49 protein-coding genes and 4 pseudogenes (1 of these 53 running past the window's edge) are annotated in these 57,671 nt (G+C 58.0%); 34 read left to right on the top strand and 19 right to left on the bottom strand.

The window, feature by feature from the left end; translation table 11 throughout:
• A protein-coding gene (locus tag NKH93_RS28615; protein WP_352973858.1) for an MBL fold metallo-hydrolase crosses the window boundary here: on the bottom strand, nt 1–628 show its 5' portion. It extends 281 nt beyond the left edge of the window; the window shows 628 of its 909 coding nt (coding positions 1–628); it begins with the start codon at nt 626–628; the stop codon falls past the left edge of the window.
• 114 nt (nt 629–742) lie between these two features.
• Here NKH93_RS28615 and NKH93_RS28610 point away from each other — a divergent pair, with 114 nt between their 5' ends.
• From NKH93_RS28610 to rfbD, 25 genes are all read left to right on the top strand, one after another.
• Complete coding sequence (locus NKH93_RS28610; RefSeq protein ID WP_352503745.1) at nt 743–1,333, top strand: biotin transporter BioY; 591 nt, start codon at nt 743–745, stop codon at nt 1,331–1,333.
• A 490-nt stretch (nt 1,334–1,823) separates the two neighbouring features.
• Nucleotides 1,824–2,387 (top strand): transcription termination/antitermination protein NusG, encoded by a 564-nt coding sequence (gene nusG / locus NKH93_RS28605; protein WP_352973855.1) that lies wholly within the window; start codon nt 1,824–1,826, stop codon nt 2,385–2,387.
• A 146-nt stretch (nt 2,388–2,533) separates the two neighbouring features.
• On the top strand, nt 2,534–3,853 hold the full coding sequence (locus tag NKH93_RS28600; RefSeq protein ID WP_352973852.1) for a UDP-glucose dehydrogenase family protein: 1,320 nt from the start codon (nt 2,534–2,536) through the stop codon (nt 3,851–3,853).
• 250 nt (nt 3,854–4,103) lie between these two features.
• Nucleotides 4,104–6,167, top strand: coding sequence for a hypothetical protein (locus NKH93_RS28595; protein WP_352973850.1), 2,064 nt, complete (start codon nt 4,104–4,106; stop codon nt 6,165–6,167).
• A gap of 218 nt (nt 6,168–6,385) precedes the next feature.
• Entirely contained in the window at nt 6,386–7,657 is a 1,272-nt protein-coding gene (locus NKH93_RS28590) for an exopolysaccharide biosynthesis polyprenyl glycosylphosphotransferase (RefSeq protein ID WP_352973846.1), read from the top strand.
• 173 nt (nt 7,658–7,830) lie between these two features.
• Complete coding sequence (locus NKH93_RS28585) at nt 7,831–9,105, top strand: nucleotide sugar dehydrogenase (RefSeq protein WP_352973840.1); 1,275 nt, start codon at nt 7,831–7,833, stop codon at nt 9,103–9,105.
• The gene (locus NKH93_RS28580; RefSeq protein ID WP_352973836.1) at nt 9,105–10,127 is read left to right on the top strand and encodes an NAD-dependent epimerase; all 1,023 of its coding nucleotides are present in this window, start codon (nt 9,105–9,107) and stop codon (nt 10,125–10,127) included. The genes NKH93_RS28585 and NKH93_RS28580 overlap by 1 nt, the downstream gene beginning before the upstream one ends.
• Before the next feature lie 33 nt (nt 10,128–10,160).
• Complete coding sequence (locus NKH93_RS28575) at nt 10,161–11,504, top strand: oligosaccharide flippase family protein (RefSeq protein ID WP_352973833.1); 1,344 nt, start codon at nt 10,161–10,163, stop codon at nt 11,502–11,504.
• A complete protein-coding gene (locus NKH93_RS28570) occupies nt 11,501–12,373 on the top strand; it encodes an FkbM family methyltransferase (protein WP_352973830.1) in 873 nt (290 codons plus the stop codon). Before NKH93_RS28575 ends, NKH93_RS28570 begins: the two co-directional genes overlap by 4 nt.
• A gap of 508 nt (nt 12,374–12,881) precedes the next feature.
• Nucleotides 12,882–13,658 carry a class I SAM-dependent methyltransferase gene (locus NKH93_RS28565; protein WP_352973827.1) on the top strand — a complete coding sequence of 259 codons (777 nt, stop codon included), beginning with the start codon at nt 12,882–12,884 and terminating at the stop codon, nt 13,656–13,658.
• Nucleotides 13,659–13,839: 181 nt separating this feature from the next.
• Complete coding sequence (locus NKH93_RS28560) at nt 13,840–14,967, top strand: glycosyltransferase (RefSeq protein ID WP_352973824.1); 1,128 nt, start codon at nt 13,840–13,842, stop codon at nt 14,965–14,967.
• Nucleotides 14,964–16,217, top strand: coding sequence for a glycosyltransferase (locus tag NKH93_RS28555; RefSeq protein ID WP_352973820.1), 1,254 nt, complete (start codon nt 14,964–14,966; stop codon nt 16,215–16,217). Before NKH93_RS28560 ends, NKH93_RS28555 begins: the two co-directional genes overlap by 4 nt.
• Entirely contained in the window at nt 16,217–17,299 is a 1,083-nt protein-coding gene (locus tag NKH93_RS28550) for a glycosyltransferase family 4 protein (protein ID WP_352973813.1), read from the top strand. Before NKH93_RS28555 ends, NKH93_RS28550 begins: the two co-directional genes overlap by 1 nt.
• Nucleotides 17,300–17,343: 44 nt before the next feature.
• A complete protein-coding gene (locus NKH93_RS28545; protein ID WP_352973810.1) occupies nt 17,344–18,357 on the top strand; it encodes an EpsG family protein in 1,014 nt (337 codons plus the stop codon).
• Between the two features lie 10 nt (nt 18,358–18,367).
• Nucleotides 18,368–19,474: a glycosyltransferase family 4 protein gene (locus NKH93_RS28540; RefSeq protein WP_352973808.1), complete on the top strand. Its 1,107-nt coding sequence runs from the start codon at nt 18,368–18,370 to the stop codon at nt 19,472–19,474.
• 380 nt (nt 19,475–19,854) lie between these two features.
• Nucleotides 19,855–20,337: a hypothetical protein gene (locus NKH93_RS28535; RefSeq protein ID WP_352973805.1), complete on the top strand. Its 483-nt coding sequence runs from the start codon at nt 19,855–19,857 to the stop codon at nt 20,335–20,337.
• A 505-nt stretch (nt 20,338–20,842) separates the two neighbouring features.
• Nucleotides 20,843–21,652, top strand: coding sequence for a tyrosine-protein phosphatase (locus NKH93_RS28530; protein WP_352973802.1), 810 nt, complete (start codon nt 20,843–20,845; stop codon nt 21,650–21,652).
• Complete coding sequence (locus NKH93_RS28525) at nt 21,649–22,437, top strand: polysaccharide biosynthesis/export family protein (protein ID WP_352973798.1); 789 nt, start codon at nt 21,649–21,651, stop codon at nt 22,435–22,437. Before NKH93_RS28530 ends, NKH93_RS28525 begins: the two co-directional genes overlap by 4 nt.
• A gap of 50 nt (nt 22,438–22,487) precedes the next feature.
• Nucleotides 22,488–24,866 carry a GumC family protein gene (locus NKH93_RS28520; RefSeq protein WP_352973795.1) on the top strand — a complete coding sequence of 793 codons (2,379 nt, stop codon included), beginning with the start codon at nt 22,488–22,490 and terminating at the stop codon, nt 24,864–24,866.
• Nucleotides 24,826–26,013 (top strand): tetratricopeptide repeat protein, encoded by a 1,188-nt coding sequence (locus NKH93_RS28515; protein ID WP_352973790.1) that lies wholly within the window; start codon nt 24,826–24,828, stop codon nt 26,011–26,013. Before NKH93_RS28520 ends, NKH93_RS28515 begins: the two co-directional genes overlap by 41 nt.
• A complete protein-coding gene (locus tag NKH93_RS28510) occupies nt 26,010–27,326 on the top strand; it encodes an O-antigen ligase family protein (RefSeq protein WP_352973786.1) in 1,317 nt (438 codons plus the stop codon). The genes NKH93_RS28515 and NKH93_RS28510 overlap by 4 nt, the downstream gene beginning before the upstream one ends.
• A gap of 167 nt (nt 27,327–27,493) precedes the next feature.
• Entirely contained in the window at nt 27,494–28,375 is an 882-nt protein-coding gene (rfbA, locus tag NKH93_RS28505; RefSeq protein WP_352973783.1) for a glucose-1-phosphate thymidylyltransferase RfbA, read from the top strand.
• On the top strand, nt 28,376–28,930 hold the full coding sequence (rfbC, locus tag NKH93_RS28500) for a dTDP-4-dehydrorhamnose 3,5-epimerase (RefSeq protein ID WP_352973778.1): 555 nt from the start codon (nt 28,376–28,378) through the stop codon (nt 28,928–28,930).
• 37 nt (nt 28,931–28,967) lie between these two features.
• Nucleotides 28,968–30,038 (top strand): dTDP-glucose 4,6-dehydratase, encoded by a 1,071-nt coding sequence (rfbB, locus tag NKH93_RS28495; protein WP_352973773.1) that lies wholly within the window; start codon nt 28,968–28,970, stop codon nt 30,036–30,038.
• On the top strand, nt 30,035–30,913 hold the full coding sequence (gene rfbD / locus NKH93_RS28490; protein WP_352973763.1) for a dTDP-4-dehydrorhamnose reductase: 879 nt from the start codon (nt 30,035–30,037) through the stop codon (nt 30,911–30,913). Before rfbB ends, rfbD begins: the two co-directional genes overlap by 4 nt.
• Nucleotides 30,914–31,025: 112 nt before the next feature.
• Here rfbD and NKH93_RS28485 read toward each other — a convergent pair.
• Nucleotides 31,026–31,395: pseudogene (locus NKH93_RS28485) on the bottom strand (transposase domain-containing protein); the annotation flags it as partial.
• A gap of 522 nt (nt 31,396–31,917) precedes the next feature.
• Complete coding sequence (locus tag NKH93_RS28480) at nt 31,918–32,406, bottom strand: hypothetical protein (RefSeq protein WP_352973758.1); 489 nt, start codon at nt 32,404–32,406, stop codon at nt 31,918–31,920.
• Between the two features lie 1,150 nt (nt 32,407–33,556).
• Here NKH93_RS28480 and cysD point away from each other — a divergent pair.
• From cysD to NKH93_RS28460, 4 genes are all read left to right on the top strand, one after another.
• A complete protein-coding gene (gene cysD / locus NKH93_RS28475) occupies nt 33,557–34,462 on the top strand; it encodes a sulfate adenylyltransferase subunit CysD (RefSeq protein ID WP_352973755.1) in 906 nt (301 codons plus the stop codon).
• Nucleotides 34,463–34,464: 2 nt separating this feature from the next.
• Nucleotides 34,465–36,402: a sulfate adenylyltransferase subunit CysN gene (cysN, locus tag NKH93_RS28470; RefSeq protein ID WP_352973751.1), complete on the top strand. Its 1,938-nt coding sequence runs from the start codon at nt 34,465–34,467 to the stop codon at nt 36,400–36,402.
• Nucleotides 36,403–36,412: 10 nt separating this feature from the next.
• Nucleotides 36,413–37,201 (top strand): 3'(2'),5'-bisphosphate nucleotidase CysQ, encoded by a 789-nt coding sequence (gene cysQ / locus NKH93_RS28465; RefSeq protein WP_352973883.1) that lies wholly within the window; start codon nt 36,413–36,415, stop codon nt 37,199–37,201.
• Nucleotides 37,202–37,398: 197 nt separating this feature from the next.
• The gene (locus NKH93_RS28460; protein WP_352780009.1) at nt 37,399–37,569 is read left to right on the top strand and encodes a hypothetical protein; all 171 of its coding nucleotides are present in this window, start codon (nt 37,399–37,401) and stop codon (nt 37,567–37,569) included.
• 188 nt (nt 37,570–37,757) lie between these two features.
• On the opposite strand, the pseudogene NKH93_RS28455 reads toward NKH93_RS28460, so the two are convergent.
• A pseudogene (locus tag NKH93_RS28455) lies at nt 37,758–37,880 on the bottom strand (hypothetical protein); the annotation flags it as partial.
• Between the two features lie 874 nt (nt 37,881–38,754).
• On the opposite strand from NKH93_RS28455, the gene NKH93_RS28450 reads away from it, so the two are divergent.
• Both NKH93_RS28450 and NKH93_RS28445 read left to right on the top strand, forming a co-directional pair.
• The gene (locus NKH93_RS28450) at nt 38,755–39,048 is read left to right on the top strand and encodes a type II toxin-antitoxin system VapB family antitoxin (protein ID WP_352973745.1); all 294 of its coding nucleotides are present in this window, start codon (nt 38,755–38,757) and stop codon (nt 39,046–39,048) included.
• On the top strand, nt 38,999–39,148 hold the full coding sequence (locus NKH93_RS28445) for a hypothetical protein (protein WP_352473299.1): 150 nt from the start codon (nt 38,999–39,001) through the stop codon (nt 39,146–39,148). Before NKH93_RS28450 ends, NKH93_RS28445 begins: the two co-directional genes overlap by 50 nt.
• Here the strand turns inward: NKH93_RS28445 and NKH93_RS28440 are convergent.
• Together NKH93_RS28440 and NKH93_RS34390 are read right to left on the bottom strand one after the other, a co-directional pair.
• On the bottom strand, nt 39,145–40,731 hold the full coding sequence (locus NKH93_RS28440; RefSeq protein ID WP_352973737.1) for an adenylate/guanylate cyclase domain-containing protein: 1,587 nt from the start codon (nt 40,729–40,731) through the stop codon (nt 39,145–39,147). The genes NKH93_RS28445 and NKH93_RS28440 overlap by 4 nt on opposite strands.
• 245 nt (nt 40,732–40,976) lie before the next feature.
• Nucleotides 40,977–41,195 carry a hypothetical protein gene (locus NKH93_RS34390; protein WP_502896510.1) on the bottom strand — a complete coding sequence of 73 codons (219 nt, stop codon included), beginning with the start codon at nt 41,193–41,195 and terminating at the stop codon, nt 40,977–40,979.
• Between the two features lie 198 nt (nt 41,196–41,393).
• Here NKH93_RS34390 and NKH93_RS28430 point away from each other — a divergent pair, with 198 nt between their 5' ends.
• Nucleotides 41,394–41,627 (top strand): DUF6429 family protein, encoded by a 234-nt coding sequence (locus tag NKH93_RS28430; protein WP_352973731.1) that lies wholly within the window; start codon nt 41,394–41,396, stop codon nt 41,625–41,627.
• 343 nt (nt 41,628–41,970) lie between these two features.
• Here NKH93_RS28430 and NKH93_RS28425 read toward each other — a convergent pair whose 3' ends face one another.
• From NKH93_RS28425 to NKH93_RS28360, 13 genes are all read right to left on the bottom strand, one after another.
• Nucleotides 41,971–42,519 (bottom strand): class I SAM-dependent methyltransferase, encoded by a 549-nt coding sequence (locus tag NKH93_RS28425; RefSeq protein WP_352973729.1) that lies wholly within the window; start codon nt 42,517–42,519, stop codon nt 41,971–41,973.
• Between the two features lie 124 nt (nt 42,520–42,643).
• Complete coding sequence (locus NKH93_RS28420; protein ID WP_352973726.1) at nt 42,644–43,468, bottom strand: PA3715 family protein; 825 nt, start codon at nt 43,466–43,468, stop codon at nt 42,644–42,646.
• Nucleotides 43,469–44,006: 538 nt separating this feature from the next.
• Nucleotides 44,007–44,321, bottom strand: a complete 315-nt coding sequence (locus tag NKH93_RS28415; RefSeq protein WP_352973724.1) for a GYD domain-containing protein — start codon at nt 44,319–44,321, stop codon at nt 44,007–44,009.
• 75 nt (nt 44,322–44,396) lie between these two features.
• On the bottom strand, nt 44,397–46,697 hold the full coding sequence (locus NKH93_RS28410; protein ID WP_352973721.1) for an AGE family epimerase/isomerase: 2,301 nt from the start codon (nt 46,695–46,697) through the stop codon (nt 44,397–44,399).
• Nucleotides 46,698–47,127: 430 nt separating this feature from the next.
• Nucleotides 47,128–48,198 carry a GDP-mannose 4,6-dehydratase gene (gmd, locus tag NKH93_RS28400; RefSeq protein ID WP_352973717.1) on the bottom strand — a complete coding sequence of 357 codons (1,071 nt, stop codon included), beginning with the start codon at nt 48,196–48,198 and terminating at the stop codon, nt 47,128–47,130.
• Nucleotides 48,199–48,664: 466 nt separating this feature from the next.
• A complete protein-coding gene (locus tag NKH93_RS28395) occupies nt 48,665–49,363 on the bottom strand; it encodes an FkbM family methyltransferase (RefSeq protein ID WP_352682320.1) in 699 nt (232 codons plus the stop codon).
• 767 nt (nt 49,364–50,130) lie between these two features.
• Nucleotides 50,131–50,907: a phosphatase PAP2 family protein gene (locus tag NKH93_RS28390; RefSeq protein WP_352973711.1), complete on the bottom strand. Its 777-nt coding sequence runs from the start codon at nt 50,905–50,907 to the stop codon at nt 50,131–50,133.
• 45 nt (nt 50,908–50,952) lie between these two features.
• The gene (locus NKH93_RS28385) at nt 50,953–52,290 is read right to left on the bottom strand and encodes an NAD(P)H-dependent oxidoreductase (RefSeq protein WP_352973709.1); all 1,338 of its coding nucleotides are present in this window, start codon (nt 52,288–52,290) and stop codon (nt 50,953–50,955) included.
• A 46-nt stretch (nt 52,291–52,336) separates the two neighbouring features.
• Nucleotides 52,337–52,870: a dTDP-4-dehydrorhamnose 3,5-epimerase gene (gene rfbC, locus NKH93_RS28380; RefSeq protein ID WP_352542510.1), complete on the bottom strand. Its 534-nt coding sequence runs from the start codon at nt 52,868–52,870 to the stop codon at nt 52,337–52,339.
• Nucleotides 52,871–52,974: 104 nt separating this feature from the next.
• Nucleotides 52,975–54,057: a GHMP family kinase ATP-binding protein gene (locus NKH93_RS28375; RefSeq protein WP_352973708.1), complete on the bottom strand. Its 1,083-nt coding sequence runs from the start codon at nt 54,055–54,057 to the stop codon at nt 52,975–52,977.
• 33 nt (nt 54,058–54,090) lie between these two features.
• Nucleotides 54,091–55,146 carry an NAD-dependent epimerase/dehydratase family protein gene (locus NKH93_RS28370; protein WP_352973706.1) on the bottom strand — a complete coding sequence of 352 codons (1,056 nt, stop codon included), beginning with the start codon at nt 55,144–55,146 and terminating at the stop codon, nt 54,091–54,093.
• Nucleotides 55,139–56,407: an HAD-IIIA family hydrolase gene (locus NKH93_RS28365; protein WP_352973705.1), complete on the bottom strand. Its 1,269-nt coding sequence runs from the start codon at nt 56,405–56,407 to the stop codon at nt 55,139–55,141. The genes NKH93_RS28370 and NKH93_RS28365 overlap by 8 nt, the downstream gene beginning before the upstream one ends.
• Nucleotides 56,404–57,057 (bottom strand): SIS domain-containing protein, encoded by a 654-nt coding sequence (locus tag NKH93_RS28360; protein ID WP_352973702.1) that lies wholly within the window; start codon nt 57,055–57,057, stop codon nt 56,404–56,406. The genes NKH93_RS28365 and NKH93_RS28360 overlap by 4 nt, the downstream gene beginning before the upstream one ends.
• 136 nt (nt 57,058–57,193) lie before the next feature.
• Here NKH93_RS28360 and NKH93_RS28355 point away from each other — a divergent pair.
• Together NKH93_RS28355 and NKH93_RS28350 are read left to right on the top strand one after the other, a co-directional pair.
• Nucleotides 57,194–57,316 (top strand): annotated as a pseudogene (locus NKH93_RS28355) (bifunctional Delta(1)-pyrroline-2-carboxylate/Delta(1)-piperideine-2-carboxylate reductase); the annotation flags it as partial.
• Between the two features lie 211 nt (nt 57,317–57,527).
• Nucleotides 57,528–57,671, top strand: a pseudogene (locus NKH93_RS28350) (ATP-binding protein); the annotation flags it as partial.

Raw genomic sequence — 57,671 nt, 5'->3', positions numbered from 1 at the left:
GCAGCCGGTCGTCACGTTCGATCAGCCGATCGAGCGATGTCATGTACTCGGCCATCGCGCCATCCGGCGGTGCGACGATCGTGGTTGCCCACGCCATGACGTGATCGGCCGAGAACAGGATGCCGGTTCCCTCCAGCGCGAAGGCCGCGTGATTGGCGGTATGGCCGGGCGTCAGCACCGTGCGGATCGCCCAGCCGTCACCATCGATCACCATATCATCCGGCAGCGCGATGTCAGGAACGAACTCGATGTCGGCGCTGGCATCGAGCGGATTGACCTCGTCGGTGCGCAACGGCCGCGCCGGGCGATGCCGGCCCTCCGCCAGAACCACCGCACCCGTATGCTGCTTCAGCCGCGCCGCCAGCGGCGAATGGTCGCGATGCGTGTGGCTGACGAAGATATGGCTGACCGGCCTGGTCCCGATCGCTTCGAGCAGTGTTCGAAGATGTGCCTCGTCATCAGGTCCGGGATCGATCACCGCAAGCGTCTCGCGTCCGACGATATAGCTGTTGGTTCCGTGAAAGGTGAACGGGCTTGGGTTCGGGGCCGTGACGCGTTGAATACCAGGCGCAACGATCACGCCCTTGCCATAGGACGGTTCGAAGCGTGTGTCGAATTTCAGCGCCATGCGAACGTCGCGACCTTTTTTGGGGCGAGGGCAAAACCGATTGCCGCATAGCACGGAAGCCAATATAGGAAAACGCAAGGCCGCGTTCGGCGGCAATCCGGAACGGGGAAGACCATGGCAATTGCAACGACGATGCGTCCGCTTATTTCTCTCGCTCTGCCTGAAAAGGGCGCGGCCCGGCTGGCAGGACAGCTTTTGCTGGCGATCGCCGGAACGCTGCTGTTGATCTTGTCTGCCAAGACCAAGGTCATGCTCGGACCGGTCGATATCTCGATGCAGACGCTCGCCGTCTTGCTGATCGCTGCCGCCTTCGGCATGCGCCTTGGCGTCGCCACGCTGCTTCTCTACATGGCTGAGGGCGCGCTGGGGCTTCCGGTCTTCCAGAGCACGCCCGAAAAGGGCATCGGCATCGCTTACATGCTCGGTTCGACCGGCGGTTATCTAGCCGGCTTCGTCGTCATGGCGGCGATCGTCGGCTGGGCTGCCGACCGTGGCTGGGATCGCCATCCTATCAAGCTCTTCAATGCGATGCTGGTGGCCGAGATCGTCATGATGGCAATGGGCTTTGCCTGGCTGGCGCTGTTGATCGGCCCGGAAAAGTCATGGCAGTTCGGGGTGGTGCCCTTTATCGTCGGTGATCTGATCAAGGTTGCGCTGGCCGCGAGCCTGGTGCCGGCCGTCTGGTCGCTGTTGAAGCGTTCGTGAAGCCGGTCGAGCGGAACTTAAGCCAAAAACGGACCTGCATGTTGCACCGCTGTCACCAAGCTATTGCCTGAACCCCATGACTCGATGGCAACCTGTTCTGCGCGATAACCTGTCGAATGGTTTTCGTCGTAGCTGGTGTGGCCGTGCAGGATCTTTCTCGCTGCGTCAGGCTTGTAGCGCGACGCCATGCAGCGAGCCCGTCACATTAGCTTCAAGTCGACGGACTAAGTACCAGAACCAACGGGCGATTCGTCACGACCAGCGTAACCAAGCACCTACGTATGGATATAAATTGCTCGACATAGCATGTCCGCCAGCTGAAAAAGAAAGCGGCTCGGTGATTATTTAGGCACAGCTAAATTTCTGGACAATGTGTAGGAAATTCTTAACCCAACCGCCTTGACTCTCGTGGCTTGGTTGCTTGCTGGTATCCACACACTGTCGTAACCGTTGACCTGAGATCATGCCGCCGACCGCCAAAGGAAGACACGTGAGTAGCGCGGAAAAAACAACGACCAACGCGACCGCCCCGTCGCCAGAGTCGACCGCCGCGCCGGCAACCCGCTGGTACGCGGCCAGCGTCTTTGCCGGAAAGGAGCATGTCGCCGAGCGGCATCTCCGGATCCAGGGATTCCAGCCCTTTGTGCCTCGCTGCGAGAAAACCGTGCGTCATGCCCGGCGGCTCGAGACACGGTCTGCGGCTTATTTTCCAGGCTATATGTTCATCGCCCTTGACCTCGCGCTGCAACGTTGGCGCTCGGTCAATGGAACATTCGGTGTGCGCTCCCTCGTCACACAAGGTGACCGGCCTTTGCCGGTCCCCTCGGGTCTGGTAGAGCGTTTCATTGCATTGACCGGTAAGGACGGGCTGCTTGATTTCAGTGGAGGCCTCGCAGCCGGTGCCTCGGTCCGAATCCTTTCGGGCCCTCTCGCGGATACAATCGGTCGCCTTGACCGGCTCGATCCAGCTGGACGAGCCCGGGTTCTGGTGGCCATCATGAATGGCGAAATCCCTGTCGACTTGGATGCCAGGGATCTCGTAGCAATCGCGTAGCCGCAAACATCAAGGCGGCGTCGTGACGTAAATTGTTGTAGGATGCGCTCGCGGGTTTCACCCGGGAGTGCGGTAGCCGTCGTTCGGTGCGGAATAGGCGCTGTCTGGCGAGATCATCTCATCGGCGCTGATTGAGGGTACGCGGTATGCGAATAACAATGATTGGTGCCGGCTATGTAGGGCTCGTCTCGGGCGCCTGTTTTGCCGACTTTGGCCATCAGGTCTGCTGCGTCGATCGTGATGCGGAGAAGCTTGCCATGCTCAAGCTCGGCAAGATACCGATCTACGAGCCGGGGCTCGACGACCTCGTCACCACCAACACCGCGCAAGGCCGCTTGCGTTTCGACGACAATCTGGCGGATGCGGTTTCTCAAACGGATGTCGTCTTCATTGCCGTGGGCACGCCGTCACGGCGTGGCGACGGGCACGCCGATCTGTCCTTTGTCTACGACGCGGCCGCTGAAGTTGGCCGCGCGCTCAAGGGATTTACGGTCGTGGTGACGAAATCGACCGTCCCCGTCGGTACAGGCGATGAGGTGGAACGAATCATTCGCGAGCAAAATCCCACCGCTGATTTTGCGGTGGTCTCCAATCCGGAGTTTCTTCGCGAAGGGTCGGCGATCGAGGATTTCAAGCGGCCCGACCGCATCATTGTCGGAACCGATGCCGAACGGGCCAAAGCCGTCATGGGCGAAATCTACCGACCGCTCTCGCTGAACGTCGCGCCGATATTCTATACGAGCCGGCGTACGGCTGAGCTTACCAAATATGCCGGCAACGCGTTTCTGGCCATGAAGATTACCTTCATCAACGAAATTGCCGATCTCTGCGAGCGGTTGGGAGCCGATGTGCAGGACGTCGCGCGCGGCATCGGCATGGACAATCGCATTGGCGCAAAGTTTCTTCACGCCGGGCCGGGTTATGGCGGCTCCTGTTTCCCGAAAGATACGCTGGCACTGGTCAAGACCGCCCAGGATGCGGCAAGCCCCATGCGGCTTATAGAAACGACAGTCTCGATCAACGACCAGCGTAAACGTGCGATGGCGCGCAAGGTGGTTGAGGCCTGCGGCGGCTCTGTGCGCGGCAAGACTGTCGGTATCCTCGGCCTTACCTTCAAGCCGAACACCGACGATATGCGCGACGCCCCCTCATTGGCCATCATTCAGGCACTCCAGGATGCAGGCGCTTCGATCAAGGCCTATGATCCGGTCGGCATGGAGCAGGCGCGCAAGATGATAGAGGGCATTGCGTTCGGGGAAAGCGCCTACGCGGTGGCCGACGGCGCGCATGCGATCGTCATCGTCACCGAATGGAATGTGTTTCGGTCATTGGATCTGAAACGGCTCCGTGCGCTCATGGCGACGCCGGTGATGGTTGACCTGCGAAACGTCTATCGCGGCGAGGACGTTGTGGAGCAAGGCATCGCCTATTCCAGCGTTGGGCGAGAGCCGCATCTTGTCACATGAAGGGCGGCCACTAAACGCTTGATGGAATTTGATCTGATGGCTCAACTTCATGAGTACATCGAAACCCTCAGAACTGTTTGTTCGCAACGATTTCTGGGCGGAACGCTCTAGTGCTTCTAGCTGGCACAGATATGGCAGGCAAGCAAATTCTTATTGTCTGGTCTAGCGTTACATCACATTTGGGATGTTATCCAAGGAGGGTGGTCAACCTATATTTGAACGACTAACTTGAAACATGGCAATATGGAGCTTGACCTATTTTGCTTCATTGGAGAAAGAGGCCCGGGGAGAGTCTTCATGCGAAATCCAAGCTACAGGGAATGAGATGCCGAAAACCAGTCGTTGGACAGTCGCTGAAGCGATGGCTTCAGTTAACCGGAGGCGTTTACTCATCGGTCTTGGGATCGCGTCAACCGCTGCTGCTAAATCCGCCGAAGCGAAGGCTGGGGCTCAGCCCATGGTTGAAAGAGTGCGAGGCATTGCGGCTGGACGCGCATCAGATTTGGTCAACCAGGATAACCTAACAATTTACCCGACATTTGCTGGAATGTCGAAGAGGTCGGTCTCGGTTGGGGTTAATGCGCTTCGGACAAACGGCTACACAGCAGCCGGCGATGGCGGTGGGGCCCTTTACAGAAAAGTCGAATCCGAGCCTCCGCATGAGGGGAAATTTCGGTCGATCGACGGCGCATGGTGGGAGATTGCGGAAAATGTGCTTACGCTGGAGATGTTTGGCGGTAAGGCTGACGGCGCGATAGTAGAGGCGGGCGTGACGGGCACCGACAATTCTCCCGCGATTGAGAATGCTCTAAATGTTATTACCGCAAACATTTCCGGTGTATACGGGGCAGGGCCACGGATCCAATGCGGTTACGGATCATACCGATTTAGCCAGACGATCAAGATTAAGAAAAATGTCACAATCAGCGGCATCAGCGGTGGAGGTGCTGGAAATGGCGAGACTGGCACACGGTTCCTATTTCCCGCCGACACGACCGGGATAAAGGCGTTCTCCTACGACACAATAGATCAGGAATCCGGGCTGCCGAGCGGCACCGACGGGTCAGGATCGATTCTCGATGGCCTTGTTCTTCAGTCGGCAGGTGGTAATGACAGAACCAAACATGGCATTTCTCAGCAGTGTCGTCTGATTATCACCAATTGCCGCATTCATGGCTTTCCGGGGAACGGGCACCACATTTCGGACTTACCAATTGATGGTGGGGGTAATGTTAACAATTGGGAAATTCGGGGGGGGCGGGTAACGGGCTGCCAGAACGGCATTTTCACGCAAGGAGGTGACACCAACGCGGGAGTGGCGTCCCACGTCGACTGTTCCTCCAACCGGCAGGCTGGCATACTTGATCGTTCCTTTCTTGGGAATCTCTACATCGGGTGTCATGAGAACGGCAACGGGGTGCTAGCGCAGGTTTCGGACGGTGTTAGTCGCTATCGCGCAAATCCGACTGTTGCCCTTTTGAACGACCCAACTCCTCTTTCCTCCACACCGCCCGGCAGCAATCCGGCAGTTTGGGAGCAACTGGCCGTCGGCGGGGACAGCACCTTCTTCCCTATGTGGGTCCCTGGTGGCGAATACGTCGTTGGCGGCCAGAAGATCAGCACGAACGCGAATGCACGTACCGCATTTATTGGAGGCTATAGCGAGCCAGGTTGGCCGGCCAATTTCATTTTGGCACCGGCCATCCACATTGGCGGCACAAACTCAGCTGGTTTTCACCCCAACTCGACGGGGTTGCGACTTAACGACCGATCATTAAGCAACGTACTGCTTCTCGCTGCGGCCGGCGCAGCATTTGCCGTTTCCGGGTCCGGTATTGCGGAGGTTTCCTACGCTCACAATATCGGAGGAGCTGCGCCTACGAGAGGCGCAAGCCATGCGTTTTACGTGGGGTACTTACCCGATGGCATCACCAAGAGACCCGCTGGTGATGTTTACGCTCGCGCCACATCAGCAAACATGGCCGTGAACACCGCGGTGGGACTTCGATACTATGATGCCCGAGCTGGAGACCTCGTCCCGGCCATTGAATTCAATGGAGCCACGAAAGAGGCCGTTACCGATACCGACGACACATGGTCGCTTGGAGCGGTGGCAAAACGTTGGCTTTCCGGGTTCTTTACTAAGATATTTGTTGGCGCAGGTGCTACTTTCTGGACCTCTGGCGCAGGATCCCCGGAAGGGGTGCTAGCAGGACCTGTTGGGTCACTTTACACGCGCATCGATGGAGGATCGGGAACCACGCTGTACGTGAAAGAAACGGGGTCTGACACCACTGGCTGGGTACCAAAATGAATCCGCCAGGACGGGGCGGTTGGATGCAGCGTACAAAGAGAATTGCGCAGTGCTATAGCGAAGGGTTCCCGTGTCGTCCAAGAAGTCGGTTGAGATGTCGTATTGCCCATCCGCGGCTTGACTATCCAGATTAAACCGAAGACATGGCACTTTTGAAAGCCGAACATAGTGGCGCGGGGAACGCACGCAGCGGATCCGAGGAGACAGGATTCCTAAACATGAGAGCCAGAAACATCGGAAGCAAAGTACATCCGCTGCTCCGAATAAGAGTTCAGCTTTTGGGTGGGCTTTTTTTGGCTATACTTATGCCCGTACTTATCAGAACAGCTGTTGCGCCGAAGGAGCTGCTCTCTCCAAGCTTGCAGGCGACAGTAGTAGCGGCATTTATGGCCCATATCCTTGGATTCCTTATACACCGTCGAATTGCAAATTTCCCCGGAGTTGCGGCGGCCGGGTACATTCTGCCAACGTTTGCTTTGACCTATGGGGTCGTTTTCGCCATTATCTTCTTCTTTCGGTTCGACTACAGCCGATTCCAAGCTGGTAGCAGTTTCGTCCTGTCAACATTCTGGTATTTTAGCTTAGGCGTTGCTACGCGCCGCCTTGCCCCCTACAAGCTAGCCGTCATCCCAGGCGGAGATATCGACCGACTCGATGCGGTCAGCGGCGTAGCTTGGCACCGTCTTTATTCGCCGAGCGCGCTCGACGAGCGTGTTAGTGGCGTTGTTGCCGATCTGCGTGCCGACCTGTCCGAAGAGTGGGAACGATTTATCGCCAACAGTGCACTCTCCGGAATCCCAGTCTACCATGTGAAGCAAGTTACCGAGTCATTAACCGGCCGCGTCGAAATCGAGCACCTTTCTGAGAACACGCTGGGATCTCTCAACCCTAATCAAGCTTACATCAAGATCAAGCAAGGCATAGACTGGGCATCTGCGTTGATTATGCTTGTCATGCTTTCGCCTCTTCTTGCGATCACCGCATTGGCGGTAAGGATCGATTCGAAGGGGCCTGTGCTGTTTCGTCAAAAAAGAATAGGGTATCGAGGCAATTTGTTTACAGTCTATAAGTTTCGCTCGATGAACTTCGATTACAGCTCCGGTGACGAGAGGAACGATGCAATCACGAAGAGTGAGGACGACCGTATCACTCGGGTGGGGCGCTTCATTAGGAAAACCAGAATCGACGAACTGCCGCAGGTTATCAATATCCTACGGGGTGAGATGAGTTGGATAGGTCCGCGACCGGAGGCCGTGGCACTCTCGCAATGGTACGAGGCCGAATTGCCCTTCTATCGGTACCGTCACATTGTTCGACCGGGAATCACTGGTTGGGCTCAGGTCAATCAGGGCCACGTCGCTGCGGTTGAAGATGTGCTCGAGAAGTTGCACTACGATTTCTATTACATCAAGAACTTCTCTCCGTGGTTAGATATTCTCATTGTCCTGAGGACGCCCAAAACTATGCTGACCGGCTTCGGCGCGCGCTAAATTAAGGGCAGTGATTTCTGCCCTGCGGCGGTGGCACTATGGCGGTAATGGGTCTACTTCCGCACTCAGGAGTGAAGACTAGCTGCAGCGTCCGGCAGATCCATTAAACCCGCGGACTTTTGGAGCTTAGCAACTCAATCGCAAAATCTTGGCTTGGAGCATTATGAACCATCATGGACCTTAGCAAACACACGATCGCCATCATCGGGCTCGGCTATGTGGGGTTGCCGCTGGCATTAGCCTTTGGCGCCAAGCGGCGCGTCATTGGCTTCGACGTTAATGGACGTCGGGTCGCAGCGCTGAGGCGGGGCGAGGACGCCACCCTGGAAGCTACAGCCGAAGAAATTTCAGCCGCGCAAGGGCTTGAGTTCTCGACTGACCAGGAAGACCTCAAGAATTGCGGGATTTTTATAGTGACGGTCCCCACGCCAATTGACAGGGCGAAGCGGCCCGATCTGGGGCCGCTGATCAGCGCTTCGCGAATTGTAGGGCAGGCAATCAAGCCGGGCGGGGTGATTATCTTCGAGTCGACGGTCTATCCGGGCTGCACCGAGGAAATCTGCGCCCCCATTATTGAGAAAGCTTCTGGACTGAAGCTAAACGAAGGATTCTTCCTTGGTTACAGCCCAGAACGTATTAATCCTGGTGACAAAGAGCATCGACTGTCAAGCATCGTGAAGATCACCAGCGGATCCAACAATGATGCGGCCGAAGCCATAGACGCTCTCTATGCATCGATCGTTTCGGCCGGAACTCACAAGGCTGCGAGTATCGCTGTAGCCGAGGCCGCGAAAGTCATCGAGAACACCCAGCGTGACTTAAACATCGCGTTAATGAACGAACTCGCGATAATCTTTGGCCGGCTTGGGATCGACACATCGGATGTGCTAAAGGCGGCAGGCACTAAATGGAATTTCCTTCGGTTTTCACCCGGGCTTGTCGGGGGTCATTGTGTAGGTGTCGACCCTTTTTATCTGACGCACAAGGCACAGGAGTTAGGCTATCATCCGGAGGTTATCCTTGCTGGACGCCGGATCAATGACGGTATGGGGCAGCACGTTGCTGATCAGGCGGCACGTCTAATGATGAAGAAGAGTATCCCTGTCGTCGGCAGCAAAGTTTTGATCATGGGCGCCGCATTCAAGGAAAACTGCCCCGATCTGCGTAACTCCAAGGTTGCCGACGTGGTCGCCCGGCTGCTGGACTACAATGCCAACGTTGAAGTATGGGATCCGTGGGTATCCCAAGACGAGTGCGCGCTGGAATTCGGTGTGCCATGCATGGCGCAAAAGCCAAGCGGCCTCTATGACGGCATCGTAGTGGCGGTAGCTCACAACGAGTTCCGCAAGCTGAGCGTCGCAGACCTGTGCTCGCTGACGAAGGAGAATGCGGTGATCTACGACGTGAAGGGCATCTACCCCCGCGAACACACTGACGGACGCCTCTAATGAAAGTTCTCGTCACCGGCGCGGCCGGCTTTATTGGTTTTCATGTGTCGAAGCGCCTCTTGGAGCGCGGCGACGAGGTCGTAGGGTTCGACAGCGTCAATGATTATTATGATCCGGGTATCAAAGAGGCGAGGCTTCGATTGTTGCCGGAGTTCAACCGGAAAGCCAGCTCGGGTTTTCATTTCATTCGGGCGAATCTCGCAGATCGCGCCGGCGTCGAAGCTTGTTTTGCCGATCACCAATTCGACCGGGTTATCCACCTCGCCGCGCAGGCGGGAGTGCGCTACAGTTTGGAAAACCCGCACGCTTATGTTGAAAGCAATATCATCGCCTTCACGAATATTATTGAAGCTTGCCGGCACAATCAGATTGCGCACCTGACTTATGCCAGCACCTCAAGTGTCTACGGCGCCAACACCAATATGCCTTTTTCGGAGTATCGGGCCGCCGATCATCCGTTGCAATTCTACGCCGCCACCAAACGCGCCAACGAGCTGATGGCGCACAGCTACAGCCACCTATTCGGCCTGCCAACCACTGGACTACGCTTCTTTACAGTCTATGGCCCCTGGGGCCGACCGGACATGGCGTTATTCCTGTTCACCAAGAGTATTCTGGCGGGAGAGCCGATAAAGCTCTTTAACAACGGCAATCACACGCGAGACTTCACGTTCGTCGAAGACATCGCCGAGGGGGTGATTCGAGCGAGCGACCAGCCCGCTGCCCCCAATCCGGACTGGGACTCCGACGATCCCGACCCAGCGAGCAGCAGTGTCCCTTGGCGCATCTTCAACGTAGGCAATAACAATCCCATAAAGCTGACTAGCTATGTCGCGGCACTGGAAGAGGCGCTCGGCAGGAAGGCAATTGTGGACTTCCTGCCGCTGCAGCCCGGCGACGTCCCCGACACATTCGCCGACACCTCCGCGCTTGAGGGGGCCGTCGGCTACAAGCCGGCAACGCCAGTGCGGGAAGGTGTTCGGCTCTTCGTCGAATGGTATCGGCGGTATTACGGTGTCTAAGGGTTCCATGGACGTCAGAGCGAAAAGCCGCGCATGATCCGATTAGTTTCCGGCTTGCGCAGCCGCAACAGCTTAGCGCGGCAGCTTGCTGGCGCGGTCATTGGCAGCGCTGGGCTTCGCTTACTGGGGATGGGGCTTAGCTTCCTCTCGGGAGTCCAACTCGCGCGATATCTGGGCGCGGAACAGTATGGCATCTATGGGTATACAATGGCCGCAGTGGGACTGGCGGGGACCGTTGCGGCATTTGGTGTCCCGGCGCTCGCGACGCGCGAGTCGGCAATGGCCGTGGTGCGTGAGGACTGGGAGATCCTCGCCGGCCTAACAAGATGGTCATTCGGGGTGGTTGTGGCGCTGAGTATTATTGCCGCGGGTATAGCGGCGGCCACGGTGTCGCTGTCGGGGCATGCCCAAGACAACGCGACGGCCCTCTGGGCAGCCCTCACCGTGCCGTTCTCCTGCCTAATGTTGCTCAGTGGCGCCTTTCTGCGCGGGCTCGGGCTGATCGTTGCCGGGCAGTCGCTTGACACAGTACTGCGCCCAGCGCTCCAATGCACCCTATTGGCAGTGGCCTTCGCAGTGTGGGGGCATATGGAGGCCGCAACTGCTCTGGGTCTTAGCTCGGTTGCCTTCGGGATCACAGCAGCTGGTGGGCTTTATTGGTTGGCGCGAGTGATTCCTGCGCCGGCCGGTGTGGCAAGGCAAGACGCAAAGAGTTGGATCTGCGCTGCGGTACCCATGGGAGCAACCAATATCCTGCGCGGTCTGGACGCGCAACTTCCGTTGCTGGTGCTGGGCGCGGTCGTGCAGGGAGCCGCACTCGGTACATTTAGAGTAGCGCTCTCAAGCCTGGTTCTTATGACGTTTTCTTACACTCTGCTCGGCATAATCGCGCCGCCCATCGCTGCGCGGCTTCATGCGGAAGGCGACCGGCGTCGGTTGCAGATGCTCGCCTCCACCTGCGCGCTGTTCACCGTCGGCTGCACCGCGATGCTCGCAGCTGGACTCTATGTATACGGTCAATGGTTGATCGAACTTCTATTCGGGATAGAGTACGTCGATGCTTGGGCACCGCTCATGGTGCTGTGTGTGTCGAGCCTGATCAGCGCGGCTTTCGGTGTGAGTGTCGCTGTTCTTTATGCGGCCGGCGAGGAACGCTTCGTTACGATGGGCTTCGCTTTGGGGCTAATTACGGGCATCGCACTACTCGCTATTCTAGCGCCGCTATTCGGCGCGCTGGGGGCGGCTTGGGCCATGGTCGGGAGCGTATCAGTGCGTGAACTGGTCCTTTATGCATCATGCCGGCGCCGAGCAGCCATCGATCCCAGCGTGTTTGCTGTGCCCTTTATTCTCTTGCGAAACCGGAGCCGGACCAAATGACATCCGCCCTACGTCAAAGCGCCAAACGCGCGGTGCCTAAAGGCCTTCGCCAGCCGCTGCTCCACGTTGAAACCTATGCCAAACGACTTGGCACATGGCTTTCAGTGATGAAGCACCTACGCGGCGCGACGGCAGGTGATGTCGCTCGTCTCTGGATGTCATTCCTTGCCTCCCCGGCGACATCCGCACGCGGTCTAGGTCTCTGGCGCGATCCACTCCTGCTGAGAGACGTGGCCGTCCAGGTGCGCGGAGTGGGCGTCTTCAATGTGCGGGCAAAAAGCGATGATATTTACCATGTGCTCCCCACCCGGGAGCGGGCAGTTTTCGACGCGATCCGTTCCATCCTGCGCCCAGGTGATACTTTCGTGGACGCGGGAGCCAATATCGGATTTTATACGATCCTTGGCGCAAATCTTGTTGGGTCTAGAGGCGCTGTCACCGCGGTGGAGATGATGCCGGACACAGCTGCGAGGCTTCGCCACCATATAGCAATAAATGGACTGGGCAATGTGAAGGTAATCGAAAAAGCGCTGTCGAACAGTGCCGGTGACCTTGTCGCAGCGCATGTAACGGCAGGCAAATTCGGTCAAGCGACGATCATTGAGCGTGCCGAAGGGAGAACTGTTGAGGTCGAAACGACTACTCTCGACCTACTTTTGAAGGACAGTTCAATGATCAGTCTGTTAAAGATGGATCTAGAAGGAGCCGAACGGATTGCATTGAAAGGTGGCGATGAAGTGCTCCAACGGGTTAAAGCTGTGATTTTCGAGTATTTGAGCTACGAGACAGAAGTGGCTGACTTTCTAAAGGATCGAGGGTTTTCGGTGCGGAATCTTGACGGGCGAAACAGCATTGCTACCCGAGACTAAGTCGGCCGTGAATCGGCGGGGAAGACAAGGAACGTCTTGGTTGCGAGGTGTCATCTTTCAATATCGTCGCCTCACTCCAATCGGGCCTTATAGCGGCGCGAAGTTGGCGAGATCGCTGCGCCGGCTGAGGTGATCGCCGTGACAGCGAGACGTCTTGCCGTTAGTACGGCGAGAACGATGGTATGGGTCTGTGTAAGGTGTGAGTCACATCATCGGGCGGCGGGAACCGACTGCGGCGGGTATGGTTGCGTGGTTGTTCCTCGGCAAATGGTTGCTCGCAAGCCGGGAGATCGGACCAAAGGCGAACATGTGGTCAAGTCAGATGGCCGCCACGGCACCTCGGCTCTGGTTCGAGACGCGAATGCTCGCGCTGCGACTCGGATCCGAGATGGACTAGAGCTACGGTGACTCGCGCGAGCCGTTTCTTTGCGTTGACAGCAACGCAAAATGTGCGTTTGTAGACCGCTATGAATTTATCGAGTATTCAGAAAAAAAGAGACTGAAACGCATGTTGGAAAAGCTGAAGACGGTTGCCTGGTTTGCTCAACGTCCGGTATTTTGGGCTCAGGCTGCGGAACTTACTATGCGGAAAACGCGGCCAAATCGAGATGGTGCCGCTCTGCGCGCCAAAGCCACCGAATGGGCGGCGAAGCGCCAAAGTTCGGTTGAGGATGCACTTCGCATCGTGGGGTTGGACGTACCTGCAAGCGGGATACCTAAGGTGGATCCTAACCTTCTGAAGGAAGCGGAGGGTAGGGCGCGAGCATCAGCGGTCACGATGGGTGGCGCGGGGGATTTGGACCTGCTTCATGCAGCTGTTTCACTCAGTGGTGCCAAGGCTGTAGTCGAGACAGGGGTTGCTTACGGATGGTCGAGTCTTGCCATCCTTTCGGCGTTGAACGGGCGCGAGGGTGCCTGCCTTGTCTCTGTCGACATGCCTTATGCGAAGAGAAACAACGAACCTTTCGTCGGAATCGCAGTTCCAGATCGACTGCGATCGAACTGGACACTTCTGCGCGAACCGGACCGGAATGGGCTTAAGAAGGCAGTTGCTTTGCACCATGCGCAAATTGATCTCTGCCATTACGATTCGGACAAATCTTACTACGGCCGCAAATTCGCTTATCCGATCCTATGGGAATCGCTGGAGCAAGGCGGCATCTTTATTTCGGACGATATACAAGACAACATGTGCTTTGCGGAATTCGTACAAGTGATCGGATACGACTTTGCAGTAACTCACGCGGACGGGAAATTCGTCGGAATCATGCGAAAGCTTCGTTGAGGATGAAAGGCGTGGAGAAATGGCGCTGAGAAGTGCCGAAGATGTCCTTAACCTTGTTCATTCCCCGAACGGCGAGCGGCCGGACGCCGAAACTCTGGTGGAGTTTCGGGGGATGCATGAAAGTAGTCTGGGTGAACGCTGGACGGACGAAACTGCATTGTAATTTAGGCCGGAAAAGGGGTTGCGTTTGGTAAACGGCGGACGCGTGGCCATTATCCTACCCGATCTGCGCGGTGGTGGTGTGGAGCGTTTAAGCATATTGCTGGCCCAGGAGTTTATCGAGAGGGGGGTTGAGGTTGATTTTGTTCTGTTGCGTCGAGAAGGCGAGTTGGTCGGTGAAGCTCCCATGGCGGCACATATTGTAGACCTGCATGCAAAGCGTTTTCGAAACGGGGCTTGGCCGCTGATACGCTATTTGCGCCGGAGGCGGCCGACTGCAGTGCTCGCCGCTATGTGGCCGCTAACAGGAATGGTCGGGTTGGCAAAGTTTGTGGCGCACTCGGATTGTCGTTTGGTTGTCAGCGAGCATAATGCACTGTCACATACGCCCGCATATCGTGGATGGTCGGGGCGCATTCATCGCCTCCTCGGAGCCCGACTCTACCAACTGGCAGACGGTGTGGTCTGTGTGTCACAAGGCGTTCGCGAGGATATACTTACGAACACAAGGTTGTCTTCTGATCATGCTCACGTGATTTATAATCCGGTTCGAAAACCTTTACAGTCGCCTCAGGCGATCGACCCCGCAATATCGGCCTGGTGGCACGCCTCTAACTGCCGGCTGCTCGCTGTCGGATCTCTTAAAGCCCAAAAAGACTTTCCGACTTTACTCAAAGCGCTGGCGAGGATTCGACAAAAAAAGGATCCCAGATTGCTGATATTGGGCGAGGGCACCCTGCGAGGCGAACTGGAGTCCGTCGTTGCTTCGCTCGGACTCCAAGACAACGTGCTGATGCCTGGCTTTATCCCCGATCCCTATCCCTATCTCGAACATGCCAATCTTTTCGTTCTGTCCTCCGCTTGGGAGGGACTTGGCAATGTGATCATCGAAGCGCTAGTCGCAGGGGTGCCCGTCGTTTCGACCGATTGTCCCTCCGGCCCCGCCGAAATTCTGGAAAACGGCAAATTTGGGAGGCTGATCCCGGTGGGAGATCCCGAAGCGATGGCCGCCGCCATTGCCGAGGTGCTCGAAGCGCCAGTCGATCGCGATTTCTTGCGCGGGCGCGGCAAAGAGTTCTCGGCCGAACGTGCTGCCGACCAGTACCTCGCTTTGCTCGGCCCTGGTGGCAAGAAGCTGGCGGGCCGATGACCGGCGTCCTCTATATCTCGTACACCGGCATGCTTGAGCCGCTTGGCCAATCGCAGGTTCTCGCTTATCTTGAGCGCCTTGCAACAGACCGACCTATCCATCTTGTCAGCTTCGAGGAAGCCGAGAACTGGGCAGATTCAACCAAGCGAATGGCGCTCTCCAAGCGCATTCTCGCGGCGGGCCTCGTATGGCACCCACTGCGCTATCACAAGCGGCCCTCAGCTGCCGCGACAGCCTACGATATCGCGGTGGGCGCTTTCGTCGGCGCTCGGCTTGTGCGCCGGCACGGGCTTCGGATTGTCCATGCCCGCTCCTATGTTCCGTCTGTCATGGCGCTGGCAATTAAACGACTGACCGGTGCACACTATCTGTTCGATATGCGTGGCTTCTGGGCTGACGAGCGCGTTGATGGCGGGTTGTGGCCTAAAGACGGGCGGCTTTACCGGATCGCGAAGGGGTTCGAGCGGCGCTTCCTGCTGGCGGCGGATGCCGTCGTCTCATTGACGAATGCCGCGAAGCAGGAGATCGCGACTTTCCCTTACCTCATTGACCACGCGCCGCCAGTTACTGTGATCCCGACTTGTGCCGACCTCAATCGATTTTATCCTGGTCCCCGGACGTCTGCGAGGCCGTTCACGCTGGGTTATGTCGGCGGTGCCGGTACCTGGTATTTGTTTGAGGAAGCGCTCGCCCTGTTCCGGGCACTCAAGAGGCATCGCCCCGACGCGCGTCTGCTGATCGCAAATCGGAACGAGCACGCCTTCATCCGTGCCCATATAGCTAAGGCAGGGATTGCCGTTGACGATATTGAACTCGTGGCTGCAGATCATTCGGAAATACCTGAGCTTATGTGGCGGATGGATGCAGGGCTCGTGCTCATCAAACCAGTGCCTTCGAAGATAGCCAGCGCTCCAACCAAGCTTGCCGAGTTTCTGGGCTGCGGGGTGCCTTGCGTCGTGAACCCTGGCGTCGGCGACATGGAATCTATTGTTGCTGATGGCCGGGCGGGCATCGTTATCCGGGGGTTTTCCGATGCGGATTGTCGCGATGCTGTGCACGCCCTTCTCGATCTCGTCGCGGAGCCGGATGTGGCATCGCGCTGCGTCGAAACTGCGCGCCGGCATTTTGCATTGGACGCGGGAGTACGTTCCTACATGGATTTATATGACGAGCTTTCAATCCAGGTTGCAAGGGACGACGACGCCCGTCCCGATACGGCCCAGAAGAGCAAACTTGCGGAAGCAGACTAATGATAAACCTGCTCGCCCTGACACGTTACGGTCGCCTCGGTGCCAGCAGCAGGCTACGCTCGTTTCAGTATCGCGAGCCGCTGGCGCGCTTAGGGATAGACTTCGACATCGTTCCTCTGTTCGGCGACGATTATATTAGCACCATCTACAACCGCACGGGCAGGGCACAGACTGTTTTAAAGGCATTGGCCTGGCGTGTCCGGGCGCTCTTCTCGTCAAAGGCCTACGATGGGCTCTGGGTAGAAAAAGAAATGCTTCCCTGGTTGCCAGCGTTCCTGGAACTTGCTCTGATTTCTCAGAAGCTGCCGCTCATTGTGGACTGTGACGACGCCGTCTTCCACCGCTATGACACGCACCGTTCCTCAATTGTGCGCGCGGTACTTGGGCGAAAACTCGACAGAATAATGGCCCGAGCCGATCTTGTCACCGCGGGAAATGATTATCTCGCGGATCGCGCTCAAAGGGCAGGTGCCCGGCACGTCGAAATCGTGCCAACAGTGGTCGACCTTAAACGATATTCGATCGGGCCGCGATCGAATGCGGATATGGTGACGGTGGGCTGGATCGGCTCGCCGATCACCGCTCCCTACCTCGACATTGTCAAGCCGATTTTGGAAAGCTTGTCCCAAGACGTTCCGCTTCGTGCCGTCGCGATAGGAGCCAGGCCCGACCAATTGGCCGGAAGTATTTTTACGGCAACGCCGTGGTCTGAAGAAACTGAGGTAGACGAAATCAGGAAGATCGACATTGGAATCATGCCTCTGCCGGACAATCCATTCGAGCGAGGAAAATGCGGCTACAAGCTGATCCAGTATATGGCACTTGGTCTGCCAGTTGTGGCTTCTCCGGTGGGTGTGAACAAACAGCTTATCCGGCACGGTCAAAACGGCTTTCTGGCGGCTGACTCGGGCCAATGGCGAGAGGCCATCGCAACACTGTGCAACGATCCTGCTCTACGACATTCCTTCGGTGCTGCCGCGAGAGTTGACGTAGAAAGACACTATGCACTTTCGGTGATGGCCCCTCGCCTAGCTGACTTAATCGAGGGCGCCGTGGTATCAGTGAACAGGCGAGGCTCGTAGTGCTACCATACTGGTTCGTTTTCGGCGTCCCAGCCTTCGCCAGCTTGTTCGAGCAGCCGCGGCATAAACTCGCCCACCACACCGAGTCTTGGCTGTTGATTCCCACGATGTTGCTAATCGGTCTTTTTGTCGGCCTGCGTTATGAGGTTGGAGCCGACTGGTCCACCTATGTATTGCATTTCCTTCTTATCAGCCCGATTAAACTCAACGAAATCCCGATGATGGGCGACCCGGGTTATGTGCTATTCAATTGGTTGGCCAGCCGCCTGGGTGGCGATGTATGGCTTGTTAATCTGGCATGCGCTGCGTTGTTTTCCTGGGGGCTTCTTGCCTTCGTGAAGGCGCAACCACGTCCATGGCTGGCCTTGGTTATCGCCGTTCCTTACCTAATCATCGTCGTGGCCATGGGCTACACCCGCCAGGGCGTTGCCATTGGGCTAGCGATGAGGGGCCTTGTCGCTCTTGGCGGCGAAAGATCGAACCTGCGGTTTGTGTTCTGGGTTTTAGCCGCGGCGACCTTCCACAAGAGTGCCGTAGTTCTCATCCCAATCTCGGCGTTGGCAGAAGACCGCGGCCGATTGTGGACGGCTTGCTGGGTCGGGGTGGCCACAATCCTGGGCTATTTCACCCTACTTGGAAAAAGTGTTGACCAATTAATGTACACTTATGTCCAGCGGGGATATGATTCGGACGGCGCATTCATCCGCGTGGCGATGAACGCGCTTCCTGCGCTCCTTTTGCTCCTTTTCTGGCAGAAGTTCAATTTGCGAGCTGAGGAGAAGCGCCTGTGGTTTATATTGGCGCTACTGGCCTTGGCAACCGTGCCCGCACTCTACCTGTCGCCGTCTACGACAGCGGTTGACCGCGTGGGCCTGTATTTACTGCCCCTACAGCTCGTGGTACTGTCGCGCGTGCCAGACACGTTCGCCTGGTCCGAGGGGGCGGCGCGGTTTCTAGGCCTACTGGTAGTGATCTACTCTGCTGTAGTCCAATTTGCGTGGCTGAACTATTCCTCCCACGCCGATGCTTGGCTCCCCTATCAGATCTCCCCCCTTTGAAATGGTTCCTATGAGAGTTGTTATCTGCGCGAACACCGGCTGGAATCTTCACAATTTCCGCAGCGGAGTCATCCGCGCGCTCATAGCTTCGGGTGTCGAAGTCATTGCTGTCGCCCCTGAGACCAAGTATTCGCAATCCTTGGTTGCAATGGGATGCCGTTTCGAAGTCATGCCGATGGAAAGCATGGGTACATCTCCGGTGCAGGACCTGCAGCTCTTGTTTCGATTTTGGCGGCTATTTCGGAAGCTGCAGCCGGATTTCTTCCTCGGTTACACAATCAAGCCAAACATCTACGGGTCGCTTGCGGCGCATCTCTGCGGCGTCAGGGCGATCAACAACATCTCTGGCTTGGGAACCGCCTTTCTGAACAAGGGCTGGCTGAATCACCTAGTCCGCCGACTCTATCGCTGGTCACTCTGGCATTCGCGTCATGTCTTCTTTCAAAATCCGGACGACCGGTCTTTGTTTCTCGCCTTGGGCTTGGCTCGAGCAGAAAAAAGTTCGCTCCTTCCAGGCTCCGGTGTCGACCTTGAAATGTTCGCCCCAGCTGCATCGAAAGAGGACGGCGCGCGGTTTTTGCTGATCGCGCGGCTTATCTGGGATAAGGGCATCGGAGAGTATGTAGAGGCCGCACGCCTGGTCAAGCAGAAGCACCCTGGTGCCAGCTTTGGACTTCTTGGTCTCCTCGGACCAGACAACCCGTCCGCCATTGACCGCGAGACACTGCAGGGTTGGATCTCCGAGGGTATTGTCGAGTATTATGGTCGCAGAGAGGACGTCAGACCCGTCATTACAGAGGCGGATTGCATCGTTCTGCCATCCTATTACCCGGAGGGAACGCCGCGGACTCTCATAGAGGGAGCCGCCATGGGTAAGCCGCTGATCGCGGCGGATGTTCCGGGCTGTCGAGAAGTCATCAACGACGGTGTTAACGGCTATCTCTGTCAACCCCGCAATGCCGCTGACCTTGCCCAGAAGCTGACGCAATTCTTGGAACTGCCACGGAACGAGCGCGCGGCGATGGGACTCGCGAGCCGAAAGAAAGCGGAGAATCAGTTCGATGAGAAAATCGTAATCGATTCATACATGCGGGTTATTTCGGCCGGCAAAGGCTAGATGTGGTTTGCGCTGCGATGGATTGCCAGTCGTGAATTGTTGGCGAGCCATCGGTTGGGTTAAAAACGGCAAAGCCTGCCAATTTAATGGTGGCGGCCGCTAGGCCGGCTCAGTCGATTGCGCCTCGTTCGATTGCGTCTCGTTCCGGAGCCACCCACCAAGAGAATCGCGGCGTGCTCGGTCACGGACTCAGCTGTAAAGATGTGCATTTTCGATAATTCAAACGTTCTAATGGTGTGCTCAATCGACCACACCGAAACCAAAAATTATCTCGCACGTGCGATATGAGTTGGAATTGGCGAAAAAAGCTGTTACGCGCAAACCAGTAGCTTGGTGGTTAGGTGGGCCTCAGGTAACATAGGACAGAAGGATAGGTGCGGATGAACGAAATGTTGAGAAGCGCGTTGGTCGGACTTGTTGTGTTGGCCGGCTTCGCCCCGTTGTCGTCTTTCGCGCAGGATGCGTCGTGCACTTGTGCAACTGCCTATCAGGGTGCAAATCCGATTGGGTCGATCGGTAACATCAATGGCGACGTAATGGTCTCGCAGGTGGCTGGCTACGGCCCTGCACAAGCGGGCGGCGCTCTGGATTTCGGTAGCCGTGTCGTGGTTGGCGGCAAGGGCTCGGCTTCGGTTCGGGTCGGTGGTTGTAATCTGAGTGTCCCCGCGAATTCGACGCTCGATATCTCGCGCGTCGAGGACAAGATTTGCCTCAACGTCCTGGGTTCTGAGAAGACCGCTCAGACAGGCAATGCCAACGGCAACAACAATAACAACACGCCGCTCTTCATCTTTGGCGGCATGGCTCTTGGGGCTGGTATTCTGGCCGCAACGGCGGATAAACACCACGGCGTCAGCCAATAAGCTGGTGGCCCGACAGCCTGCAGCAGCAGAGGCGGGCGCCTCTGCTCTGTCGTTCTTGCTGAAGTGCAAGGCCGTTGGTGGATGTGGTTTCGTTCGGACGGATGTCGCTTTGCGAATTTGTTAGCTGCATCGGCCTATTGCTTTAATCTGGCGCCAAATGAATCGTCTTCGGCGGCTCGCGTTGGCTGGTTGGGCCGCACGTTCTAGAGAGACGGAAACGAAGGTGCGCCATTCGCTTGGTCCCATTTTCTTTTGTGTATCGGCGATTGCAGGTGTCGCCTGTTTGAGTTCCGGCCCTTTCGTGCGGGTATCTGGCGCTTTAGTCGGCGGTGCGGCGCTGATCATCGGCCTGCATGATGATGACTCTGTCAGCCAGTAGCTGGGACCCAGCACTCATCCTATTGCATGAGCTTGACACACGTGTAACTCGCTGCATTGCGGGTAACGCATTTGTGATTTTTTGCGATGACCTCGCCATCTTGCTGCGTTGCAGCCACAAACGCCCATGATCGATCTACATTCCCATATCTTGCCAGGCCTCGACGACGGCTCACCCAGTCTTGCCGAATCGCTGGAAATGGCTCGGCTGGCAGTGGCCGACGGAACGACCCACATGGCGTGCACGCCGCACGTGACGCCGGGCGTATACGAAAACGGAACATCGAATATTGTCCGAGCGGTTCAGGAGTTGCACCAGGCGCTGCGCCGCGCCGCCATACCACTTGCTCTTTACGTTGGCGCCGATGTTCACATAGCGCCGGATCTCCCGGACCAATTGGCGGCCGGCAGTGTGCCGACTTTAAACAGGTCCCGCTATTTTCTGTTCGAACCGCCGCATCATGTTTTACCCCCACGGATGGAAGATCTTGCGCTACGCCTCATAAACGCCGGTTTCATTCCGATTCTTACGCACCCTGAGCGTTTGACCTGGATCAAAACGAATTACGACGTTATCGAGAGGTTGAATGCAGTGGGCTGCCTTATCCAGCTTACCGCAGACTCGATTGTTGGTGCTTTTGGACGCACAGCGCTTTATTATTCGGAAAGACTGATTGACGAGGGCAGGGTGGACATCATCGCATCGGATACCCATAGCGCTACGCGCCGGCGCCCAGGGCTTTCGCAGGCGGTCGCCGCTGCTGCCAAGCGATGTGGCGAAGACGAGGCCCGCAATATGGTGCTGAAACGTCCAGGCGAAATATTGGCGAACCGTCCGGTCGAGCCAGTCGGAAAAGTAAGTCCGAAAAAATCGCCCACCGGCAATGGCAGCCGCTTTGGCGGGCTCGGTCGCTTGTTCAAAGGCGGGACAGCATGATGGACGTTTTTCGTTTGGCAAGAAGTCCTGTCGGCGCGCTATTCGTATTCGTCACGTCCCTCGTGATGTCAGCATGCACGAGCACCTCGTCGACGGTACCATCTTCACCGACCTCCGTGGATGCGCTTCAATTGACATCATCATCCTCACCACTTTCGGGCGGAGGCACTTTGCGGGTGGTGAAGGATTTGCCTGCGCCGGAAAACACCCAGAACGGCAGCGAGCAGCCTTTGTCTCCGAACGATGTGCTCGATGTGAACGTATTTCAGGTCGACAACTTGAATAGAACGGTTCAAGTCGACTCTAACGGCCAAATTTCCCTTCCGCTTATCGGCACGATTACAGCGGCAGGAAAAACCGTCCGTCAGTTGGAGCAAGAGATCGAGACCGCCTACGGCGCCAAATACCTGCAATCTCCTGACGTCTCGGTCTTTGTCAAGGAATCGATCGGACAGCGAATAACCGTCGACGGCGAAGTTAACAAGGCTGGGATCTATCCGGTAGCGAGCAATTCTTCTCTCATCGATGCGATCGCCCTTGCTGGAGGCTTCAATACGGTTGGGGACGAAAAAAAGGTCTATATCTATCGCAATATCGGCCCAAACACATTGGTTGCTAATTACAATGTCGAGGAGATTCGTGCTGGCAAGATGCGCAATCCACGCATCTATGGTGGAGACAAGGTTGTGGTCTTCGCTTCGAAATCGAAAATCGCGATGAACAATCTCAAGGACGCTCTCGGCGTTGCTTCAAATGCAGCTCGGATTGGTGTACTGGTTCCATAGAAGATTTCCGCTCAGCCAATACAGAGGCAAACCTAGGGTAATCTACCGCTATGCTCGATCGCAACAGGCAACATCAAATTGCGGGACCCGGACATAGCCAGGCTCTGTCTGCGGATCTCTTTTACGACGGTGCGCAAAACTACAGCCCGTACGGCCGCGATCACTCTGAGCAGCCCGAGGGCGTCAATCCGCTCAAGCTGCTTTTTTACGTTGCCCAGTATCGCTGGCTGATTGTCATGATGGCGGCCGCCGGTCTCGTTGCTGGCGCTATTGTTACCATGATGCAGACACCAAAATATCAGGCAACGACGCAATTGGAGGTATTGGTCCCGTCCGCGAAAGTATTCCAGGATATCGAGGTGGTTTCTGAAAACAGCGACGTGCGGACCTTCCTAACGGCTCGTGAGAAGCTCAGAAGCCGCGCGTTGGCGCAGCGCGTCGTATTCCAGTTGGGTCTCAGCGAAAAGCCCGACTTCCTGTTCCCGACGCCAGACTTTTCCCTTAGCAACATTTTCCGCCGCGCATTCGGCATTTCTAAAACGCCTTCCATTCAACAAAATACTCCTGAGCAACGTGAGGCAATAGCGATTGGCCGCGTTCTAAGGGACCTGACGGTCAATCTCGTCCCTAACACAAGCTTGCTGTCCATTACATTTGCCGACCAAAACCCGAAATACGCAAGCGACGTAGCGAACCAGGTCGCGCAAAGCTTTATCGATCAACGCCTCGACCAGACGAGCGAAACTTCCGAGCTGGCACGGCAATTTATCCAGGAGCAGGTGCTTCAGGTGAAGCAAAAGCTTCAGAAGTCCGAAGAGGAGCTGGTAGCCTACGCAAAGGAAGCAGGCATCACGGTAACGGGCGACGACAAATCGCTGATAGGCTCCAACATCGAGGCGCTGAACACCGCGCTTGCCACTGCAATCCAGGAACGTCTTGATGCAGGACGGGTGGTGGATCAGATCGACAAGGGCCGCGGAGCGAGCTTGGGCCCTGTTCTGGAAAGCGAGGGGCTGCAGAACCTGAGTGAGAAGCTTGCGGACTTGACCAGCCAATACCAGCAGAAGCTGAGCGTTCTGAAGCCAGGTTTTCCAGAGATGCAGCAACTTCAGTCCCAGATCAAGGAATTGCAACGGCTATACAATAATGGCGTCCTGGCCATAACGGACTCGCTTCGGCTAAAATATCAAGAGGCGCAGAATAAGGAGGCCGACCTTAGAAGCAAACTTGCGGAGATGGAAAGAGCGCAAGTTGTTTTTAACGATAAAAACATTAAGTATACCATTTTGAAGCGTGAGGTCGACTCGAATCGATCTCAATATGACAGCCTTATAACTAAGCTTAATGAAGCCGGAGTCAGTTCGGAACTGAAGAACCAGAATGCAGCGATCGTGGATTTTGCGGCGCAGCCGGATCGCCCTTATTCTCCGCGCCTCAGCATAAATCTCGCGATTGCATTGGCTGCGTTTCTCGGGTTGTGCGCGTCTGTTATTTACATCATCGAACTGTTGAACAATACCTTCACCAACCCGGAGCAGATTGAAAATGAGATGGGGTTGGCTGTGCTTGGCATATTACCCCTCGTCGAAGATCGGGAACTCATGGCCAGCGTCGCCGATCCGAAATCCGGGTTATCGGAGGCCTATCGTTCGCTTCGTACGTCGCTGCAATTCTCTGGTGCGGAAGGTGCGCCGCGATCACTGCTGATTACGAGTTCGGAACCATCGGAGGGCAAGTCGACCACGTCCTTCAAGCTCGGGCAGGATTTCGCAGCACTTGGTGCAAGAGTTCTCATTGTTGACGGCGATCTTAGAAAACCGAACCTTCACAGGCTGTTTGGTCTCGACAACACAATTGGACTAAGCAATCTATTGACAAACACGGTTCGGAAGGAAGATTTAGCGGCCATTTTTAGGGCGACGAAATATCCCAATGTGACCGTTCTGACCTCGGGGACGATTCCGCCAAACCCTGCCGATCTGCTCTCTTCGCCGAAGATGGCGCTGATCATTACGAACCTCGGGAAGCGTTTTGATCTCGTTATCATCGACGCTCCGCCGATTGTTGGCCTTTCCGATTCACCCATTCTGAGCAGGCTTGCTGAGGGCACATTGATGGTCATCTCCACCAATCAGGTGACGCGAAAGTCGGCCAAGGCGGCGTTGAAGCGCCTGCGAGCCGCCGGCGCGAATGTAGTTGGCGCCGCGATGTCAAAATTCGCGGTAAATAAGTTCGATTACAATTACGGCTACAAATATATGAACAACCAGTACTACGACTACGGTTCGAGTACTCCGAAGATTGAGGGCAAAGTCGATGATGGAGCGAGCCAGCCCGCTAATGGAAGGTCTTCGGCGTTCAGTCGTCTGGTTCGTCGCATGCGTTCTAGTGTTGGCGGCTTCCTCGATCGGGCTAAGTCGATTTCTTGAAACTGAAACGCCTGCCGTTTCTCTGGCGCTGGACCCGTTGAACGTCGATGCGTTGATAGGCGAAATCAGTGGCGATCTGAGCGACACGAATAACCCTCCTGATCTTAAGGCATTGCTGGTTAAGGCTGCAGGCGGGGTTCGGTCCGATGTTGCGGACGCCCGCCTCTACAGCTTGATGGGGGAGATCAAGTATCGGCAAGGCGAGAAAGTCGAAGCCTACGAGCTTTTTGATCAGGCTCGAAAACTGTCCAAAACAGAAATTCACGCCCTGCAAAGATCAATCGGCCGCGAAATCGAAACAGGTGATTTGTCGGAGGCTGTCGGCCAGATTGACACATTGCTACGGCGATGGCCCGATCAATTTTCGGTGGTCGCTGAGAGTATGCCGACAATTCTTTCTGATGCCGGTGGATATCAGGCCGTCCTGGCGGCCCTACGGGCGGAGGCGCCTTGGAGAGCCACCCTGTTCGCCGATCTTGGCAGGACCACTGAGGGAGTAGATGCCGCAAATCGGCTGCTCCTCGACTTGACCGGGTCAAGCGCACCGCCAACGTCGGGGGAATTGTCGGCAGTGATTAGCGGCGATATCCGTCAAAAGAAATATGAACGAGCCTATCGACTATTTCTTTTCAGCCTGTCTGATCGAGAGCGAACGCTGGGGGGTTACATTTTCAACGGCACCTTTGAACCAGTGCCAAGCGGCAAGCCTTTCGATTGGCAGATCCGCAATCAACCCGGCTTGGAAGTTACATTTGCAACATCCCAAAATGCAGTAGAGGGGGAGGGGGGAGCAACGGTCCGGTTTTTGAACACGCCGGTCAAGGACTCAGCTCTCCAGCAGTATGTTGCGCTACCGCCAGGCTCATATAAGATTTCCCTTATAGCCTCTGCACGAAGCTTGAAGCTCCCAAAGGATTTGTTCTGGTCGATCAGATGTATTGATCCGGCGGCAGAAATAGCACGGTTCAACATTCCGGAGGGCACATACAACCGCCTAAATTTGAGCCAGGATTTCTCAGTTGGACAGGCCGCTTGCCCCCTTCAGCTGTTGACGCTCCAGACCGCCGCCATTGCGGAGAGCTGGCGATTTCGATATGTGGGTACGCTTGTAATGCACAAATTGACCATCGAGAGACTCCCATCTTGAACGACCGGCCGTCCGAATGGGATAAATATCTCCTGGGATCCGTTTTGTTTGTATCGCTGCTGATCGGCGGTGGTACTGCGGGCGGCCTCTATACCGACAGTGCCATCGAAGTCGCGGCGATTCTCTCGGCGGCGGCCGTCCTTTCGCAAACTTCAGGCCAAAGAAGCCCCCATTCTGTTCTGTGGCTGCTGGTTTTCGCCACGGCATTGGTAATATTGCAAATCGTTCCACTGCCGAAGGCTATGTTCCGGGGGGTACGGCCGGAACTGCTGCTTGGGGATCCTTGGATCCGAGAAACCCAATTTCGTTTCATCAGCGTCGGCGTCGGACGCACGATCGAATGCCTGCTTTATCTTCTGGCCGCAGTGGCATTTTTTCTTGCGGTATTGCGGTTGCGCGTTGAGCAGGTCAGTGCGCTTCTCCCGTTTTTTTTCATAGGTGTTATTTGCAACGGTTTGGCAGGAGCGATTCAGTACTCGCTCTCGGACAATGTCGCCATTGTTGGGCTGCTGCCTTTTACGATCAACGCTGGGCTGTTTGCAAATGTGAATCACTTTTCGGCTTTGCTTTTTGTGTCCATCCCCTTCGTCGTGTATTACGGTCTGTTCCGTGGGCATCTTGTGGCCGGATCAGTCGGCTTGACCATGCTGTTGCTACTTCTTCTGGCCGCGGGTTCGCGCGCTGGCGTTCTGATTGGACTGGCGATCACCGTGCTATCAATCGTCTTTCTTTCGGCCCGTTCGAGAGCGAGCGGGCTTAGCATCCTCCTGATTTTCGTGGCGCTTTCGGTTTATACTATAGGTGCCTGGACCAAGATCGATGCGGATGTGATCGATCCTGGATTCGGACGAGGAGAATTTGCCCGCACCACGATCGATGGAATAAAGGAGAATTGGCCTACAGGCGTTGGCTTCGGCAATTTTCAAAGAGCGTATCCGATTTACGAAAAGCGAAATATGATTTTCAGGCAATACGTCAATCATGCTCATAATGAATATCTCGAAATTGCGTTCGAAGGGGGAGTTCCAGCTATAGTACTGATGATAGGCTATTTCGTTGTGCTTTTCACTGCATTGGCTAAGATTCGCCGCGACCCGCTTCAGAAGGCGGCATTTCTCTCAGTGTCTTTTCTTCTCATTCATTCGTTGGTTGATTATCCACTGCGAACCGCAGCGCTGGCCATGACGTTTGCCTATATGAACGCGATAATCTTCCATAAAGGATTCGCTGAACGTTTGGCACAGAAGAACGAGTTGATCGAGATCGACCATAATGGTGATAAGCTATTTGTTCCCGTTGGAACTTCGCCGTAGGAATGTCGTCGGGCTTGGCAAAACCTTCGGTGGCAAACTTTGATAGCAGGGGACTACGCGGCTGTTCACGATCTCAATTCTGGGGCGTGATTGACAAGCCGCCGCGCGCTGCATAAGCACGAACAATTGTGCCGCCCGGAAGCCAAGGCGATTATTAGGAGGGCTTGTTGAAAGGCATTATCCTTGCTGGTGGCAGCGGAACTCGACTGTATCCGCTCACGCTAGCGGTCTCAAAGCAAATCCTACCAATATACGACAAGCCGATGATCTACTATCCGCTGAGCGTGCTCATGCTGGCGGGAATCCGGGAGATTCTGGTGATCTCGACCCCGCGCGACCTGCCAGTTTTTCAAGAGCTGCTTGGGAGCGGATCAGAATTCGGGCTCGACCTTTCTTATGCGGTGCAACCCCATCCCAATGGGCTCGCAGAAGCATTCATCATCGGGCGCGATTTCATCCACAATGACAGTGTGTCGATGATTCTTGGCGACAACATCTATTTCGGCGAAGGGCTGTCACAGTTATGCCGTGCGGCAGCTTCGCGCGAAAGCGGCGCGTCGGTATTCGCTTATCATGTCGAGGATCCGCAGCGCTACGGCGTTGTCTCATTTGACAAAACCAGCGGCACTGCTTTGACGATCGAAGAAAAGCCGAAAGTGCCGAAGTCGAATTGGGCCATTACCGGCCTCTATTTCTACGACAATGATGTCGTGAATATCGCCCCGACGATTCAACCCTCGGAGCGTGGCGAGCTTGAGATTACTGCGGTCAACAACGTCTATCTTCAACGCGGGCAGTTGCAAGTTCACCAGCTAGGCCGCGGATACGCTTGGCTCGACACCGGCACCCTCGACAGTTTGCACGAAGCCTCTTCATTCGTGCGCACGATCGAGCACCGCCAAGGTATCAAGGTGGCGTGCCCGGAAGAAATCGCTTTTGAGCAGGGCTGGCTGACAGCAGACAAGGTTCTGGATCGCGCCACGCGCCTGGGAAAAAATGAATATGCCGCCTACCTGCGCAGGCGCGTGGCCGAATTGAAGGCGAACTAGATGCTGGAGATCAGGCCGCTCGCCCTTGATGGAGTGCTAGAAATCGTGCCGATAAGGCTCGGTGATGCGCGGGGGTTCTTCGTCGAAACCTACAATGAGGAGCGGTTTTCAGACGCCGGCCTGGAATTGCGTTTCGTTCAGGATAACCACTCCTATTCCGCCGCTAGCGGTGTATTGAGGGGACTTCATTATCAAGTTCCACCGCGTGCTCAGGATAAGCTGTTACGCGTCGTCCGAGGCAAGGTGCTAGATGTGGCAGTCGACATTCGCAGAAGCTCGAAAACATTCGGGAAATGGGTGGCGCTTGAGATCTCTGCCGAAAAGGGCAATCAGATCCTAGTGCCGAAAGGGTTTGCGCACGGTTTCCTTACGCTCGTGCCAGAGACCGAGGTGCTGTATAAGGTCACCGACTCCTATTCACCTGAGCATGATCGATCAATTCGGTTCGACGACCCCGTCATCGGCATTGAATGGCCGGCAATGATCGGTGGATTTCAGCTTTCGGACAAGGACCTTAAAGCGCCGACGCTCGCAGTTGCCGAAGTGTTCGCATGATGGTGTCTGGCCAAGCTGATCGGGTCAGGAGGGCGACATGAACTTTTTGGTGACGGGAGGAGCAGGTTTCATCGGCTCGGCGGTGTGCCGGCATTTGTGCGGCAATCCGGCCTACCGAGTCACCAACTTCGACAAGCTCACCTATGCCGGTAATCTCGCGTCGCTGCGCGCGATTGAGAATTCCCACAATTATAGGTTCGAACACGCTGACATTTGCGACGACAAGGCGGTCCTTGAGGTGTTGCATCGCGATGAGATCGACATCGTCATCCATTTGGCCGCTGAAAGCCACGTTGATCGGTCGATCGACAGGCCCGACGTGTTTATCGAGACCAATATCGTTGGAACCTATCGAATGCTCAATTCGGCGCTGGAATACTGGCGCAGACTCCCCGGCGAGAAAAAAAGCCGGTTTCGGTTCCACCATGTTTCGACCGACGAGGTGTTCGGAGATCTGCCTTTCGACAACACTGTCTTCACCGAGCAGACACCCTATGCGCCATCCTCCCCCTATTCGGCATCGAAGGCGGCCTCGGATCACCTGGTGCGCGCATGGCACGACACGTACGGTCTGCCGGTGGTGCTATCGAACTGTTCGAACAATTACGGGCCTTTCCATTTTCCCGAAAAGCTGATCCCGCTCGTCATCTTGAACGCACTCGAGGAGAAACCACTGCCGGTCTACGGCGCCGGCAGCAACGTACGCGACTGGCTCTTCGTTGAAGACCACGCTCGCGCTCTGGCCATGGTCGCGACCCGAGGCGTGATCGGTGACAGCTACAATGTCGGCGGAGGCTCGGAACGCACCAATTTGCAGGTAGTCGAGTCGATCTGCGACGTTCTCGACAACAAGCGGCCGCGTTCCGGCGCGCGGCGGTATCGCGATCTCATTAGCTTTGTCGCCGACCGCCCAGGCCACGACCGCCGGTATGCGATCGACGCTTCAAAGATCGGGCGCGATCTCGGCTGGGCGCCTAGCGAGAGCTTCGACAGTGGCCTCGCCAGGACGATCGATTGGTATCTTGCGAACGAATGGTGGTGGGGGCCGATCCGCCGCGACCGATATGCGGGCGAGCGGTTGGGCGAGATGTGCGAGGGGGCCGCGTGAGGCTTGTCGTTACGGGGCGCGATGGCCAGGTCGTCAAAAGCCTCGTGGAGCGAGCGGGTGCCCTGCCGGGCTTCGAGGTCATAGCGGTCGGCCGGCCAGAGCTTGATCTGGCGAAGCCGGAAACGATCGCCCCAGCGCTGGCCGCTGCCCGGCCGGATCTCGTCGTTTCCGCCGCCGCCTACACCGCCGTCGACCAGGCCGAGGACGAACCCGAGCTTGCGTTCGCCATCAACGGAGCCGGGGCCGGTCACGTCGCCTCGGCCGCGGCAAGCCTCGGCGCGCCGGTGATCCACCTGTCGACCGACTATGTTTTCGACGGCAGCGGCCAAGGCGCCTATACCGAAGCCGATGAGCCTCGCCCGCGCAGCGTTTACGGCGCCTCAAAGCTCGCCGGCGAGCAGGCGGTCGCCCAGGCCAATCCGCGTCATCTGATCTTGCGCACGGCATGGATTTACAGCCCGTTCGGCAGGAATTTTGTGAAGACGGTGCTGAAGCTGGCGGCGGAGCGCGACGAGATAGCCGTGGTCGCCGACCAGTGGGGAAATCCAACATCGGCTCTTAATCTTGCTGACGGAATATTGGAAGCTTCTGCAAAACTATGCGACGCAAGCTTTGCATCTTTCGGCGTCCACCATCTAGCTGGAAGTGGCGAAACCAATTGGAGCGATTTTGCCGGCCATATCCTGCGCACGAGCCGGGCGTTAGGGGGCCCTCATGCGAGAGTTCGGGGGATCGCCACTGCGGATTATCCGACCAAAGCGCAACGTCCGTTCAATTCGCGTTTGTCGACGGAAAAATTTGCGGCGACGTTCGGGTGGACGGCGCCGGACTGGCGAAAGTCGACGGAAGAATTGGTGGGTCGTCTTGTGAACTGAGGGCGACCCAGGCATTGATTGTATGACCAAGCCTGCTTCACCGAAATTCTGCAGTTGTGAGACCGACACGCGCTTCGCCAATGAGGCCCGCGAGAGAAGGGCACTCATGATATCAGGCTACGGCCTTGATCTCGAGCTTGTTGATGCAGACCCAAGGGAGATCGTCGATCTGGCTGTTGGGTGGCCGCTGACGATCCTGGTGAGGACATCGGCGAGATAGCCGAGCGGTTCGACACCATTGAGCTTGTAGGTTTCGATCAGCGAGGCAGCGAGGCGATGACTGCCCAGTGTTCGGCGCCGCCGTCAGAGTCTGCGAAGAGCGCGTTCTTGTGGATGGAGCGTTCGACGATGTTGCTGTCGATCTCGATGCGGCCGTCGTCAAGGAAGCACGAGAGGCCTTCCCAGCGTGAGAGCGTGTAGCGGATTGCTTCGGCGAGCTTGATCTTCGTAAGCGGGCAGCTGAGGCGAAGAAACCGCAACCACTTTGTTCTATATCCCACTTATGGACGATGCCAGCAGAAGCCGTGTGTCCCGGCGCTTTGCTCGCCTTTTGGGAAAAGATGTCAGTTTCGTTGGGCTGAGGGCTGAGGGCTGAGATTGATTGGTTCTTTGAAACCAGCGATGGATGGCAGCCCAATGTCCTTCGCGCGGCGAATGCAAAAAGAGCGGTATCGAACATCGGGAGTAGATGGCATCAGGCTTTTCGGATCGGATGTGTTTGGGAAGGTGAGAAGGCGAGGGACGCTCTGGGAAGCGCCGAGCCCGAAGATCAACCACTTGGCTATTATTGCTGCCACGGTCACATCAGCTGCAATCGAGCGAGAGATTTTCCGCGCGCGTTCCTTTTACGACCTCAACCTGAAGGAAAGCTCATGAACACGAGCCGCATCCAAGTCAGGACAGAGGACGAACTATCAAGCAGCAAAGCCGCTATAAACGGTAAAATGATCACGCAGACGTAGGTCAATATCACCGCAGCCATCGTAATGAACAGAACCTTGTCTCTAGGCTGGCGCAACGGGCACACGACTGTTCGACCGGGACCAGTTCCTGACCGCTCGCATTGCCGGCCTATCATAAAGGAGATTGTAGGTAAGTCCCGCCAAAGCCGAAACCATGGTGCAGATCGCTAAGGATCGCGACCATGTCCCAACCATCGGAACACGCGCCACGATCCGCGACATTGCCGACAAAAGCGGGTTGTAGATCACGCAGACCGCGTAGAAAGCGTTGCCGATCAGCACGGCGAAGACCGGCACTGTGAACCGCGTATCGTCCTCAGCGCGACAAACGACGGGGAGAAGAAGGGTGAGACCGAGCCCGACCAGCGGACTGAACTCGCGTGTTGCTCCGACCGCTACAAACAACACCAGGACGGCGGCACCAAAGGCGGGGAGCCATGCACTATTCGCCTTGCCAAAGCCATGCCGGTCCATACCCTGGCAGCCAAGAAAAGCGCGCCGAAAATCACAAGCCCCTGTTGCAGCGTCCATGCCACGCTCAGCGCTGGCGGATCTGCGAGCAACAATAGCGAAATACTGGTGAGCCAATTCCACTCGCGGGGCTGAAGGCTGGCAAGATCGTGTATACGGCAGCAAGGCCAAGCCCAATCGGCCAATAAGGCACAAAGACGCGGACCAGCCTTTTCCACGCTCGAATAGAGCAGACCAATGGCCAGGAAGCGTCCCCACAAATGCCTCGACGCTCTTTGCCGATTGGTGAATAACAACCACTACCGCGGCGATTGCTCGCCCCGCCCGCAGACAGGCCAGCGTCGAACCTCCATCCATTTCAAATATGATTCCTCAAAGCCAAGCCTCACCATAGCGTAGTCATTTGGCCCATGCCATGGCCGCGCACCACGGTCGTTGAGGACCTACCGCTGACCTGCAGGCATTGGTTCATTTGTCCGGGCTGAGTATCTTCGCCTTTTGGTTGCGGCGGCGAAGGCCCGCACCCGTCGGCCCGATCACGTCATCGCCTTAAGTGTGGATTATCTGCTCTCACCGGATTGGTGCCGGCACCACGGCCAACGCACATTGCGATGACGTCAATCTCAAGCTCAATCACACCGCCGTCAGCGGACGGGTTCGGCTTCCGTGATAGACTTGGGCGTTGCGCCGCAGGCTTCTAGTCATGCCACAACCGCGGCACAAAAGCACGAGAATCTTGCTGTACCGAAGCAGCCTGTTTGCCTGTTTACGCGCTTCCAGGCACCAGGCGAAGACCTGCTTTGACCTGGGCGGCCGGCGGCACCGGAAATTGGCACAACTTTAGAGAGCGCAACATTGGATCTCATTTCGGCGGCAGCTCATCGGTGCGTGATCACAATGCTCATCGGTGCGTGATCACAATCATGTTCAATAGCTTGGCAATCACCTTCCCCGCCCAGGCAATATTTTCCTGCCCCTCGTAAGCGCAATTGGTCCCTGGGTAGAAATTTCCCAGTTTACCCATCTGCATGGAAAATTCATTCCCGAACCACTCGGCCGCTGGCTTGTCTTGCATTGTTCTGGGCAGGAACGATCTGCTAGAAGGCCCGCACGAGAATAGATTGTCCAGAAGTGCAGCTTGAACCCCGCGGCTGAAGATCGCGCCCGTTACAGCCCTTCTGTGAATGGCACGAAAGAACGCTCACAGTCCATGACCATCGCGCTTACGCACCTTCAGCGGCTTGAGGCTGAATCCATCCATATCTTTCGCGAGGTGGCCGCGGCTTTCGCCAAGCCGGTGATGCTCTATTCGGTCGGCAAGGATTCGTCCGTGCTCATGCATCTGGCGATGAAGGCGTTCTATCCCGCCAAGCCGCCCTTTCCGTTTCTCCATGTCGACACGACCTGGAAATTCCGCGAAATGATCGCCTTTCGCGACCAGATGCAGCAAAAGCTCGGTTTCGATCTCCTCGTCCATGTCAATGAAGACGGCGTGCGCGACAACATCAATCCGTTCGACCACGGCTCCAACACCCATACTCATGTGATGAAAACAGTGGCGCTGCGGCAGGCGCTCGACAAATACGGGTTTGACGCTGCCTTCGGCGGCGCGCGGCGCGACGAGGAGAAGTCGCGCGCCAAGGAGCGCATCTTCTCGTTCCGCAACGCCCAGCACGTCTGGGATCCGAAGAACCAGCGGCCGGAGATGTGGAAGATTTTCAACACCCGCGTCGCTGCCGGTGAATCGATCAGGGTGTTCCCGTTGTCGAACTGGACCGAGCTCGACATCTGGCAGTACATTCTCCAGGAAGACATCCCGATCGTGCCGCTGTATCTGGCCAAGGAGCGGCCGGTCGTAGAGCGCGATGGCATGCTCATCCTGAGGGATGATGAGCGCATGCAGCTGCGGCCCGGCGAAGCAGTGGAGAACCGGATGGTACGGTTCCGCACGCTCGGCTGCTATCCGCTGACCGGCGCGATCGACTCGGAGGCCGACACTCTGGAGGCGATAGTCGGCGAAATGCTCACGGCGCGCACTTCCGAGCGGCAAGGTCGCCTGATCGACCGCGACGAAGCCGGCTCGATGGAAAAGAAGAAGCGCGAGGGGTATTTCTGAGTATGCGCCATATCATGGCCAAGAGCCTCGCCCCGACCGACGGCGTCCGCGACTATCTGGCGGCGCAGGAACGAAAGTCGCTGCTGCGCTTCCTGACCTGCGGCTCGGTCGACGACGGTAAGTCGACGCTGATCGGGCGCTTGCTTTCCGACACCAAGCAGATTTTCGAGGACCAGCTGGCCACGCTCGAGCGCGATTCGCGCAAGCACGGCACCACCGGCGACGACGTCGACTTCGCGCTGCTGGTCGACGGCCTCGAGGCCGAGCGCGAGCAAGGCATCACCATCGACGTCGCCTATCGCTTCTTCGCCACGCCAAAGCGCAAGTTCATCGTCGCCGACACGCCCGGCCACGAACAATACACGCGTAACATGGCGACGGGTGCATCGACCGCGGATCTCGCCATCGTGCTGATCGATGCCCGCCAGGGCGTGTTGCGCCAGACCAGGCGGCATTCGATCATTGCCTCGCTGCTTGGCATCCGCCACATCGTCCTCGCTGTCAACAAGATCGATCTTGTCGGTTTCGACGAGGCGGTTTTTAAACGGATCGTCACGGATTACGGGCAGTTCTCACGCGATCTTGGTTTCCAGTCGATCATGCCCATCCCTATGTCGGCCCGCTATGGCGACAACGTTACCGGCCGTTCCGATAGGACAAACTGGTTTTCCGGCCCGACGCTGATCGAACATCTCGAAACCGTCTCGGTCGACGAGGCCGCGGTCGAATTGCCGTTCCGGTTTCCTGTCCAATATGTGAACCGCCCCAATCTCGATTTCCGGGGTTTCGCCGGGACCGTAGCCTCCGGGTCGGTTGCGCCGGGCGACGAGGTGGTCGTCGCGAAATCCGGCAAGTCCTCGCGTGTCAGGCGCATCGTTTCGCATGGCGGGGACCTTCAGCAGGCTATCGCCGGCCAGGCCATCACTCTTGTCCTCGACGACGAGGTGGAAGTCTCGCGCGGCAATATGCTGGTGTCGCCGGCGGCGCGGCCGCAGGTCGCCGACCAGTTCGCCGCCAACATCGTCTGGTTCGACGAACATGCGCTGCTGCCTGGCCGCTCCTACATCCTGCGCACCGAGACCGACCAGACCAGCGCCACCGTCACCGACCTGAAATACCGCGTCAACGTCAACGACTTTGCCCATGAGGCGGCCAAGTCGCTTGAAATGAACGAAGTCGGCATCTGCAATATCTCGACGCGGTCGCCGATCGCCTTCGATCCGTTTGCCGAGAACCGCACCACCGGCGCCTTCATCCTCATCGACCGCATCACCAACGCCACGGTCGGCGCCGGCATGATCCTGCATTCGCTGCGCCGCGCCGAAAACATCCACTGGCAGTCGCTCGATGTCGGCAAGCGCGCCCGCGCCGATATGAAGAACCAGCGGCCAGCCGTGTTCTGGTTCACCGGGCTTTCGGGCTCGGGCAAGTCGACCATCGCCAATCTGTTCGAAAAGAAGCTGTTCGCCACCGGGCGCCATACCTACATTCTGGATGGCGACAACGTTCGTCACGGCCTCAACCGCGATCTCGGCTTCACCGACGCCGATCGTGTCGAAAACATTCGCCGCGTCGCCGAAGTGGCACGCCTGATGGCCGATGCCGGGCTGATCGTCATCGTGTCGTTCATCTCGCCGTTCAGCGCCGAGCGGCGCATGGCGCGCGAATTGATGGCCGACGGCGAATTCGTCGAGGTGTTTGTCGATACTCCCTTCGAGGAATGCGCCAGGCGCGATCCGAAGGGTCTCTATGCGCGGGCGTTGAATGGCGAGATCAAGAATTTCACCGGCGTCGATTCACCATATGAGGTGCCGGAAAAGCCCGAAATCCATCTCAAGACCCTCGGCAGATCGGCCGAGGAGATGGTGGACGCCCTGGAACACTGGCTGAACGAGCGGGACATTGCCGAAGACCAATATGACAGCGGCGGCGGTATCTGACGACGAAGCGATGCTCGCCGTCTTCGAGCACCTTGCCTTGGCGGCGGGGCGCGAGGTGATGCGCGTCTTTCGTGCCGGCTGTGCGGTCGACAGCAAGTCGGACAGTTCGCCAGTGACGGAGGCGGATCGCGAGAGCGAGAAGATCATCCTTGCCGGGCTACGCGCCGCATTTCCCGAGATTCCGTGCGTGGCCGAGGAAGAAGCCTCTGCCGGCATGATGGCACCGGATCTCGGCGACGCCTTTTTCCTGATCGATCCGCTCGACGGCACCAAGGAGTTCGTCAACCGGCGGACCGATTTCACTGTCAACATCGCGTTGGTTCGCCATGGCGTGCCTGAGATCGGCGTCGTCTTCGCGCCTTGCACCGGCCGCTTCTTTTCTGGCCGGCCGGGCAAAGCGGAAACGATCGAGATCAATGAGGACTATGAGATCGTCGATCGCCAGCCGATTTCGGCAAGGGCCGGTATGGTGCCGCTGACCGTCGTTGCCAGCCGGTCCCACAACACGCCGGAAACCGACGCCTATATCCGCGCGCTTGGCGCCGCCGAGATCGTCTCGGTCGGCTCGTCGCTGAAATTCTGTCTCGTTGCCAGCGCCGAGGCGGACGTCTACCCGCGCTTCGGCCGCACTATGGAGTGGGATACGGCCGCGGGTGACGCGGTGCTGCGCGCCGCCGGCGGCATGACGCGCACGCTGGATGGTGAGCCGCTCGCCTACGGCAAGCGCAACCAGAGTGACGACGAGGATTTCGCTAACCCGCATTTCGTCGCCAGCGGCAAGGCTGCTCAATCCCGATAGACCTTGGTTGCGCAAACCAAAGGACCGCGTCAGACCTGACCGGCGTTCTTCGGATGCACGACCTATCGCCTCCGGTAAGCGCAGTTCCAGATCGGTGTGAAAGCGCAGGTGTGACGGTGTGAAAGTAACTGCTGGCCGCTATCAGAGCTTCTCGCATCGATGATCGAATAGGGAAATTGGCTGTCGGAATGTGCAACGTGACGCGATCCGCGATGCGCTTGCCCACAGTAGCGATGATCGCCACCAAGGATGGCGTCGGGAACTTCGCGCTCTCAATCCGAATTGTGTTGCTCGGCCCGTTCGGCGATAAAGAGAGTATCGGGGAGAAGCCCAAGACGCTCGCGATCGGCGGCAGGTATACGGTCTGAATGTATTCGAGCGACCGTAAAACCCACGTCCTCGATACGCTCCTTGATATCGGGTCCGTAGGCTCGCACGTGATCTGACCCGCCGAAGCGCTCGTCGCGCTCGCTCCGTGACATGGATGGCGTGGCTTCGAGCGTTTGACGATAGATAAGCGGTACTTGGATCCAGACCTGTCGACCTGTCCTCGAGGCTTAAGGGATGACCAAATTTGCCGAAAAGCATGCCGATCGTCAGGTACGTGCTCCATGACATGGCACAAGACGACAATATCGAGATCGCTGATGCCGTTCATGTTCATTAGGTCAACCTGCACGGTATCGGGGCCGTACCGTCCGGGCTCGATATCGCCTTTAATGAGGTTGCCCGCCTGAGATAGTCTCTTTGAAAGCCCCTTCTCGCTCGGCGCAATCTGGAGAATTCTAAGCGACCCCGCCGGAAGCCCGAGAAGCTTACGGTCTAGAGCACAAATCAAAAACCGCTCACGATCCAGAGCATGACAAAGCGGGCAAATAAGCGTGTATCGCCCGAAACGGTAAAAAGCCGCCACACCGCGATCGCAGGCATTGCAGTGATGAGCCTTCCTCGTCGGGAGTAGTGTCAGGGTGAGGGCTCTCAGCCAATCTCCGTACGAATCAAGTTTGCGTGTGACCCGCCGCGTTGTGATACGATCAGCATAGCTGCGAAAAAGAGATAGAAGTCGGCTTCCTCGCTTCCTCGAGCGTTGTTCCACGATGGTTTCAGCATGTCGGCCTTCTAAGGTGTTTGACCCGAGGACCGATAATTAGCGCCGCCTGATATAACGTCGAGTCAGCGGAGCAGCAGGAGATTCGCCCCGTCATGGCATCGACCGTGATATCGATCAGACCGGCGATCTCAGCCAGCGACTCGTCGCGCCCCGGTCAAGTCCAGACCCAAGCCGATCTCCAATCCCAACACAGGATCGGCAACCTCACAGATCGCGGCCACTCCCGAAAGGTATCCGGAAACGCCGCTTACCGATCACATATGCTCGGGGTCTGTAAACAACAGGGTTACGGTCCCATCCAGCCTGCGGCAAGCGAGGCGCAGCCACCAACTCGGTCGGTTGGCGTGGCCGATTCCGTTGGTGACCCTTCCGGTCGACGCTCCCCGGACCTTCACACGGTGTGCCGTATACCGATAGACTTGAACGGCTATACGAGCGAGTGATGGCGTTCCACATCAAAAATCCCGAGACCGACGCACTGGCCCGCCGGCTCGCCGCACTTAAGAGGACTGGTCTGACAGAGGCCGTCCATGCCGCGCTCAAGCATGAGCTTGAGCGCGAACAGGCTAGAGCGTCCCTCGTAGAGATCGGCGTCAGGTTCTGCCGTGATCTGCGACCCCGGGCAAGCCTGATCGCGGCAGGCCCGCCGACAAGGCGTTTCGCGACAGCCTGTACGAGAATCACTGATGTTCATCGACGCCTCGGCCCTGACGGCGCTGATGACCAACGAGGATGATGCGCGAACTCCTGGCCGGGACCCGGCGCGCCTGAACGGTGTTGAACCGGACTTTACTTGGCTGGCCACGGTCCAGATTGGATCACGTTCAAGAACCTAAAGTGCGGCGGGCTTGCTTCGGATGGTTAAGGCCAGGAGCGCCTCCGAAAGTCGTTTCTTCGCCCGCTCCACCCCGTTCTCGTCGATTGCCTCAACATCGAGGAACAAGTCGAGACCAGTCGCATGCTCGCTGATGACCTGAGGGCGCTGGGCGAGTTCACCCAGGAGGCCCTCGACTTCGTAGGGGACAACCTCTCGGCTGATCCCCTTCATGGCTATCGGTGCCAATGGACGCGCCCGGACAAGGTCGCGCACGAGCGCGTAAGTCTCATAGCTGAGGCAGATGCCGCCGGGCTCGGCAATCGACTGCAGCCGGGCCGCCAAGTTCGCCTCGGCTCCAATGATCGTGTAGTCCATCCGATCATCGGAACCGAAGTTCCCAACATTGCAATAGCCCGTATTGATGCCCATGCGAGCTCGGAAGGGCCGTTCAACTCCGCGGTCATGCCACACCCTGTTCAACTGCTCCAGCCGACGCTGCATGTCGACAGCCATGCGCAAGCAGGCTCTCGCGTCTTCCTCGACGCCTTGCGTCTCGGGGTCTCCGAAGAACACAAGAAGCGCATCGCCGATGAACTTATCGACGGTGCCGCCGTGTTTGAGCGCGATCGTCGACATCTCGGTGAAGTACTCGTTGAGGAGAAGCGTCAGGTCCTCGGGCTGGAGCCGTTCCACGATCGCGGTGAAATCCTTGACGTCGGAGAAAAAGATTGTGAGCTTCTTGCGCTCGGTTGCGATGGTGACGTCCTTCTGGCCGCTGAAGATGCTTTTGTAGATTTGAGGCGAAAGGTATTTGGCGATCTTCAATGAAATCGCGGCCAGGAAGTCGTTTGCCTCCGAAAGCTCCTTGTTGATGCCCTGAATCAACGCGGACTGCCGACGCTGCAGGAGAATGAACGTCAGGCCCGCCGCCGCCGCGAAACCGAAATATAGGAGCAGATACTTGAAGGTCAGCACGTTCGCAGCGATAGGCTGATTGACTGATATCTCCTGGATCCCTCGGACATCCCCTACCGTCCAGTCCGTCTTGGGGCTGTCCGGGTGTGAGTTATGGCAGGTCACGCACACTTGTCCCATTATGACAGGGGCCGCGGCGCGGACCTGCCGGTCAAACAGTGAGCCCGAGACCTCGATGATCGGCTCCTTCGGGTTGGCGCGCAAAGCCAAGATTGCATTCCGCTCGAACGCATCGAGCTGGTGGGGCGCGCGACCTTTGAAAGGCAGATCCGAGACGAACCGATATTTGACCGAGCCGTCATGAGCGCTGATGCGCTTGCCGAGTTCGATCGAGAGGGTTGCTGGAATAGGGATCGCGCCTGGCACGTCCCGGTAGTTGTGCGTCGCGGTCACAACGCCGTTAGCTTGCAGCACGCGTCCCACGACGTCGCTGCCGTAGAATCCGCGCATTTCGTCGATGATGCGGCTGATTTCGCTGGCTTGCCTGCGCAGCATCCGTTCCGATAGGTCTCGGAGGTCGAGCCAGGCTGCCACGGGCAGACCGACAAGGCCGATGACCACTGCCGCCACCAGGAGCGGTCCCATAGTGCGTTGCTGACGCGCAATCTGTTCACCCAGTCCAGCCATTGTGCAAGCGCCCGGCCGTCTTAGTGTGTGAACTATAGCTCATTCCCGGCACGGTACCAGAGTCAGTCTTGGCTCGATGAAAACACGTCAGCCCTGCAACGTCGGACCGACCTTGAGCGGTTGTTGCTAAGCCGCAACCCTCACAGCGGATTCCCCATTCTGGCGCTGGACGGGCGGTGAATCAGGGACGGGGATGTCGTAAGTCGATTGTGGCCCGGAATGCGCTCCGCGATACCGCTCAGGAGTCAAAATTCGCGTCTGGCAAGGTTGAGACTTCTGCCGTCGGAGAGCGCGTCGGAGAAGAAAGTGTCCCGCGAACGTATCCGCGCGTCGGTCGCACTATGGAATGGGCACCGCGGCGGGGTGACGCGCGCTGCCGGCAGCATGACGCGCACCTGAATGGTGCGCCGCTCGCCTGCGGTAAGCGCAACCACAGCGACGACGAGGATTTCGCCAATTCGCATTTCATTGCCAGCGGCAACGCTGCCACGGCCCCTTAGGCATCATGATGACTCCAATCCCGTCCCGGCTCGTCGCCCCCGTTGACGCCGTCGCGGATGCGACGCCTGAGTGAGGCACTTGTTTTCAGGCGAACGCTCGTGGCAGGGAGTAACCATCCGGTGTGGATCGTGGCAGCAGCTTTCGCGTGTTAAACTGCTTGCATGGAGATCGACACCGACAAGATCGACGATGCCGTTATGGGCCTGCTTTGGCTGACGCTGCATGAAGAGAGGCGCGCCTGGAAGGGGTTAGATTGGAATGCTCTGGATCGCTTGTACGAGAAGGGGCTGATCGCGAATCCGGCAAACAAGGCGAAGTCAGTGTTTCTGACAGATGAAGGACTGCGGCGTGCTGAGGAGCTATTCCGAACCCTGTTCACTCGCCCGGCGCCCTGAGCCAGAGCGCTGGACGGGCGCCTGCGAGCTGATAACGCACAGCTGAATTTCGACACCGGCGGCGCGCTGACCGCAGGCGGGACGGCCAGTGCTCTCGCCGTGACGGCCAAATTGGTATTCGTCACCTACGCGAACGGGCGCATCCAGTCTGTTAAGGAAGTGGCAGAGAACACCGCAGCCGCAGCCCTCAATATCAACGGCATTGTCGCGAGGTCCATCCGCAAGATGCTTTCTGCCGGCGAATCGGCGTTGCCCGGGCCGGGTTGCAGGCAGGCAGCGGGTCTGCGCCCGCTGCTGCCACATGGGATGTTGACGAGGCAGATTACCACAAACAATGATGTCATCATGGCTGCGCATTTCCGAAGGCAGGTTTCTCCAGCACCAGCACATGACTGCCAAGAGGCGATGTGTGAGTGCTCTTAACCTGGAACCCCTCGTCAGAAAGCGTTTCGATAAATTCGCCATCCGTTCCAGGCGGAACGCGGGCAACGACGTTCGAGGTGCGCCTCACAATATTGGAAAGCACCCTTCGCGCCTTGCCCGGGCCGATGTTGCGCTGCATGTGCTGATAGACGGCCAGCAGCAGGACGATATCGTATTTCGGTAAGAGGATATTGCCGAGGCGCCGGCTGCCGAGGTTTAGGCGATCGAACCGGGCATGTACCGGGGAGCCGCTCAACAACATCTTTGCAGTCTCGATATGCGGCTTGGCAACGTCGATCCCGTGGATCGAACTGGGTTTCAGCTTGGATATCTCATAGGCGACAACACCCATATTGCAGCCAACATCGAGAATGGATTTTCCGGCGTAGTCGACCTTTGCGGAGAATAGCCCGTCAAGTCTGTCGTCCCACGTTCCGGCAAAACCCCTTTTGAATCTTGACCACCACAAATCATCAGCTCCTTTGAGAAGAGCCCCCTTGAGCGCCTCCTACCACGAGAGAATTAACGGTCGATACCCGTTCAACTGGAATTGATGACATTGACGAACCAAGGCAGGGACGTGTGCGACCGCCTCACAACCCCATCACCTTGAGTGCCGCGGGAACCGCATAGCGGCTGCCGTCATAGCGCAGCCGGTAGGTACGCTTCACCGGCTTGCCAGGATGGGACTGGCATTCGCCATTCTGATCGGGGGAGGGATTATCGGTATTCGTCCGCTCAACCGCGGTGATATCGTGATAGCCCTGATGGCTCGCCGGGCTGATCGCCAGGCTGACCTGGCTGGAATGAAAGTATCCGGCGCAATTACCATCGCTATCGCCGCCAGAGCCGGCCACCACGAGCCCGTCGAGCACCACGCGTAGCGTATCGCCGGTGAGAGCGTAGAGCCGCAGGTCGGTTTCAGTGAAGGGAGCGGTCAGCGAATGGTGTGCCAGTTCGATGCTCAGGCCGAAGGCGGTTACCTCAGGGGCCAGTGCATAGCGGCCGGTATCGAATTCCACCTTCTCGATGACAATCGCGTCATCGGTCATCAGACCGGGCTGGAGCAGGCGCTGGCGCACACGCAGCGTATTCCTGTCGACGATCAGAAGCTCGATATCGCCGACATGCAGGTGGTCGCCGTTAGCGCTGTCAATCAGCGGCACTGCGACCAACAGCAGGTCGACATGGGCGGGCCAAATCTTGCAGATCAGGCCGAACGGCGCTTCGCTCTCCGGGAGCGTCGAGGCGATGCTGGTATGAGGCTCAAGCGTGAACGAGGTGCCGTCGGCGCTCTTTCGGGCCTTGGGATAGGCCTGCTGCACCAGCGCGGCGGCATCGCCGCAATCGCCCGCCGCGGCCTTGGCGGGCGACAGGCTGGTCAGGCAGAGGAAGAAGACAGGCAACAGGATTCGCATGAGGTTCTCACGTCACAGCGTCGGATGCGGGCAGGCCTGTCTACGCGAGATTGCTGGCGGCGCACAGGGTGTAGGGAAGTGACGGCTAGCTCCACCCGCTGCGTCAGGACCATAGGTACCCTGGAAAGTCGTAAAGTCCGAGCTCGCTTAGGGACGGTGATCATGAGAACGCCGCCGAGCGGCCAAGTTTTGCCAATGCTGTTCGAGCTACCTGAAACAGATACTGACAATGTGATCTCGATTGCCTTGTCGCGCTCCGATTAGAAAAGAAGCGCTCCGACAAGAAACCTCTACAAAATCGGACCTCGCCGATCCGTCAAGCGCACCTTTTAGGGTCTACATTCCAAAATTAACTCGGCATGACCTCCGTTTCTGACCCCCTGAGCCGGGCGCGTTCGCTGTCGGCGCGGTATCAAAGCAGAACCATGCCGCGCCTGCTTCGGCTTTCCGAAACCGCAGCGTGTCCTTCCTTGAGACTTGGCAGCACGGCGCGTTCAATCGGAACCGTGCTGCCTTCAATGTACAGCCAGTTGTCCAATCAGCCGGCGGGTTTGTAAACGCCGGCAGCCTTTTTGGCGGCTGCGAGCGCCGCCTTCATGTCGAGTTCTTCGAGGACAACTAGCTCGTTTATCCAGCCGCTTGCCCGGACCGCCAGTGCTAGGTCCATCCCATTGGCCTGGTCCGGAACCTCAGCATTGATGACAATGTCATAGGCGCCGCGAGTAAACATCATACCGGATACCTTGCCACCAACGCTTTCCAAAACCGCCTTGATTGCAGCTTCTCGGTCTGCGCCTTGCATCAATCCCTTGTAGGCATGGGGCGGACAGTTTCCCAGGATTGTCACTTTCATGGGTATTCCTCCCGATCTTGTACTAGTTTCGTTATTGGTCGTTTGACCAACACGGAGCTATGGCGGACGGTTGGGTCAGCCGTAACCCTGCATCGCAACGCTTTTGCTCACATCCAAAGCTGGCAGCGGGAAAGGTTCGACTTGCCCTGCGGTCTTGTCCAGATACTGCATCAAGGCCGTCACGAGGTGGTAGAAAATGCTCGCGGGGACCTCCGTTGCCAGTGACCTTCCGCGCTCGTCAATCCTGTCGATCCACAAGCCAAGCGGTGCTGGATCGATATGCCATTTGAAGAGGCGGGCGACACGAGCTTCGATCTCGGGTTTCAGATCAGGCCCGCCGATGCCGTCCAGGGCGACGGCCGCCTTGAGGGCTTCGCATTGCGGCCAGCTGCGGGAGAGCCGGTCGAAGGGAATTCCCTGCCGCGACACGGCTGCATAAGCCAGGCCCGTGGCCCGGTTCAATCCGCTGGCGATCGCCGACGAATAGAGCTTCCTTGCGTAGGCTGCCAAGTCTTTCTGCCCACTTGCCCGCGCGAAATCGATGAGGAGCGAGGCCCATTCGAAATGGTGCCCTGGTTCGGTCCACTGTCCCTCCTCTCCCGGCAACGGTAGCCAATCGACATCGAAATGTTCCCCAAGCGTCCAGCTCTCCTGATCGAAGAAGTGGCACCGGAAGAGATCGACAATACGTGCCGCCCGACGGAGATATGCGCGCTCGCCGGTGACGCGATGCCAGGCAAGGAAGGATTCCAGCATGTGCATGTGCGGGTTCGAGAACCGCACCCCCTTCCAGCTGGGGGTCTCGAGGAAGCCGTTCAGGCTGACGTCCTCGAGATGGGTGTCGATGAAATGGAACGTCTCTTGTGCCAGCTGCAGGGCATCCTGATGGCCGCATCGGTGAGCATGGGCAAGCGCCAGGAGCACGCAGGAATGGTCGTAAGCGTCCTCCGTCGGGTCAGCCACGCTGCCATCGGCATTAAGGGTGCGCACCCAGCCACCGCGTTCGGTGCGGCCGTGTTTGGCGATAAACTCGATGCCGTGGTCGATGAGCTTGTCGGCCGGTCCAAGCCAGCCGCGTTCTTTGGCCACCGCGAACGCGTAAATCTGGCGAGCCATCGTCCGCATGCGCTTGGGTTTGCCCAACGGCCTTGCATCGAAACCGAGCGCCTCGTGGAAGCCGCCATACGCATCGTCGACACCTGCAGTGGACCACAGCGGCAGGGTTTCGTCGAAGAGCCAGTGCTCGACCCGCTTGCGCCATGACCCGCTGATGATGACCCGGTCGTCCGACCCCGTGAACTTCGTTTCAAGGCGTCCGCTCTTCTCGAGTTGTTCGACGACTTTCTTCACGTTCTGGCTGTGGCTGACAGGAGCGATGAAAACCGCGTCCGGTGTCGTCACCACCGCCACATTTTTCATTCCGACGACTGTCAGCAGTCTGCCCTGGCTCCGGAGATAGGAGTTGCAGCAATCCATGGCGACAACGTCGCCCATTACGACATTGCCGTCGCGGTCCGTCGGGCTGGCTTCGAGCAGCGATTGCCACGATCCAAGGTCGTTCCAGCGGAAGGAAGCCGTAACCATCGCAATACCGCGTGCATGCTCCATGACTGCGTAGTCGATCGACGTGGACGGGACAGCCGAATAGAAGCCCTGGGGCAGGTAGATGCCCAAGACGTCGGTCCGTGCAGCCTTGTGGGCCCGTTCCGCGGTGTCCCAGATGTCTGGCCGGAACTCGAGAAATGCCTTCCGCATCGTGTCGGCACGAAACAGGAAGATGCCGGCGTTCCAGTAGAATGTTCCCGAAGCCACATATTTGCGGGCCGTCTCGGCATTGGGCTTTTCGACAAAATGTGAAACGGCGGCCCCGCCGTCACCATTTGCCGTAACCTCGATGTAGCCGAACCCGGTTTCGGGATGGGTCGGCCTGATGCCGAATACGACAATGCTTCCTGAATCGGCGGCAGGCATGCCAGCCTCGACGGTTTGCCAGAATTGCATTTCGGTCGATATCTGATGGTCGGAGGGCACCACGAGCACAAGCGCGTCACCGCCATATTCGGAGATCGTCTGCAACGTGGCTATGGCCACCGCAGCGGCGGTATTGCGGCCGACGGGCTCGAAAATCGGTCTGCCGCCGTTCAGGCCGAGCGGACCGATGTCCGAGATAACGCGGTCGGCATGCCTTTCGGAGGCTATCAGATAGATCGGCGTCTCGCCGTCCGAGCGCGCCTTGAGGCGTCGGACAGTCTTCGCAAGCATTGAGCCGTCGCCCGAAAGGTCGTGGAATTGCTTGGGATTGTCTTCGCGCGACAGCGGCCACAGCCGCGAGCCGACGCCCCCGCTCATCACAAAACTGACGATCCGCTCCGGCATGATCCAGTCCTCTCAAAATTTCTGGTTGTAGGCTCCGAGCTCCGGCGCAGCACGGCATCGACAGCCTCGGAACATCTCGCGACGAAGACGAATGTGTTCGGCCTGGCTTGTCCGACTGTGTCCTGGGTCACGCATTTTGCTCGGCTCTTGCGCAGACAGACGTAGCACGCTGCCGGGCGGGAGGCTCCTTCATGAATTGGAGTAGCCCTAACGCCCCGATTGGCACCCCCTAGTCCAATAGGAGCATGCCTGTCGGCGACCGAAAGGATGTCTCGTGCGCTCCTCGTCGGCTTCCGTCATGGTCGGGTCGAACTCGAACAGAAGGTCGCCAGCTTTCACGCTCTTTCCATCGCGCACGTGGGTAGCGCGGACAACGCCCCTCTCTGAAGGCTGGTGCGCCCGCTTGGCACGATCTTGCCGGTCGCGCTTTCTAGACGCTACTATCCATATGCCAGCTCTCTCGCTCCAGACGTTTCAGATCGGCGGCCACCATTTCCGCCACGAGGTCGCTGAACGTCGTCTTAGGCGACCAACCGAGCTTTGAGCGGGCTTTCGCCGGATTTCCCATCAGGAGATCGACCTCCGTTGGACGGAAATGGCGTGGGTCGATTCGAACGAGGATTTCTCCTGTCTTGCCATCCCGGCCGATCTCGTTCACCCCCTTACCTTCCCAGACGATGACGCGGCCGACTGCCCGAAAGGCACGCTCTACGAACTCTCGAACCGAGTGGGTTTCGCCCGTGGCGAGGACGAAGTCGTCTGGCTCGGCGTGCTGAAGAATCCGCCACATGCCCTCCACATAGTCGCGAGCATGCCCCCAGTCGCGTTTCGCATCCAGATTTCCAAGATAGAGGGCCGACTGAAAGCCTCGCTCGATACCTGCAACCGCACGTGTGATCTTGCGGGTCACAAACGTCTCGCCGCGCGTGGGGCCTTCATGATTAAACAGTATGCCATTGGAAGCGAACATTCCGTACGCTTCACGGTAGTTGATCGTGATCCAATAGGCATAGAGTTTGGCCGCCGCATAGGGAGAGCGCGGGTAGAACGGCGTCTTCTCCGTCTGGGGCACCTCCTGGACTTTGCCGAACAGCTCGGAGGTTGATGCCTGATAAAAGCGCACCCGCTCTCCCATCTTCAGGATGCGGATGGCTTCAAGCAGCCTGAGTGTGCCAAGGGCATCGGCGTTGCCGGTATATTCAGGCGTCTCGAAGCTTACCTGGACATGGCTTTGGGCCGCCAGATTGTAGATTTCGGTAGGGCGCGTCTCCTGAACGATGCGAATGAGATTGGTCGCATCGGTCAGGTCGGCGTAGTGGAGAAAAAAGCGTGCGTCCGGTTCGTGCGGATCAACGTAGATGTCGTCGATGCGTTCGGTATTGAAGGAGGAGGATCTGCGTTTCAGTCCGTGGACGGTATAGCCGTTCTCCAGCAGCAGTCTGGCAAGGTAGGCACCGTCCTGACCGGTCACACCAGTTATGAGCGCAATGCGATCTGTCATCGGGTCCCATCCAATTCTTGAGGGCTGTGATGGCGCCGTCGACCGACGGTCTGCCCCCACACTCCTCTAACGAAAGGCGAAAGTGCGTTGTTCTGCCAGAGTGTCATTGTGGGAGGTTCGCCAGCAAAAGGAGGTAATCCCCACAGCTCAATGCCCGTCACAGCTACTTCCCGTGCGTCCCCCTTTCTGCTTGGCTAGCCTCTTCAGCCTATGCTCCTATGGCATGGACGTAGCCGCCCTGCCGCGAGCCGTCAGTTCACAAGCGCTTGCGCGACCGCTTCTCCGGGAGCTGCATGCCGGCCATGCTGCCGTCGGCAATGCCGAACATGCGGGTCGGCTGATCAGTGCGGCGCGGGCGATGCCTGCAGAGAAACGGTTCTCGGGTCACCTGGCAAGCGTGGCGTCAGGTTGTTGCCGACGATCCCCGCCACCGACGGCGGCTTGTCGAAAGTTCTCGTAAGGCTTGTTATCGCGTCAGCAAAAATGACAGTTCGTGGCCCGCAGGAGAAACATGGAACAGGGTGTAACCCTGGCCCTTTATCGCTTCCACTGTTCGGTAGGTTTGCTCCACGGGAGTGCGGTGCCACCAGTGGTGAAACTCGACGAGAATCTGTCTCGGTAAGACATCAGATCCAAGCACCTCTGGAAGGACGTCGTGCTCTGCCCCCTCGACGTCGAGTTTCAGCACATCGATAGTTGCCAGTCCGAGCATATCCAGGATAGTAGAGTAACGCCTCACGTTGCAGACAATGCTCTTGCCTGTAACCAACTTCGTGGAAAAATTGCTGCGTGTATCATCTTCGGACACAGCAAACGTTTGCTCCCCGTCGAAATTAGATATTCCCAAGGGGTAGATCCGCACAGTGGGGGGTAATTCCTGAGCGGCAATCCAATCAAGACTGGCCGGAGTCGGATCAAACCCAAAGACCTTTGCACCGAATACTTTGCTGACTTCCAGATCAAATGAAATATCGTCCCCTAAGCCAAAAGAAAGAACAATAGGGGAGGGGGCACCTAGAAGAGGCTCGACCGCAACGACCCAACCTCCATATGCGGAGCCGAGTTTTTGTGTAGGAATAGAGCATTCGGGCCGGAGAAGATGATCGAATCCTAAGGCCGCTCTTACAACTCGCTTACAATACCGGAGCCGATCTGGATTGTACATCAATAGTTGCCTTTGGCTTATTCCTAGTAGCTGTTCCGCTTGACTGCGCCGTCCTCACTGTGTTCGCCGTCCTCACTGTGTCCAAAATAGACAACAGCGCCAGATGGGGTTCAGTCTGGCCTAACGCTCAGTCTGGCCTAACGCGGAGCGGCTATCGCCCTGTGAATTTTACATCGATTCCCTCCCGCGACCAGAGTGTCATTGTGGCAGGGGCTCCAACAAAAGCGAGGTAATCCCTCTCTCGGCGTTCGTAACAGATGCTGCGGGAGCATCGCCTTGGGCCGGCCAACGTCTTCGCCCTACCGCGTAGGAAGTAGCCGCTCGCTGCGAGCGCCGGCTCACGAGTCCCTGCGCCGATGCCCTCGTCCCCGGGGGCCGTGCCGGCTACTGCGGAGCCAAAGAAGTGGCAATCCTGTTCGTTGCGGAGCTGAACGCAGGTAGGGCGGGCAGTTCGAATCGGCCTTGGCGGTTGCAACGAAATTGACCTTGGGTTCGCCGAGCGGAGAGATCGGGCTTGCTGAACAGCGCGGATAGTGTGCTGAAGGTTCTGCAAAAAGTTTTGGAGAGAGAACGGGGCTTGCTCTGAGGGGCGAGCGGCCATGGCACGGTGGTGACGTTGCGATCACCGATTCCCGTGGAAGGGGAAGTGCCATGACCAATCGAGACGTTAGACTGAGCAGAGGCGAGTTGAAAGCGTTGCTGTTGTCCGAGATGACGCTTCAGCGCGGCGATGCACGTCGCGTCGCTGGCCGGCTTCACACCAGTTCCTACTGGAGAAGCCCTTTGGCAAGTTCGCGCAACTCCTGGAACGCAACAACAAGGTATGAGGCCAGAAAGCTGCACAGATAGAAGCTTGGTGGGGCGCCGCGCTCCCACCGGAGAACCAGGGCGCCGAGTTCAAGGCTCGGGTGCGTTTGTGCTAGCCATACCAGGGTGGCGGCCAAGGCGAGGCTACCCAGAGCATTGGTTGGGTAATGCAGCCCCAAGTAGACTCGCGCAAGCTCTACCACCAAGGTGCAGGCCAGGGCGAGGAGTCCGAGTTCGAAGCGAACGAGAAGAATGGCGATCGCTAGACCCGCGAACAGAACCGCTCGCTCGCTGGGGAACCCGGGGGTGCCGGCGAACGGCGCTGAGCGCAGAACGGCAGCGTCGCCCAGAACGTCCGGGATATGAAGCCCAAGTGCGGAGTCAAAAATCGGCTTTGGCGTCGTCGGCAGAGTGCCTTGCAGGAAATGCGCGACGAGCGCCGCGAGGACAGCTGCGCAGACGCCGCTCACCAGCCTTGCCCTCGAGTCCGGCCCGTCATGGGCGAACCAGCAATACCAAAGCAAGGACACAACTATAGCGCCCTCGGTTGTTGGGTAGACGGCGCCGAAAGCGAGCCGGCTGGCGAAGGGCTGATTGCTCGCTACGGTGTTGACGGCCGTTGCGAGGGGCCTGTCGATCCAATCCGGGTTAAGGGCCAGGAAAGTCGTACCCACAAAGAGGAGGCAAAGCGCGGCGGCATGCGTCAGGCAATGGAAATCGGACATCGGTTCGGCCATCTCAACTCTAAGGTTCGGGCGGCGGAACAACTGGAGTCCCGCTAACTAGGCGGTTGCAGAAACCTCGCGGCGCAGGGAGGCTACAGAGCGGCCGAAGAAGGCAAGATCCTGCTCCCGGCGCAGTGCGTCGCAAAGCCGCCCGATCGGAAGCTCGATGTCGTCATAGCCGAGCACCTCGTCCCGCTTCACGTCGCGCAGCAGCCGGCAGCCCTCGGCGAGCCCGATCGGCACAAGCCGCTCGGCGTGCACCGTTCGCGCGTTCTCGCAGAGCCCGTAGGTCATGTAATGTCCAAGGCCATCGAGGATCTCTCCGGCACTAAGGTCCCGCTTGGCGGCGGCCACCACATCAACGGTCGGCGCGCCCAGGGGCGCAATCGCAGCATCGCGGAATATCGCGGCCCTCGCCACCGTGGAGGGCACCTCGAAATGACACAGATGATAGGGCCAATAGAAACAGTAGAGCGGTCCGGGGCCCATCTTGTAGAGTGAGAGATAGTGCTTCTCGACGGCATCCTCTGTGGTGCCAAGAACGAAGATGCCGGGGTTGGGCATGGCGCCGACACAATAATCAACTATCCCCGGCCCCTCGAGGAGCTGATTGAGCGGATACCACCCGACCGCCCCCTGGATCGGGGTTCCAGGCTCGACCACAGGCCCATACATGCCGCGCTTCGCCACCCGCATGCCTGTGGCGTTGGCGACGATGGCGTTCTCGAACGAGATCTTCGTGCCGTCCGCGAAGGAGGTGACCATTGGGGCCTTCATCCCCCACTTCTTGGCAAAACCATCCTGAGTCGTCGGATTTCGGTAGGGATCGTGCAGGCCCTTGATGTTCCCGCAAAGCACCGGACGTATGCCCAGGCCCCTGACCCAACGGTAGAGGTTCATGATAACGCCGGGCTGATCCCCCTCCACATTTGTGAGGACCACTCCTGCCCGGTCGGCATGCACTTTCAGGATCGGTCCGATCGTGCCGTCGAGTTCGGCATTCATCAGGGCGACATGCTTGCCGTGCCGGATCGCGCGCATTGTGACGTGGGCAGCGAACTCGATCGCGCCTGTCGCCTCGATGATGACGTCGATGCCGTCGGCCTCGCAAATGTGCATCGGGTCCGCCGTGAAAGCGCGGCGACCGCGCGCCACAAGATCCTCAAGCGCTTTGGTGCTGGTCGCCTCCATCACATCGTCTTCGCCTGCAGCGGCATAGGCATCTCGCGCCTTTTCCACGTGCCTGTTGGAAATCGCCACGAGTTCCATGCCTGGGACATATCGCAGCATCTGCAGCGCGATGCCTTGGGCCATGAAGCCGGCCCCCACCATACCCACGCGAATTGGCCGCCCCTGAGCCTCGAGCCTCTCCAACTCCCTGTCGACAATGAACATTGACGTCTCCCCTGTGCTGCTCCCCGAAAGGTCGGGTGGCGAAAGGTTAGCGGTCATAATCGGGCCAGCTTCGGTCCTTTTCAGAAATCAGTGCCGGCACATCCACCGGCCACTTCACGGCGAAGGTAGGATCGTTCCAGCGAACACCACGCTCGGCCGCCGGTGTGTAGAATTCGGAGACGAGATATGTCGCCTCGGAGTGGTCCTCCATGGTGAGAAAGGCGTTCGCGCAGCCCTTCGGTATGACCAGCATCCGTTGGTTCGCCGCTGACAGGTCCACCGTGAGGTGCTGCTTATAGGTGGGCGATTGGGGACGCAGGTCGATCAGCACGTCGTACAGGCTGCCCCGGATGCAGCGAAGCATCTTGTCCTCGCACTGGGGAGCCAGCTGGTAATGGAAGCCGCGCAGTGTATGCTTGTGCCTGTTGTATGAAATATTCACCTGCACGACACGATCCGGAAGCCCCTGCTCGGCAAACTCCCGCGAACACCAGCCGCGTGCGAAAAAGCCCCGCTCGTCTTCGAATTTCTGCAGTTCCACCAGGGTGGCGCCGGGAATATCGGTCTTTGTGAAAAGCATCGTAGATCCATTGGTCAAATGAGTGTCACGTCGGGTTGCATCTCCGACGATCTCTCCTCAGGTGGCTCGCGCCGGCGGTCCTCTTGCGCGATCGAAGGACGGCATCAGACTTGCGCCGGATGCAAGAGGCGCGAGCCGTGGACTTCATAGCCGATAGGCACATAGGCTAGGTGTGAGAGTGCGCGTCTTACACTTTCCCGGCGTTCCGGCTTGACCGCGAACATAAGGAATCCGCCGCCGCCGGCGCCGCACAGCTTGCCGCCTTCCGCACCTGCGTCCCTGGCGAGGTCGTAGTGGCCATTGATCGCCGCGTTGCTCACGCGGGACGCCAAACTCCGCTTCATCTCCCACCCTGCGTGAAGGACGGCACCGAAGCGTTCTACGTCGATGACGGGCTCCGAAAAGATCTCCTGAAGCATGAAGGCATCGTCCCGCATCCGCCTGAGCGTATGGAGATTGCTTGACGTTTTCGCCTTCTGCTCTGCCAGCACGGAACTGGCCGGCCGCTGATGCGATGTCCAGAACATCATCAGGTTGCTGAAGAGATGTTCGACGGCGCCATTGCGCACCCGCTGCGGCTCGACCGTTACCGCGCCGCCCGGCTGGAAGCGGAACAGGTTCATGCCCCCGAACGCGGCGGCATACTGGTCCTGCTTGCCAATCGGCTCCTTGAGGATGTCCATCTCGATGTGACATGCCTCTTCGGCCAGTTGGCCAGGGGTGACACGTTCTCCCCGGAATGCATGCAGGGCGTTGAGCAGTCCCACCGTGAACGAGCTCGACCCCCCCATGCCCGTCGAGGCAGGCATGTCTCCGACCGTCGAGATGTAAATCGGCGGTTCGATCTCCAGGAAACGCAGGCATTCGCGAGCGATGTTGTTCTTGATCTCCCCTATGGTGTTTACCTGCTCCGTCTGTGAATAGTTCAAGCGGATGGGTTCATTAAAGATCTCGCTGTGACGCTTGACGGTGACATAGATGTACTTGTCCACTGCCGCGCTGAAGACCGCGCCGCAATCGAGATTGTAGAAATCGGGAAGATCGGTACCGCCGCCAGCAAAACTGACGCGCAAAGGAGTGCGCGTCAGGACGAGAGACGGTAGACGCTGTGCAGCGCGATCGATGATAGTCGGAAGGTCCAGTCCTGAGCGGCGCTCCACCGCTTTGGTCCCGTCTAGCTGTTCCATATTTTGCCCCCTCGAAAATCGACGGAATGAAAATTAGGCAACACGCGGCTGTGCGGTTCGCCAGCGCAGCTGACCATCGAGCATCCCCGCCTTGAGCAAATGATCGAGCCAGCGCAGCCGCGTGAAGCGCTTGTCGGTAAAGTCTTCAAATCTAAGGGCCATCGAGCGGAACGCCTCGTAAAGGTCCTGTGCTCCCTTTCGCGCTGTCCACTGAAACTCGAAATCCGGGAAAGTCCGTGAGAACTTGCTGAAGTCCGCCTTGTAGGTCCTTTGATCCGCGCCCGGCTTCGGTGTCATTGTGAGCTGCGCGCCGGCGACGGCCTCAACGGCGATCTCCGCTATCTCCCGCACCTGAAGATTGAGACTTTCAACACCCATGTTGAACGCCTCATTGTGGATGTCCTGTCGCGGCGCTTCCAGCATCAATTTGAAATAGCGCGCGACATCTTGGACATGAACCACGGGCCGCCATGGCGTGCCATCGCTATGCACTTCGACACGTCCAGTGGTGAAGGCGCTGCCCACGAAATTGTTCAGCACGGTGTCGAAGCGCATTCGCGGCGACAGACCATAGACGGTGCCGTTGCGGCAATAGACGGGCGAGAACCCGTCGTCCGCCAGCGCGCGCAGCGCTTCTTCGGCAACAACCTTCGATCTTGCGTATTCTGTTTGCGGCGCCAGCGGGGCGGTTTCGTCGACGACGGCGGCTTCCGACATGCCATACATGATGCAAGAGGAGGAAAATAGGAACCGCCGGATGCCCGCCGCCTTGGCCATCGTGGCCAGACGAACTGTTCCTTCCGCATTGATCTGCCTCGTCCAATCCGCGTTGAGATTTCCGATCGGGTCGTTCGAGAGTGCCGCCAGATGGATCACCGCGTCAAAGCCCTGCAGATCCGGGGGTTCGATGGCGCGTAGATCCTTTGTGATCTCGGGCACACTGGTATTGTCGGCTCCCAGGGTGCACGCACGAAAATATCCCATGTCCAGCCCGACCACCTCATAGCCAGCCGCCTGCAACACGGGCACCATGACAGAACCGAGATATCCATTGTGTCCGGTGACGAGAACGCGTGTTGGTTCATTCATGTCTGCCCCCGCTCCGCTTCGAAAGGAGTTGACGGGTGAGGTCCAGAAGCGAGTATCGCTCGCTTACTTGCGCATATAGGCAGTCCGCGGCTTCGGCCGCTTGACGGTCACGATCGTCATCGCCGACAAAGAGTGTGCGTGTGAGGTCGAGATCAAAGTCGCGCTGTGCCTGATACAGCATACCGGGTTTGGGCTTGCGGCAGTCGCAGCCGTCGTCCCAGCCGTGTGGGCAGTGGTAGATCTCCGCGATCTTGCCGCCGACGGCTTCGCACTCGGCGCACATGCGCTGGTGAAGCGCCTCGAGATCGGCGGCGGTCATCGCTCCGCGCGCTATCCCTGCCTGGTTGGAGATGATGATTATGCGGTAGCCAGCCTCGTTCAGAAGGGCCAACGCCTGCTTTGCACCCGGAACCCACTCCCACTGGTCCCATGAACACACATATTGAGCCCGCGGCGGTCTGCAGTTGAGTACGCCGTCCCTGTCTACGAGCATGGTTTTTTCCCGGCTCATAAAGCGCTCCGTCGCGGGTAGACGCTCGATCGAGCCCACGCTGTAATAGCGGTGCTCGCTCACGAAGCCGGCGAGGCGATGCTGCGTCGCGAGCGGCGTGTAGATGGCCTCCTCGAAGAGGGTGTCCTCGTCGGGCAGGAGTTCGAGGGCGAGATCGGTCAGTATGGCATAGCTGATCTCGACTCCCTGCAGCCCGGGCGTGGTGCGGAGCCGGTCGAAGACGGTCACATTGTCGTTCGCATCAAGGATCACGCTGCCGCGTGAATAGCCGTCCTTGTTGCTGTAGACCGTGATCATTCCAGGCTTGCTCGCCGCACAGAAGCGTTGCCACAGCCGCTCCATGCGCATCGGCCAGTAATTGTCGCAATACAGCAGCAGGAAGCACGGATCTATGAGGTGACGGGCATTGGATACCCGGCTGCTCGTGAGGTCGTCGGGACGGGTGACGGCATATTCGATACTGAGCCCGAACCTGCTGCCGTCGCCGAAATGCTCCATCACCACATGGGGTAAATACCCGAGTAGAAGAAGAACCCTTTCGAACCCCTCCTGCCGCAGCTGTTCGACCTGGTATTCCAAAAAAGGGCGGCCGAGCACCGGCACCATTGGTTTCGGGCGATCGAGTGTGATCGGCCGCATGCGCGTGCCACGCCCGCCGGCCAGGATGACCGCCTGCCGCGGCCGGCTGTAGGCGCGGCCTTCGACATCTGCCTTTTGCAGGCAGGGAGAGCTCGGCAGGACAATATTCATTGACCGCCCTCCGGTCGGTCGGCGATGAGGTATCGCGTGATGGCATGACAGATCGCGGCGTGGACGTCCTCGACGAGTTCGTAGGTGCCTTTTTCGGACCGCACCCATACTGGCTGATCGACGAGCTCTTTAAGCGTGCCGCCGTCAAAACCGACAATGCCGATGGTGGCTACCTTCCTTTCGCGAGCGAGTTCGACTGCCCGCACGAGATTAAGCGAGTTCCCGCTGGCTGAAATCACTATGAGCACGTCACCCGGTTTGGCGAAGTTCTCCATCTGGCCGGCAAAGATACGCTCGTAGCCTTCGTCATTGCCGAGTGCCGTCATCCAGGAGACGTTGTCTGTCAGGCCTATGACCCGGATTGGCTGCCGTCCCGAGCGTTTCGTGGCCTTACCGAGGTCATTGACCCAGTGGGAGGCGGTCGCTGCGCTGCCGCCGTTGCCGGCGACGAAGACTGTGCCGCCCGCATCGCGTACGGCGCGCAGCAAGTGTATCGCCTCCTGCACGGCATCCGTATCGATCTGCGCCAATGCGATGCAAAGCGATGCCAAATAATCCTGCGTGAATTCTTTAGGCTGCAACCAGAGGGCATCATCCCGCGAAGATTTGCGACATGCCACCACTCTCCGATCTATCGCGAGCTCTGTCATGCCACCCTCGATTGCTGCAATGGTGAGCCATCATCACAGCGTGCGGGCACTTCGAGTTCAATTGCTATTCCGAACCGGAAGCTGGCGGGCGGCGCTCATCGGAGGTACTTAAAAGGAATATCCCTTGTTCTCCGTTGCGGCCGACACGTCGGCAGGTGGCCATATCGGCGTCAAGATCGTCACGGTGTCGCCCGACAACAATGCTGTAGGCAAACCCGCGGTGATGGGGCTTTACCTCCTGCTCGACTGTGCGACGGGCCGCTCCTTCCATGCGCTCTTTCGGCAGCACGGAGAGAACAAGCTGATAGATGGGTAACGCTTTGAACCGGATACCCGACGAGACGCTCCAGTTCGCCGATCCGAGCCAATGCCTTCGAAAGCTCGTCAAGCGCTTCCGACGGCAATGCCGGCGCTGCACCACCCGGGTCGTGCGCCTCACCCAGCCGGCGTACCGCTCGCGGCGGACCCACGCGACCGCGATCCTTGATCGCCTGCTTCATCATTCGACGGTGATCACCATCCGCGGTGACAGCTACCGCCTTCGCGAAAAGCGGGGGTTCGGGCCGATTGAAAGAGCCCGGACCGCGCCCCCCCCCCACCCCAAAACAAAAACA

The organism is Mesorhizobium sp. M0954, from assembly GCF_040319155.1.
Taxonomy (GTDB): Bacteria; Pseudomonadota; Alphaproteobacteria; order Rhizobiales; family Rhizobiaceae; genus Mesorhizobium.
Note: the sequence above shows the minus strand (reverse complement) of the source record. Positions and strands in the feature narration are given on the sequence as shown.

Bases quoted from the DNA above. Each gene is read 5' to 3' on its own strand.
- NKH93_RS28610 (WP_352503745.1), top strand. From the start codon at position 743: ATGGCAATTGCAACGACGATGCGTCCGCTTATTTCTCTCGCTCTGCCT.
- NKH93_RS28600 (WP_352973852.1), top strand. From the start codon at position 2,534: ATGCGAATAACAATGATTGGTGCCGGCTATGTAGGGCTCGTCTCGGGC.
- NKH93_RS28590 (WP_352973846.1), top strand. From the start codon at position 6,386: ATGAGAGCCAGAAACATCGGAAGCAAAGTACATCCGCTGCTCCGAATA.
- NKH93_RS28585 (WP_352973840.1), top strand. From the start codon at position 7,831: ATGGACCTTAGCAAACACACGATCGCCATCATCGGGCTCGGCTATGTG.
- NKH93_RS28580 (WP_352973836.1), top strand. From the start codon at position 9,105: ATGAAAGTTCTCGTCACCGGCGCGGCCGGCTTTATTGGTTTTCATGTG.
- NKH93_RS28575 (WP_352973833.1), top strand. From the start codon at position 10,161: ATGATCCGATTAGTTTCCGGCTTGCGCAGCCGCAACAGCTTAGCGCGG.
- NKH93_RS28570 (WP_352973830.1), top strand. From the start codon at position 11,501: ATGACATCCGCCCTACGTCAAAGCGCCAAACGCGCGGTGCCTAAAGGC.
- NKH93_RS28565 (WP_352973827.1), top strand. From the start codon at position 12,882: ATGTTGGAAAAGCTGAAGACGGTTGCCTGGTTTGCTCAACGTCCGGTA.
- NKH93_RS28555 (WP_352973820.1), top strand. From the start codon at position 14,964: ATGACCGGCGTCCTCTATATCTCGTACACCGGCATGCTTGAGCCGCTT.
- NKH93_RS28550 (WP_352973813.1), top strand. From the start codon at position 16,217: ATGATAAACCTGCTCGCCCTGACACGTTACGGTCGCCTCGGTGCCAGC.
- NKH93_RS28540 (WP_352973808.1), top strand. From the start codon at position 18,368: ATGAGAGTTGTTATCTGCGCGAACACCGGCTGGAATCTTCACAATTTC.
- NKH93_RS28535 (WP_352973805.1), top strand. From the start codon at position 19,855: ATGAACGAAATGTTGAGAAGCGCGTTGGTCGGACTTGTTGTGTTGGCC.
- NKH93_RS28530 (WP_352973802.1), top strand. From the start codon at position 20,843: ATGATCGATCTACATTCCCATATCTTGCCAGGCCTCGACGACGGCTCA.
- NKH93_RS28525 (WP_352973798.1), top strand. From the start codon at position 21,649: ATGATGGACGTTTTTCGTTTGGCAAGAAGTCCTGTCGGCGCGCTATTC.
- NKH93_RS28520 (WP_352973795.1), top strand. From the start codon at position 22,488: ATGCTCGATCGCAACAGGCAACATCAAATTGCGGGACCCGGACATAGC.
- rfbC (WP_352973778.1), top strand. From the start codon at position 28,376: ATGCTGGAGATCAGGCCGCTCGCCCTTGATGGAGTGCTAGAAATCGTG.
- rfbB (WP_352973773.1), top strand. From the start codon at position 28,968: ATGAACTTTTTGGTGACGGGAGGAGCAGGTTTCATCGGCTCGGCGGTG.
- NKH93_RS28480 (WP_352973758.1), bottom strand. From the start codon at position 32,406: ATGGACGCTGCAACAGGGGCTTGTGATTTTCGGCGCGCTTTTCTTGGC.
- cysD (WP_352973755.1), top strand. From the start codon at position 33,557: ATGACCATCGCGCTTACGCACCTTCAGCGGCTTGAGGCTGAATCCATC.
- cysN (WP_352973751.1), top strand. From the start codon at position 34,465: ATGCGCCATATCATGGCCAAGAGCCTCGCCCCGACCGACGGCGTCCGC.
- cysQ (WP_352973883.1), top strand. From the start codon at position 36,413: ATGCTCGCCGTCTTCGAGCACCTTGCCTTGGCGGCGGGGCGCGAGGTG.
- NKH93_RS28450 (WP_352973745.1), top strand. From the start codon at position 38,755: ATGGCGTTCCACATCAAAAATCCCGAGACCGACGCACTGGCCCGCCGG.
- NKH93_RS28445 (WP_352473299.1), top strand. From the start codon at position 38,999: ATGTTCATCGACGCCTCGGCCCTGACGGCGCTGATGACCAACGAGGAT.
- NKH93_RS28440 (WP_352973737.1), bottom strand. From the start codon at position 40,731: ATGGCTGGACTGGGTGAACAGATTGCGCGTCAGCAACGCACTATGGGA.
- NKH93_RS34390 (WP_502896510.1), bottom strand. From the start codon at position 41,195: ATGCGAATTGGCGAAATCCTCGTCGTCGCTGTGGTTGCGCTTACCGCA.
- NKH93_RS28430 (WP_352973731.1), top strand. From the start codon at position 41,394: ATGGAGATCGACACCGACAAGATCGACGATGCCGTTATGGGCCTGCTT.
- NKH93_RS28420 (WP_352973726.1), bottom strand. From the start codon at position 43,468: ATGCGAATCCTGTTGCCTGTCTTCTTCCTCTGCCTGACCAGCCTGTCG.
- NKH93_RS28415 (WP_352973724.1), bottom strand. From the start codon at position 44,321: ATGAAAGTGACAATCCTGGGAAACTGTCCGCCCCATGCCTACAAGGGA.
- NKH93_RS28410 (WP_352973721.1), bottom strand. From the start codon at position 46,697: ATGCCGGAGCGGATCGTCAGTTTTGTGATGAGCGGGGGCGTCGGCTCG.
- gmd (WP_352973717.1), bottom strand. From the start codon at position 48,198: ATGACAGATCGCATTGCGCTCATAACTGGTGTGACCGGTCAGGACGGT.
- NKH93_RS28395 (WP_352682320.1), bottom strand. From the start codon at position 49,363: ATGTACAATCCAGATCGGCTCCGGTATTGTAAGCGAGTTGTAAGAGCG.
- NKH93_RS28390 (WP_352973711.1), bottom strand. From the start codon at position 50,907: ATGGCCGAACCGATGTCCGATTTCCATTGCCTGACGCATGCCGCCGCG.
- NKH93_RS28385 (WP_352973709.1), bottom strand. From the start codon at position 52,290: ATGTTCATTGTCGACAGGGAGTTGGAGAGGCTCGAGGCTCAGGGGCGG.
- rfbC (WP_352542510.1), bottom strand. From the start codon at position 52,870: ATGCTTTTCACAAAGACCGATATTCCCGGCGCCACCCTGGTGGAACTG.
- NKH93_RS28375 (WP_352973708.1), bottom strand. From the start codon at position 54,057: ATGGAACAGCTAGACGGGACCAAAGCGGTGGAGCGCCGCTCAGGACTG.
- NKH93_RS28370 (WP_352973706.1), bottom strand. From the start codon at position 55,146: ATGAATGAACCAACACGCGTTCTCGTCACCGGACACAATGGATATCTC.
- NKH93_RS28365 (WP_352973705.1), bottom strand. From the start codon at position 56,407: ATGAATATTGTCCTGCCGAGCTCTCCCTGCCTGCAAAAGGCAGATGTC.
- NKH93_RS28360 (WP_352973702.1), bottom strand. From the start codon at position 57,057: ATGACAGAGCTCGCGATAGATCGGAGAGTGGTGGCATGTCGCAAATCT.